Here is a 57,671-nt window from a genome sequence, read left to right as displayed (position 1 = left end):
GTCTTTGTAAACCGGCTCTGAAGCCACTTCTTCCTGTGCATGCGGGCGGAAAATTGGTTGGAAAACACCATATTGCAACCAACGCAAATACAATTCATTATCGAAATAATCACCTGCAAATCCACCCAAATCCGAGTGCATATAACCCATACCTTGCATGCCCATTTGCAATGCAATTTCCGTTTGCGATTGCAATCCGCCCCAAGATCGACTCACATCACCAGACCACGGAACCATTCCAAAACGCTGTGAACCTGAATAACCCGAACGCATCAAAATGAATGGACGTTGGTTGGGAAAATCTTTTTTATACCCATCGGCTACGAGTTTTGCCCAATTATGACCATACACATTATGCACTTCATCGGCTTTGCCTTTGGCAGTAATGGCTTTCGATGGGAAAACTTCTGGTTCGCCCAAATCGCCCCACAAACCGCTGACGCCTTCGTTAATCATTTTTTTATAGATATTCCAAAACCAATCTTTTCCTTCGGATTTGAAAACATCAATGATTCCGGTGTTTCCAAAATAGAAATCATAAGTACACGGTTTTCCGGTTTTGTCGGTCGCGAGGATTTTTTTATCGACAGCTTCTTGCCATTTGCTAGAAGTCGTTAATATGAATGGCTCTGTAATCAATATTGTTTTGACACCTTTATCATTCAAATCCGCAATCATTTTCGTTGAATTTGGGAATTTATCTTTATCCCATTCGAGATTGCCCATTGTGCCTTGAATGGTTTTTCCGAACCAATACAAATCGAGGATAATCGCATCTACAGGAATTTCGTCTTTAATGAATCGGTCGATGGTTTTTTTGGTTTCTTCTTCGGAATGATACCCAAATCGACTCGAGAAATTCCCCAAAGCCCAACGTGGCAATAGTGGTTGCTTTCCGGTTAAGTCGGTATAATCCGTGATTAAATCTGTCCATGAATCGGCTGCAATAACTTGATAAGTTTTTCTCCCGGAAATGGTTTCGTAGGCTAGTGTGTTGTCTTTTTTGCTGTCTAAGTCCAAATAACCAATGGGTTCGTTGTCGAAATGAACGGCGTAAATTTTTGATGACATCACTAGTGGCATGGTGAAATTCATCAATTCAGCTTTGGTTTCGTAACCGTAATGCGCGCGGTTGTATAATTGCAATCGATTGCCGCGACGGTTCATGCCTAATGCTCTGGCGCCACCGCCATATAACACTTCAACGTTATCAAGATTGAAATCGATAACTTCTGTAGAATCTTTTTTGGTGTAGCCGTTTTTTTCAGAAATCAATGCTTTGGTTTTGTAGAAATAGGATATTTTGAATGGTGATTTTTGAATCGTCACGGATAATCCATTGGTTGCATAAGTCAATGTCGATTTGCTATCCGTAATTTTTGTTTTTACTTTTCCCGGAATCAAAACCACCGCATGAGAATTTGGGTTGAAGGTTTCCCCTTTAGGAATGAAAGACGTTTCTACAATGTTATCCGAATACGGTTTCAAAATATATTTCCCGTCGGAAGTACTAATTTCTAAAGTATTTCCAGATTTTTTGAAGTTCTCGAATTGTCGGTTGGCGTTTTGAGCAACGGCAATCGATGTAATAAAGAAAAGTAAGAGTAATTTTTTCATATATATCATTTTCTTCGCAGCTTCGCGTCTTTGCGAGCCTATTTCAGTATTAATATTTTAATCTCGCAAAGACGCTAAGGCGCAAAGCTTGTGTTGTTATAGATTGTTTACAATTCGGGTTATTCCATTTTTTATTAAAGCTTCATTGAAATTTATCAATAGACCTAATTTAAGTTTTGTTATTCGTAAATAGGTTAATAATTGTTTCGGATGAACATTGGAAATTTGTTCAACAGATTTGATTTCTATGATGACTTTATTCTCTACTATTAAATCAGAACGAAAACCAATATCTAAATGAATCTCTTTCCATATTATAGGAATTGGCTTTTGTCTTTCAACTTTTAAATTTTGAGATGAAAGTTCATAAAATAAAATAGCTTCGTAGACACTTTCTAAAAGCCCGGGACCCAGTTTCGAATGAATTCTATAACTGATGTCTACTATTATTTTTGATAATTCATTTTCATTCATGGCGTATACTTTTATTATTGGCTTATATTTTTTATTTTCTCGCAAAGACGCAAAGGCGCAAAATGTATAGTGATTCTCTTTGCGGCTCTGCGTCTTTGCAAGCTATTTGTTTAATTCTAAAATCAAAACCGATTTGCTTTCAATGGTAATGTCGCTTTTCAAATCCATTGTTTTTCCGGTCATAATATCTTTTCCGGTTTTATAATTCTGGATGCTTTCCTGAAAACGGTTGGTTTTGATGGATTGCGTTTTAGTGCTATTATTCATAACCACCATCACCGATTGATTATCGGTATATCGGAAGTATACATACACATTATTATCAGGAATGTAATGCTTCATCTTTCCGAAATGCACTGCGTCATTGGTTTTTCTCCAAGTGAATAATTTGGAAGTGAAATCGAAATATTGGTTTTGTTCTGCTGTTCTGCCTAATTTTGTGAATGCATTGTTGCTGTCGCCACTCCAACCGCCTGGAAAATCTTTACGGATGTCTGCATCGCCTTTGCCTTTATCGCCATTCATACCGATTTCTGAACCGTAATACAATTGTGGAATTCCACGAACGGTAGCAATCAAAGCCAATCCCATTTGGTATTTCTTGAAATCATTCTTATAAGTTTGATTGAAACGATTCGTATCGTGATTCTCTAAAAAAGTCATGATACTGTTCGGATTTGGATATAGAAAATCGTTGGTGAAATTGTCGTAAACTTTAATCAAACCTTTATCCCAAGTCGATTCGTCTTCATTGAAAACAGAACCGAACGCATCGTGCAATGTAAAATCCATGACGCTTGGTAAATACGAATTGTAATTTTCGATCGCGCCAACTTTACTGTCTTTTTGCCAATATGCCATTTGCGCTTGGTTGTGCATCCAGACTTCGCCTACAATATTGAAATAAGGATATTCATCAAGTATCGATTTGGTCCATTTTGAAATGCCAACTTTATCATTGTAAGAATAAGTATCCACACGAAAACCATCTAAATCGGCGTATTCAATCCACCAAATGGCGTTTTGCGTTAAGTAGTTTAACAGCAAAGGATTCGATTGGTTTAAGTCCGGCATCGATCTGACAAACCAACCATCGAGGCAATTTTTAGTGTCGATGGCAGAAGCATTCTGATCGAATTGTGTCGTCATCCGATAATTTGATTGTGAGAAACCCGGGAACTGGTGAATCCAATCATAAGATGGTAAATCTTTATACATCCAATGTTCGGCGCCCCAATGGTTCGTCACGTAATCCATAATAAGTTTCATGCCTCGTTTGTGTAGCTCCGAAGACAATTTCAAATATTCTTCGTCGGTACCGAAACGCGGATCGGTTTTGTAAACATCCGATTGTCCGTAAGTATGATAAGAATAACGCGAGTCATTATCTTCACACATAGGCGTTGGCCAAACTGCCGTGACACCCAATTCTTTGAGATAATCTAAATGATCTATCATACCTTTAATATCACCACCATGACGCCCGCCGGGATTGTTTCGATCGCCTTTTTCAGTCACCGATTTGTCGCTGTCGTTGTTCGGATTTCCATTAGCGAAGCGATCCGACATGATTAAATAAATCATATCCGAAGCATCGTAACCTTTGCGCAAAGCGGAATTATCACGGCGTTGTTTCAAGCTGTAATTTTTAGTGAAGCTTATTTTGTCGGTACCTTTAAAAGTGAAAGTTAACTCTTGTGCCGGACTGTTTTGAGTATCAATCGTTACAAAAAGATAATTTCGATTTTCTGTTTTTTGGATGTTTTTGATGACGATATTATTCGAAACCGTGACGCTGTTTTCCGCAATATTTTTGCCGTAGAACATAATCTGCAATTCGGGATTGTGCATTCCGGCGTACCAAAATGGCGGTTCCATTTTATCAATTTGGCCGAATATGATGATTGGCATCAAGAGTAAAACCCAAAGTGTTTTTTTCATTTTTTTTGAAATAAAAAACCTGACGCATTTTAAAAACGGTCAGGTTTGATTAGACATTTTATACCGTAACTAAATTATTCGGCTCCACCAAAACTTCTTTTCCGTTGACCACAACTTTGATTTCATGATCGCCTTCGAGGACAAATTTGGTTTCATTTTGATGGACTGCGACTTTTAAAATCTGATTTCTAAAATTGATTTTAAAAGAATAACCGTTCCATTCTTTTGGAATTCTTGGGTTGAAATGCAAGGTGTCATTTTTCACACGCATACCTCCAAAACCTTCTACGATGCTCATCCAAGTTCCTGCCATTGAAGTGATGTGACAACCTTCTTCAACTTCCTTATTATAATCATCGAGATCAAGACGCGAGGTTCTTAAATAGAACGTATACGCCATATCCATTTTATCTAATGCGGCAGCTTGAATCGAGTGCACACAAGGCGATAATGAACTTTCATGCACCGTAAATGGCTCGTAGAAATCGAAATGTTTTTCTAGTTGTTCTTTGGTGAAATGGTCTTCGAAGAAATAAAACCCTTGCAAAGTATCAGCTTGCTTGATGTAAGGCGAACGTAAAACACGATCCCAACTCCATTTCTGATTGATTGGGCGTTGCGATTTATCCAAATCTTTTACGGGAACCAAATCTTTATCTAAAAAACCATCTTGCTGTAAATAGATATCCAATTCCTCTGAATATGGGAAATACATATTATCGGATACTTCCTTCCATTCTTGCAATTCGAAATTCGATAAGTTTACTTTTTCGATGATACGCTTGTGATCCGCAGGATATTCTGAAGCCACTTTTTGAACTTGTTCGTGCGTATAATCAATACACCATTTTGCAATATAATTGGTGTAGAAATTATTGTTGACATTGTTTTCGTATTCATTCGGACCCGTAACACCTAAAATCATATATTGATTTTTGTGCGTTGAAAACGAAGCCCTTTGATGCCAAAAGCGTGCTATAGCAATTAATACTTCCAAACCTTTTTCGGGAATGTAACTGTAATCGCCGGTATAACGATGGTAGTTGAAAATCGCAAAAGCAATCGCGCCATTTCTGTGGATTTCCTCGTGCGTGATTTCCCATTCGTTGTGACATTCTTCGCCATTCATCGTGACCATCGGATAGAGCGCCGCACCATTTTTGAATCCTAAATTTTTCTGCGCATTTTCAATCGCCTTATCGAGTTGATTGTAACGGTAAGTCAATAAGTTTCTTGCGACTTGTTGGTCTTTGGTCGCCATGTAAAACGGAATGCAATACGCTTCAGTATCCCAATAAGTCGAGCCGCCGTATTTTTCTCCGGTGAAACCTTTTGGACCGATATTCAAACGAGAATCTTTTCCTAAATAAGTCTGATTCAATTGGAAAATATTGAAACGGATTCCTTGTTGCGCTCTGACGTCGCCTTCGATGGTGATATCCGACATTTCCCAAATTTTTGACCAGGCATCGATTTGTTCTTTCAATAATTGATTATATCCTATTGACACAGCCGATTCAATGACTTTTTCAGCTGCAGTTTGCGTATTCTCGTGGTTCATCGAAACAGTATAACCACCAATTTTTTGGATCGATGATGTGGCGTTTTGGGCAACATTCACTGCGTATTTGAACTGTATTTTTTCTTTATTCGAATCTACACTTTCAGGATTGATGCTGATGTTTTGACCATTCAACAAAATGGTATTGTGCATGAAAGTTGTCGCGATGAAATGTGTTTTGAAAGTTCTCGCCGTTACAAAAGCGGAATTTTTATCATGCTTGACTTCTAAAGGCTCCCAGAATTTTTCTTCCCAGTTCGCGTCTTCGTTCGTCACGCCAGCATCAACATAGGGTTTGTAGATGATGGTTGCTTCTTTATTTAAAGGTGTAATTTCGTAATTGATGACGCCGGCTTCATCTAAATTCAAACATAAAAAACGACGGATATTGCCTTTAATTTCTGTTCCGTTTTTCAAAGTGGCTTCAAAAGAGCGATGGTACCAGCCTTCTTTCATGTTGAGTTCCCGACGGAAATTCGACACTTTCGTACAGGCATTCAAATCGAAATTTTCACCATTGATTTCGATGTCGATTCCAATCCAATTTGGGGCGTTGAGTACTTTCGCGAAATACTCGGGATAACCATTTTTCCACCAACCTACTTTGGTTTTGTCTGGGTAATAAATTCCGGCGATATAACTTCCCTGGAACGTTTCTCCTGTATAATGTTCTTCAAAATTGGCACGTTGCCCCATGGCGCCGTTTCCAATACTGAAAAGGCTTTCAGACGATTTCACTCTTTCTGCATCAAATCCTTCTTCTATGATGGACCAATTGTCTGGTTTAATATAATCCTGATTCATTTTTTCAATTTTTTTTCAATTTTTTGACATGCTAAAATCAGATCAACTGACTTTATTCTTTTCGTTTTTATTTTTTTATTAATGATTCGATGAAACTCATATCCATAAACGTAAAGTCTTTGAATATATATTGGGCTTCATGTAAAATCGATGCTTCGCCGATTCCGATGCTTGTCATTCCCGCGATGTTTGCTGCTTGAATTCCGGCAACAGAATCTTCAAAAACAATCGAATTTTCATTCAAAATTTTCAATCCGTTGGCTGCTTGTAAAAACACTTCAGGATCGGGTTTGGCATTGGTTACATCATTGCCATCGACGATGACATCGAAATAACTTAATATGCCGGTTTTTTCTAATATTGGCCGTGCGTTTTTACTGGCTGAACCTAAAGCAATGCCTTGATTGTTTTCTTTTAAGTATTGCAATACGGGAGTTACTCCGGGCAATATTTCACTAAAATTCATGTTCACGAGATACGACAAATAATCTTCATTTTTTTGAATGAGCCATTTGTTTTTATCATCCTGTGATGCTTGGATGTTTCCTAAATCTAATATAATATCTAAAGAACGTACTCGGCTTACGCCTTTTAAATCTTCGTTGTGTTCTGGTGTAAATTCGATTCCGAGTTCACTTGCTATTTTTTGCCAGGCTAGGAAGTGGTATTTAGCGGTATCTACAATCACTCCATCGAGGTCGAATATGAATGCTTTTTTATTCATTAATTACAATTTTCGATTTATCATTAATGGTCAGCGAAATTACTCCGGCTACAATCATTGATGCACCACCGATTAATAAAGCGTAAATAGGTTCGCTGTTGAAAAACTTAGATACCAAAAATCCTAAAATCGATGCAGCTACCAATTGTGGGATTACTATAAAGAAGTTGAAAACGCCCATATAATAACCCATTTTATTCGAAGGCAAAGCACCAGAAAGCATCGCGTATGGAATCGACAATATACTGGCCCAAGCGATTCCGATTCCGATCATCGGCAACCATTCGATGTTGAATACGGTTGGTGTTTTGATGAAATAGATCGAGATTAACCCGAGTCCACCACAAATCAATGCAATGAAGTGCGTGAATTTCCGACTCGTAAATTTTGCCAATAAAGGCAATAAGAACGCTGCAATCGCTGCGATTAAGTTGTAGTTGGCGAACATTTCACCCACTTGATTTGCGCCGGTATTGTAAGCTTCGGAAGTGGTATCTGTTGTGCCATATATATGTTGTGTGACCGCAAGGGTCGTATAAATCCACATTGAGAAAAGCGCGAACCATGAAAAGAACTGCACCCACGCTAATTTTTTCATGATGTCGGGCATAAATTGGAAGTCATTCATAATCGTCACAAAACCATTTTCGGTCTGATTTGATTTTTGCATCAATCCGGAAATGATCATGGCCAAACCGCCTAAACCTATCAATCCTAAAGAAAGAACGTATAAATCTTTCTTCAAGTCATAATGGAAGATTGCCAAAGCGAATAGCATTCCGACAGAAAAGAAAATGATGCCTTTGTTTAAATGTGATTGACCGTTTTTGAGAAACCATTCTTTTGAATGTTGCTCTTTTTGGTATGAAGTTTTTTTGTGTTTATCGAAAGCTTCGAGTTCTTCGGGCGTGTATTCTTTTGAAGTGATGACGGTCCAGAGAACGGTAATAATAAAGGCAATCCCGCCGATATAAAATGAATATTTTACAGAATCGGGAATGATACCTAAAGGCGCTGTGTTTTCAACCCCAAGGTGTGTTAAGATTAATGGAAGTTTTGAAGCGACATAAGCGCCAATTCCGATGAAGAAACTTTGGGTTGCAAACCCCATCGTGCGTTGTTTTTCGGGAAGATTATCGCCGACAAAAGCTCGGAATGGCTCCATCGAAACATTGATTGAAGCATCCATAATCCAAAGCATTCCTGCTGCGAACCAAAGCACTGGAGAATTTGGCATGATGAATAAAGCGCCCGAAGCCAATATAGCACCAGCTAAAAAATAAGGTTTTCTACGGCCTAATTTAGTCCATGTCCTATCAGAAAAATAACCAATAATCGGTTGAATGATTAAACCTGTCAAAGGTGCGGCAACCCAAAGAATCGGGATGTCGTCAATATTGGCTCCTAAGGTTTGAAATATACGGCTAACATTAGAATTCTGCAGTGCAAAACCCATTTGGATTCCCAGAAATCCGAAACTCATATTCCAGATTTGCCAGAAACTTAATCTACGCTTTTCCATTATCGTAATTTAAAATTAATACGATAAGCGCTATGCTTATCAAAACTTACTATTATTTTCGAAGTAAAGTATAAGTTTTGATATTTTCGGTTGTAAATATATGTTATTTTTCTTTTCAAAAAAGAAAAGTTGAAAATTATCGATGAAATGCAATCTGATTTTACTCCTCGATTTATTTTAGCGTTGGTGTTGATTCTCGTTGTACCAAATGGGTTTCGATAACTTCGGTTTTGTAGTGTTCTTCTTCTTCTTCTTCCGACTCCAATCTTTCAATCAGCATTTGAGCTGCTTTATTGCCCATTTTGATTCCGTTTTGACTTACAGTCGTGATGCTTGGAGAGGAATAATTGGAGATAATTCCATCTGTGAAGCCAATGACGGCGATGTCTTCGGGTACTTTTAAATTTAATTTTTTAGCGGTTTTGATGGCGGTTACGGCAAACAATTCATTGACTGCAAAAACAGAATCTAAGCTTTGATCGGACATTAATTTTTCGATTTGTTCGGCACAATTATCAATGTCTTCTATTTTTACAATTAGGTTTTCGTCGATGGTAATTCCGTTACTTTTTAACGCTTTATAATATCCTTCGGTTCTTAATTTCCCTACGCTGACATAATCAACAGTGGTGATGAGTCCGATTTTTTTAAATCCATTATTGATTAAATCCTGAACGGCTTCATAGGCAGCTAAACTGTCATCGATGATTACTTTGTCGCATAAAATATCGTTGGTCACCCTGTCAAACATTACCACAGGCATTCCCTGATTAATAACTTCGCTAATGTGATGAAAATCCTTTTTTTGTTGTGTTTCCTTAGATAAAGACATGATAAAACCATCAATACTACCGTTGGCTAACATTTCCATATTGATAACTTCCTTGTCGAAGGATTCATCGGATAAACATACGATGACATTGTACCCTTTTTCGTTGGCGATATGTTCAATTCCGCTGATGACTGTAGCAAAAAAATGATGCACAATTTCGGGAATAATAATGCCTATTGTTTTGGTTTTTTTGTTCTTGAGGCTTAGTGCAATTAAGTTGGGTTTGTAGTTGTATAATTTAGCAAAAGCTTGTACTTTTTGGCGTGTGTCTTCACTAATTTCAGGGCTGTCTCGAAGTGATTTTGAAACTGTAGAAATAGAGACATCCAGTTCTTTGGCAATTTGTTTTAGCGTAACTTTTCTTTTCATGAGACAGCTTGTATAAATAAGGTTTTCAGAATAAAGATAATTTTTATTTTTATTAATGGAAATTTAATCCTTAAAAAAATGAAGAATTGGGAAAGTTTTCAACACGAAAACGTTTTCGAGAGACAATTAACAGGTGTTTCTTAAAAAAAACAAAAAATTTACCTAAATTTAACCTTCGAAGTAAAGTATAAGCACAAAAAACGAACTCTAACTTAAACAAAATGTATGAAAACAATTTACAAAAAGTTGTTATTTTTAATGCTTCTCCTGCCTTTTGGTGTCTTTGCACAGAGCACCATTGAAGGAACAGTTGTTGACAAGGTTTCAAAACAACCTATTCCAGGAGTAAACGTCCAAATTCAGGGGTCTGGAAACGGCACGCAAACTGATTTTGATGGAAAATTCAAGTTGCCTAAAGTCAAAAAAGGAGATAAACTTGTTTTTTCCTTTGTAGGATATAAAAGTGCTGTTGTTGCTTATGATTCTCAAGCCAGCCTTTCGGTGAGTTTGGAGGAAGAATCAAATCAATTGCAGGAAGTAATGATTCAGGTCGGATATGGTTCGGCTAAAAAGAAAGATGCTACAGGTTCTGTGGCGTTAGTGACTTCGAAAGATTTTAATAAAGGCGCTATCGTTTCCGTTGACCAATTGCTGGCAGGAAAAGCTGCTGGTGTAAGAATCACTAATAGTGGAGGTTCGCCAGATTCTGCTCCTAACATCAGGATTAGAGGAGGTGCTTCATTGAGTGCTGCGAACAACCCTTTGATTATTATTGATGGTGTGCCTTTGAGTGATTTGAGTCCAGCCGGGGTGAGCAATCCTTTTACTTTGATTAATCCAAATGATATTGAAAGCTTTTCTATACTGAAGGATGCGTCAGCTACTGCAATTTATGGTGTTAGAGCTTCCAATGGCGTTATATTAATTACTACCAAAAAAGGAACAAGCGGTGAGCCACAGTTTAACTATTCGGCTACTATTTCAGTCGGTAAGTTAGACAAATCGCTGAATGTGATGAGTGGTCCTGAATTTACAAAATTCATCCAGCAATACCATCCGACTAAAACAAATTTATTGGGTGTTGATGATCCGAATCCACTCGCACCTACTGCTGATATTCTGGGGACTGATGAAATCGAAGGTCGAATCTTGAGCGATACCGATTGGGAGGACCAGATTATAAGAACAGCAATTTCAACGGATCACAATTTCAGCGTTAGGGCCAATATGTATAAAAAGATTCCATTTAGAGTGTCTTTAGGATATAACAACGTTCAAGGCCTTGTAAAAACGAGTGACTACGAGCGTTTTACTTATTCATTCAAAATGACGCCTAAGTTGCTGCACGATGATTTGAAAATCGACGTCAATGCAAAAGGTAGTTTTACTGATAAAAATGCCATTGATGAAGGAGGTTCTTTAGGGAACGCCTTGACCATGGATCCAACCAAGCCGGTTTATGATTCATCATCAGTATTTGGAGGTTATGCCCAGTCATTGGATGCGACTAATAATGCGCTTCTTGGTTCATGGAACCCATTAGCAGTATTAGAACAGCGAAAAAGACCCGAAAGAGCCGTGAGATTTTTAGGGAATGTTGAATTCGATTATAAACTTCCTTTTATCAAAGATTTGCGTGCCGTTGTCAATTTGGGAATTGATGCATCGCAAGCAAGAATCAGAGAAAGCTTTAGCAATAATGCATTAGCGACTTATTCGTTTGTTTCGAGTGGCCCGACTGGTCCCGCAAGTCAGTATGTTTTCAATCCGGGATTATCTTATCTTGAAAATCAGACATCGACCAATACCACCATGGACACGTATCTTGCATACAGTAAAAACTTAACGGGATTTGTGACGAAATTTGATGCTCAGGCAGGTTATTCATACCAAAATTTTAAAGTGGATGGTAATAAGAATACATTTAAGAATGATCCGAGTACCGGTGTAAGGATACCTGATATTGATCCACGCGATCCAAACCAAAGATACTATTCGCCGCTTAACCTTCAAGCCTTTTTTGCGAGAACTAATGTTGATTTATTAGGCAAATATTTGTTTACTGCTACGATGAGGGCGGATGCTACGTCTTTGTATACTCCGGAAAAACGTTGGGGTTATTTCCCGGCTTTTGGAGCAGCATGGAAAATAAAGGAAGAATCATTCCTTAAAAATTCGAAAACCATCCAGGATTTAAAATTAAGAGTAGGTTGGGGTAAAACTGGTCAGGCCGGTATTGCAAGTGTAGATCTTGGCGGTAAATCGGTAGGATATTTTCCTACACAGCTTTTGTTTGAGCCAGGAAATCAGAACAGTCAATATTTACCGGGTGTCACAGTATATACTCCCCTCAGTTACAGCGAAGACCTGACATGGGAGAAAACAACCACAACGAACTTTGGACTTGATTTTGAATTTTTCAAAAACAGCATCCTTTCGGGTAGTGTTGATGTGTACAAACGTAAAACGACAGATTTGTTGGCTGCTGTTGTCTATCGACCAGGAGAAACTGCCAATGGACTATTTGTTGATAACGTAGGGACTATTGATGGAGAAGGAATTGAAACGGCTTTAACAATAAAAGCCATTACTACAGATAAATTCTCTTTAACCGTAGGTGGTAATATTGCATACAACTACAGCACTGTTAAGGATTTGGGAGCGAGAACCGAAGTAAATGTTCAGGATTCAAGCGTAGAAGGAACCGGAAACTATTTATTATGGCATCACGTAGGTAACCAGCCTAGATCTGCTTGGGTTTTTGAGCAGGTTTATGATGCCAACGGCGACGCGGTTATTGGTTCATATGTCGACAGAAACGGCGATGGGCAGATTACAAATGCCGACCGCTATTATCTGGCAACACAGCCTAACTGGACCTATGGTTTTAATACGAACATCACCTACAAAAACTGGGATTTATCAGCAAGTTTCAGAGGTCAGATCGGAGGTCAGGTCTATAATCTTAAACAGAAAAACCAAGGAGCAATCAGCAGTGCAGCCTCTTTGAATGGGAATGCGTTATACAATGTTTTGGAATCGGTAAATACACTTGTTGTTGCAGGAAGTTTGAACAATGTTCCATTTTCTGATATGTATATGGAAGATGCTACATTTTTAAGATGTGATAACATTTCTTTGGCATATAAGTTTCTTAAATTTGTAAAGAAATCGACGCTAAAAGTAACAGGTACAGTTAACAACCCATTTTTAATTACAAATTATTCTGGACAAGACCCTGAAAATTTTGGAGCTATTGATAATACCTTCTACCCAAGACCAACAACCTATACTTTAGGATTAAGTCTTGACTTTTAATATTAAAAAAAAAGAATTATGAAAAATTTTAAAATAAAAGGCATCGGATTAGGATTAGTCCTATTGTTGTCGATTGGATGTACAGATGATCTGAATACTGAACCTAAAGGAAAGATTAAAAATTTAGATCAGTTGTTAGCCGAACAGCCAACATTGGCTGGTTTGGTATCACAAGTTTATGGCTCATTGGCCCTATCTGGAGCTTCAGGCCCAGGAAGTACAAATGTACCTGGAGATGATCCCGGAGAATCACCTTTTTTAAGAGGAATCATCAACCTGCAGGATTTCACTGCTGATGGAATGAAGAACCGTTGGGGCGATAATGGATTAGATCAGTTGACTACAGATACTGATTGGACAGATAGCAACAAATTTTTCGGATATGCCTACAACAGGATTTATTACACGGCAACACAATCGAATGCGGTTATCAACCAAATGAATCTGTATAATATTTCAAGTAAAGACCAAATCATCAGCGAAATGCGATTTTTACGTGCTTTGGCTTATTTCTATCTGATAGACTGTTTCGGTAAAGGACCATTGTTGTTGGAAACTGATCCAATCGGAGTTTTAAAACCTGAAGCTACAAGAGCGCAAATTTTTGACTTTCTTGAAGCGGAATTGCTCGATATTGAACCTAGACTGCCAATGTTTATCGGATATGGTCAAGCCAATAGGTCTACAGCGAGAATGTTGTTGGCAAAACTATACCTGAATGCTCAGGTTTACAGAGGTACTGACCGATATGCCGATGCATTAATCTATTCTAAAAAAGTAATCGATGAAGGCGGTTATAGCTTGGCTCCAAATTTTGGAAGTTTATTTCAAGCCGACAATGACAGTAGTAGTGCTAAAAATGAAATCATTTATGCGCTGATTGCTGATGCGGTTGTGAGTCAAAGTTATGGTAACACGACTTACCTAATTAATGGAAGTTTAAATGATATAACTATGACAGCTACTGATTATGGTAATCCCGGCGGAGGAACAAATGCTTGGGGTGGTCATAGAGCTACAAAAGCATGGTACGGATTGTTTGGAAATTCTACAGCTGCGCTCGAAGCATCGAATGATGACAGAGCCAAATTGTTCTTTACAGGCTCAGCTAATCCTGATCCTACAAAAAGACATAACTATGAAATGAATGATTATAAAGCATGGATTGACGGTTTTCCAGCCACTAAATTCAGAAATACAAACTTTGTTGGGTCAACTACAATTGCTTCATTTGCCAATACTGATTTTCCATTGTTCCGATTGGCCGATGTTTATCTGATGTATGCGGAATGTGTTGCAAGAGGAGCGGGAGGAAGCGTCTCAGAAGCAGTAGGTTATGTAAATGACATCAGAAACAGATCTCACGCTACGCCAATTAATGCCAGTGATTTGACTCCAGATTTTGTACTTGACGAAAGAGGTAGGGAATTGAATTTCGAAGGACACAGAAGAACAGATTTGATTCGTTATGGTAAATTTACCGGAGGAAGTTATTTATGGCCATGGAAAGGCGGCGTAAAAGATGGAACGTCAATTCCATTACATTACAGTCTATTCCCAATTCCATTGAAAGCAATTCAGGCAAACCCTAATTTGACTCAAAACATTGGATACAATTAATTTTAAACTGCAATTATAAATGAAAAATATTTTAAAAATACCAGCATTGTTTTTTGTATTTACTGCTTTTTGGTCGTGTACAAACGATAAAGACCCTGTTGCAAACGCTACTGCATTTCAGCTTCGTAATGATGCTACTGTAGTGCCGCCGACAGTGTTTTCAGATGCCAATAAAACGGAAATTTTTTCCAAATTAGATTGGGACAGAAGTGATTACGGAGTTTCTGCAGTTTCTACTTATATTGTAGTTATTTCGGATCATAATGATCTGAATAACGAACAACCATTGTCTACTAATGTACTAAGTACGGTTACGGATGCAAGAATGGCTACTTTCACGATTGATGACTTGAATCAAGCAATGAACAAGCTTCCTACATTCAATTGTAACCAAATGAATATTGATATCCGTATTAAATCCACGCTCGGTATTTCGAGTAATGCCATCTATCAATATTCTAATCCGATTTCAGTAGCGGTGACAGGCTATTCTATAAAGCCACTTATTTTAGCATTCGTAAAAGATTCAGGAAACCCTGAAACTGCATTAAAAATGGCAACTTCAAGTTATCAATCAGCTTCAAATTATGAAGCTTATATGTATCTCGAACCGGGAAATTATAAATTCTACCAACCTGATGCTTGTGGCGATTTTGTATCACCAACAATCTATGGTTTAACGGCAGGAGCTTTAGTAGCTGGTGGAACCGATAGTTTTGTAGTAACCACCGCAGGCCATTATCTTGTAAAAGCGAACTTAAGCGCAGCAACTGATGCAGAAACAGGAATAGCAGCAATGTCTTATGTAGTTTCTCCATTCACTTCTTTTGGAATCTTTGGAGCCGCAAAAGGAATTCCAACAGGAGCCAATAGAGCGATGGTATATAACCCAGACAATAAAAAATGGGAATTGACTTTCGACTTATACAAAGGAAGAAAATTCAGATTTAAATCGGTTAACGGAGCAGCAGGAGTTTCAGTATTAGGGATACCTTCAACATCAGCAGTTAATGTAGTTGTTGAATTCCCATTAACGAGCACAACCGGTGGCGATATAAAAGTTCCTGAAACAGATGACGGCACCAAACAAAAGTATGATATTACTTTAGATACTAATAATCCAAGGAATTATACATACGAGTTGAAATTAAACCCAAATTAATTTTATAATAAACGCTAATAAAAAGGGCTGCTCAACAACAGCCCTTTTTTAACAAATAATGCTATGAAAAAAAATGTTTTATTGAACGTATTAATTTGCTTGTTTTCAGCAACGTTATTCTCGCAGGTTACGATTAGCCCGGCTACTTTTAACGTAACAGATCAAATTACAATTACTGTATCTTTTGCAAGTGCAACATGCAACACCATGGGAACTGCACCAGTCAAAGTATACATGCATGCGGGAATAGGAAACGACACCAATGCTTTTGGATATTCGGTTGTAGGGAATTGGGGCACGGATGATGGTGTAGGTTTAATGACCAATAACGGCAACGGAACTTGGAGTACGACTATTACACCAAGCACTTATTTTAATATCGATGCTACACAACAAGCTAATGCCACGAAATTAGGGATGGTTTTTAGAAATGCAGCGGGTACGCAAACGTTGAAAAAACCAACAGCATGTTCGGATTTTATATTTAATGTTGGATACTATCAGACAACTTTAATCAGTCCGACAGTCAATAGTACAACCATTATCAGTTCAGGTGGAAGCAGAGCAGTACAAGCTTCCAATACCAATGGAATAGCAGCTTATAACTTGAAAGCCAATGGTGTAAGTATCAATAGTGTTCCAAGTACTACTTTCTATACCTTTACACATACCGGAATTACTCAAAATCAAAATTATGATTTAGAAATTACACAAGGTGCATCAACCCAAGTCAAGAAATTTTATGTGATAGTCGATCCAGGCGTCATTTCTGAAGCATTGCCTTCAAGTACACTCGAAGACGGAATCAATTATAACGCGTCTGATGCTACTAAAGCGACATTGGTTCTGACAGCACCGGGGAAAGACTTTGTTTATGTTGCAGGCAGTTTCAACAATTGGCAACCTGATTCGAGTTATGCCATGAAAAAAGACCCAGCGACTTCTAAATTCTGGTTAGAATTAACGGGATTAACACCAAATGTCGATTATTCTTATCAATATTGGGTAGTCGATAATACACCGACAACAAATTCTCCTAAATTGGTAAAAACAGCCGATCCTTTTTCTACATTAGTTTTGTCACCTTTTGATGATCCATACATTCCGGCAGCGAGTTATCCAAACATGCCGGTGTATCCTGCCGGTCAAGATAGAGAAGTAACAGTACTGAAAACAGGTCAAACGCCATACAATTGGCAAGTAACCAATTTCACAAAACCTAAAAAAGATGATTTAGTAGTATACGAAGTATTGGTTAGAGATTTCGATTCTCATAGAAATTTCCAAGACTTAATTGATCGCATCGATTATTTCAAAAACCTAAAAGTCAATGCTATCGAATTAATGCCTGTCATGGAATTCGATGGTAACGAAAGCTGGGGTTACAATACTTCATTCCATTTGGCTTTAGATAAATTCTATGGGCCAGGAAGTAAATTGAAAGAATTTATCGATTTGTGTCACCAAAACGGAATCGCAGTGATTCTAGACGTAGCCTTAAACCACGCTTTCGGAAGAAATCCAATGGACAGAATGTGGATGTCTGATGCGGATGGTGACGGTTGGGGCGGACCAGCTTCTGACAATCCATACTTTAATGTAACCGCTACACACAGTTATGGCGTTGGAAATGACTTTAACCATTCTTCTGAGTACACCAGATACTATGTAAGAAGAGTAATCAAACAATGGGTTCAGGAATTTAAAATTGATGGTTTCCGTTGGGACTTGACCAAAGGATTCACCCAAAACTGTACTGGAAGTGAGTCTTGCACGAATGCTTACCAACAAGATAGGGTTGATGTTCTCAGAAGTTATGTAGATTATGCATGGAGTTTAGATCCATACCATTACGCAATTTTTGAACACTTAGGAGCCGCAAATGAAGAGCAACAATGGGCAAACTGGAGAATTAGTGGTGAGCCTGATGGAATTAGCAAAGGCGTAATGATGTGGGGAGAAATGTATACTGCTTATAAAGATTTAGCTCGTGGTGCCTCAGCAAGTATTTCAGGTATTGGAGCAGATTCAAGAGGGTTTACTGCCAAACGATTGATGGGCTATCCAGAAAGTCATGATAAAGATAGAATCATGTATGAAGCAAAAACTTTTGGCGTAGCGGGAACAACATCACCGTTGAACAATTTAAACAACGCATTAGGAAGAATGTCAGCTATTGGAGCTACTTCGATATTGGTTCCAGGACCGAAAATGATTTGGCATTTTGCTGAATTGGGAATGGACAATTCGATTTGGTTATGCAACAACGGCGTTTTAAATACAGATTACGACGGAGGAACACCTGCTGGCGACTGTAAGTTAGATACCAAACCACAACCACAGTGGACAAACAATTGGTTGAATGTACCCGAAAGAGCACAAATCTATAACGATTGGACCAGATTCATCGATTTGAAAAAAACCCAACCTGTGTTTGAAGGAAGCTATTCTTTCAGTCCTGATGGCAACAATCTAAAACAAAGAATATATGTATACGATACTTCTTTGCCTGCAAGTGAAATAAGAAATGTTGTTATTCTGGCGAACTTCTCAACAGAAACGCAAACCATCAATCCTAATTTTTATACTACAGGAACTTGGATTAATTTAATGGATAATTCTCCATATATAGTATCCAATGCCACAGCTCCGATAACCATTCCGGCTGGACAATTCAAAGTGTATGGCGACCATACGGCATCTTTAAGTAACGATACTTTCGAACTTAGCGACAGCGTGATTTTATACCCAAACCCGTCAAACGATTATTTCTCAATCAACACCAATACCACCAAAGTTGAAGTATATTCAATCGCGGGACAATTGGTGAAAAGTTTTGCAAGTCAATCAGATGGTTATCAGTTTGATATATCCGAATTAAAAATGGGTGTTTACATGGTGAAAATTACAGACAGTAATAACCGAGTGAAAACATCAAGATTGATTAAACAATAGAGTTAGTTAGTTATTTTTAAAAAAGCCTTCCCACATTTTTGGGAGGGTTTTTTGTTTTTAATAAACTGCAAAGAACACAAAGTTATATGCTAACATAAATTTCCATAGCGAGCCTTGCGTATAACCTCGCATCCTTTGCGGTAAAAAATCACACATTAATTTAGAACAATGCTATACATAAAATCGGAATTTATTTTACTACCTAAACTAAAATGTTAATTTTGTCTCATGGAAAAACCGAAAAGAAGCATCGTCATCAAAGGATTAAAAATCACAGTAATTACATTTTGCACATTATTGCTAATGATGTTTTTGTTTCCTATTGTATTCCCCGGAAAAATCGCTCAAGAAGTAAAAGGTTTTGCCAACGACAAACTCGAAGGGGAACTCAATTTTTCAGAAGCCAACCTGTCTTTTTTCAATCACTTCCCTTCATTAACATTAACGTTAAAGAACTTCAAACTCAATGGTTCCGCACCCTATAAAAACGAAACTTTAATTTCTGCCAACGAAATTGCTTTCGGAATCAATGTTAAAAGTCTTATTTTCGACAGCCAAGTTAAAATTGATAAAATTTTCCTATCGAATGCTTTGATGAATGTCAGAGTCAACGAAAAAGGAGAAGCCAATTATAATGTGTATGTTTCCGAAGATGAAAAACCATCGAAGGACAATTCAAACACATCATTAAAACTCGAAAAAATCGACATTCGCAACAGTCGTTTGGTCTACAACGACAAATCGACAAAAATCTTAATCGATGCCAAAGGATTCAACTATATCGGCAAAGGCGATTTAGATCAATCGATTTTCGATATTTATACAGAAGCTGAAATCGATTCTTTAAACTTGACTTACGATAAAGAAACCTACCTCAAAAACAAAAGAATCAAAGCCGATTTAATTACAAAAATCAACACTAATTCGCTTGCTTTTGTATTCCAGCAAAACAATCTTAAAATCAATAAATTGCCGGTTCAGTTTACAGGAAAATTCGATTTCCTAAAAAATGGGTATGACATGGATTTTAAAATCGATTCGAAAGACAGTCGACTCAACGATTTCTTCACCGCATTGCCACCGGAATATGTGACTTGGTTAGAGAAAACTAAAGTCAAAGGCAGCACCGATTTGGCTTTATATTTAAAAGGACAATACATCGCATCGGAACACAAAAGCCCCGATATGGGTTTCAATATGAAAATTCGAGATGGCGAAATCGAATACAAAAACGCACCCTTTCCCGTGTCGAATATCTTCCTGAATTTTGATACGAAACTACCGGGATTGAATCCTGAGAATGTTGAAGTAACACTCGATTCGTTGTTTTTCAATGTAGGCAAAGATTATATGAAAGCCATCGTAAAATCGAAAGGATTAAAGAAACCAACAATCAATGCCAACATTCAAGCATCGTTAGATTTAAAGAAATTAGACCAAGCTTTCGGTTTCGAAAACATGACTTTGAAAGGATTGCTCAAAATGAATGTCAAAGCCAATGGCGTTTATGACAAATCCAAATCGATTTTCCCGATAACCAACGGTACTTTCAATTTGAAAAACGTCACCGTTCAAACCCAATATTATCCGCATCCAATTCAAAACATTAATGTGCTGGCTTCTGTTACCAATGGCAATGGAACTTTTAAACAGACCAAAGTGATCATCAATCCCGCGTCATTTGTGTTTGAAGGCAAACCGATTTACCTCAAAGCGAGTTTCCAAGATTTTGATGATGTGGCCTACGATGTCAAAGCAAAAGGAAGTGTTGATGTTGCGAAAGTCTACAAAGTTTTTTCGAGAAAAGGATTGGATGTCAAAGGTTTCATCAAAGCCGATGTGGCTTTTCAAGGCAAACAAAGCGATGCGACAAACGGGAATTACAGCAAACTCAACAATCGCGGAACGTTGGAGCTTAGAAAGATCAAAACAACTTCCGAATATCTTCCGAAACCATTTGTGATTGATGCAGGTTTGTTTACATTCAATCAAGACAAAATGAATTTTTCTAATTTCCTGGCAAGCTACGGCAAGTCGGATTTCAAGATGAATGGTTACCTTCAAAACGTGATCAATTTCGTGTTGTCTGATGCGGCGATTTTGAAAGGCAAATTCAATTTGATTTCGAATTATATTAATGTAGATGAATTCATGTCGGGAGCAACAACCAATACCGAAGCAACATCAACAGCAAAACAAACCGTTCCTAAAACAGAAACAGGTGTGGTTGTGATTCCGCCAAATTTCGATTTGCAGTTTGTCGCGAATGCTGCTAAAGTTGATTTTGATGAACTGAATCTAGAAAATGCCAAAGGCGATATGTCGATTGCACAAGGAAAAATGACACTTAAAAACACGGGCTTCAACATCATCGGAGCGCCTGTGAATATGGATATCGTATACGGAAGCGAAACGCCAACTAAAGCGTTCTTCGATTTTAAAATTAAAGCGAATAATTTCGATATCAAACGCGCGTATGATGAAATCAAAATGTTTCGTGAAATGGCATCTGCCGCAGAAAAAGCGCAAGGAAAAGTGTCGTTAGATTATAAAGTCGGCGGAAAATTAGACGGCAATATGCAGCCGATTTATCCATCATTGACTGGTGGCGGAACACTTTCCGTGAAAGAAGTAAAAATGAAAGGTTTCAGAATGTTTGGCGCTGTGAGTGATAAAACACATACCGATGCGATTAGAAATCCCGATGTAACAAAAGTTGATATTAAAACGACGATCAAGAATAACATCATCACGATTGAAAGATTCAAATTTAAATTCGCGGGTTTCCGACCAAGGATAGAAGGAACGACAAGTTTCGATGGTCAACTCAACATCAAAATGCGATTGGGATTACCGCCGTTGGGCATTATCGGAATTCCATTGACGGTTACAGGAACCAAAGATGCACCTAAAGTGAAACTAGGCAAAAAAGGCGAAGATATTGAGGAAAAGGAATATATTGACAATGCAAACCATGTAGATCCAATTCCGCCGACTGCAACTCCTGTAGTGCCGAATTAGATTTTTGGACACGCTGCGCTTTAGACATGCTTCGCTTTTGGATTATTAGACTCTAGAAATTTCTTGTTTTGAAATCGGATGCCTAGCCCTGATGGCAGTGGTTATCCTTTTGTGGCGTTGTTCGCCGCAAAAGATAGGAACGAACAGCAGGTTCCCGGCTTCTAATCATCCAAAGCCGCAGGCGTGTCTTGAGCGCAGCGTGTCCAAAAGTCTAAAGCGAAGCGTGTCTAAAGCGAAGCGTGTCTTTTTTTAAAGATTCATCCCTAAAAGTTTCCTTATTACATTCAGACTTTTACCTTTGTAAGTCGGAATTAAATCCACCTGCAATGAACAAAAACAGTAAAAGAAGAGAAGCTTTATTATACCACGCTAAGCCCACGCCGGGAAAAATTCAAGTTGTACCTACAAAAAAATACGCCACCCAAAGAGATTTGTCTTTAGCTTATTCTCCGGGTGTTGCCGAGCCTTGTCTCGAGATTGCCAAGAATGTAGAGAATGTTTATAAATATACCGCTAAAGGAAATCTGGTTGCAGTTATTTCTAATGGAACTGCCGTTTTAGGTTTGGGCGATATTGGTCCAGAAGCTTCAAAACCAGTGATGGAAGGCAAAGCATTGTTGTTTAAAATTTTCGCAGGCATTGATGTGTTCGATATCGAAATCGGCACCAAAGATGTCGATGCCTTTATAGAAACTGTAAAAAATATAGCACCCACTTTTGGAGGTATTAACCTCGAAGATATCAAAGCTCCCGAATCTTTCGAGATCGAACGCCGTTTGGTTGAGGAACTCAATATTCCTGTGATGCATGATGATCAACATGGAACAGCCATTATTTCTTCGGCCGCTTTGTTGAATGCACTTGAATTGGCTAATAAAAAAGCCGAATCATTGAAAATGGTCGTTTCTGGTGCCGGTTCAGCCGCTTTGGCTTGTGCCGATTTGTATGTATTGCTGGGTGTGAAACCGGAGAATATCTACATGTTCAACAGCAAAGGTTTATTGACGAAAGACAATGCGTTGTTGTCTAAAATGCAAATGAAATACGCCCGTGAAGGCAAATCAATTTCACTCGAAGAAGCACTTGTTGGAGCTGATTTATTTCTCGGTTTGTCTTCAGGAAATTTGATGACACCCAAAATGTTGTTGGGCATGGCGAAAAATCCTATTGTTTTTGCGATGGCCAATCCGGATCCTGAAATTGCTTATGATCTAGCCATGGATACGCGAAAAGATATCATCATGGCCACGGGAAGATCGGATCATCCTAACCAAGTGAATAATGTATTGGGTTTTCCATACATATTTCGTGGTGCTTTAGATGTTCGTGCGACTAAAATTAATGAAGCGATGAAAATGGCAGCGGTTCGCGCTTTGGCTGCCTTGGCTAAAGAAAGTGTGCCGGAGCAAGTGAATATTGCTTATGGCGAAACCAAGTTGGTTTTCGGACGCGAATACATCATTCCAAAACCATTCGACCCAAGATTGATTACTACGGTAGCGCCGGCAGTTGCTAAAGCGGCTATGGATTCCGGTGTGGCATTAAATCCTATTCACGATTGGAATGAATATAATGAAGAACTTTTAGAGCGATTGGGTTCAGACAATAAAATGGTGCGATTGCTTACGAACCGAGCCAAAACCGATCCGAAGCGCGTTGTTTTTGCGGAAGCGGATCATCTTGATGTATTGAAAGCCGCTCAAATCGTACTCGAAGAAGGTATTGGTTTTCCGATTTTATTAGGCAACAAAGAACTCATATTGGAACTTAAAGAAGAACTCGGATTTGATGCTGAAGTTCCCATTTATGACCCGAAAACACCTGAAGAAGACAAGCGAAGATTGCATTATGCAGAAATCTATTGGAAAGCAAGACAACGCCGTGGTATTTCGTTACTCGATGCTCAAAAATGGATGCGCGAACGGAATTATTTTGCCGCAATGATGGTCAATGAAGGCGAAGCTGATGCTTTGGTTACGGGTTTTTCAAGAAGTTATCCATCAGTTGTAAAACCGATCATGCAATTGATTGGTAAAGCTCCTGGAATTTCGTTGATTGCCACCACCAATATGATGATGACCAACCGTGGACCGATGTTTTTATCAGACACGGCGATTAATCCTAATCCGTCTTCGGATGATTTGGCGAAGATTGCTTTGATGACAGCCAAAACCGTAAAGATGTTCGGCATGGAACCGGTGATTGGAATGGTTTCGTTCTCAAATTTCGGATCGTCTTCTGATGCGAGTGCTTCAAAAGTTCGAGAAGCGGTGGCGTATCTTCATAATTATTATCCGGATTTAATTGTTGATGGTGAAATTCAAGCTGATTTTGCATTGAATCCAGAAATGCTTAAAGCGAAATTCCCGTTTTCTAAACTCGCAGGAAAAAAAGTCAATACGTTGATATTCCCGAATTTAGAATCTGCGAATATTACTTATAAATTACTAAAAGAACTCTACAGTGTTGATTCTATTGGGCCAATTATGATGGGAATGGGCAAGCCGGTTCACATTTTTCAATTGGGTGCCAGTGTAGAAGAAATGGTTAATATGGCGGCAGTAGCCGTGGTTGATGCGCAAGAAAAAATAAAAAGAGTCAAGAATTTAGAAATAAAATTTTAACACTTACAAGCATATTCATCCCAATTAAAGTTTTTTGCTATATTTGGGACTACTTTACGACAATAATGATAGCACATATTCAAGGAAAATTAGTAGAAAAAACACCAACAGAAGTAGTCATCGACTGCGGTGGTGTAGGATATCATATCAATATTTCTTTGCATACGTATTCTTTGCTTCCGCAATCCGATCAAATCAAATTGTTTACTTATCTTCAAATCAAAGAAGATGCGCACACTTTATTTGGGTTTGTAGAAAAATCAGAACGAGAGATTTTCAAAATGTTGTTGTCGGTTTCAGGAATCGGAGCCAGTATTGCCAGAACGATGTTGTCATCGCTCGAGCCCAAGCAAATCATTCAAGCGATTGCAGTTGGTGATGTTGCAACCGTACAATCGATAAAAGGCATTGGCGCTAAAACGGCACAACGCGCTATACTCGACTTGAAGGATAAAGTGTTAAAACTATATGATTTGGACGAAGTTTCCATTTTGCAAAACAATACAAATAAAGATGAAGCGTTATCTGCATTGGAAGTGCTAGGGTTTAACAAAAAATTGGCAGAAAAAGTAGTCGATAAAATAGTGGCTCAAGATTCGAATGCAACGGTAGAATCAATTATTAAACAGGCTTTAAAAAATTTATAATACTTGAAAACACTATATATAAAAAAAATACAACAGGTTCTTAAAATCAGTGTTTTTGCTTTGGTTTTCTTAGTAAACTATAGTATTCAAGCGCAGGTTGTTGATGAAGAAGTAACCGACAGCATTAAACCGGGATATGCTTCAGGTACTTTGCAGTTGGAAAATCCGCCTAGTATTTTAGATGCTTATACTTATGATCCGGTTACTGACCGATATGTGTATACCAATAGTGTGGATGGTTTCAATATTAATTATCCCATCATTCTTACTCCAAAAGAATACGAAAAACTGATGTTGCGCGAATCGATGCGAGCGTATTTTAAGAAAAAATCGGACGCTATCGACGGTAAAAAAGAAGGTAGCGAAGCAGCCAAAAAAGATTTATTACCAAGATATTATGTCAATTCAGGTTTCTTTTCTTCAATATTTGGTAGCAACACCATCGATGTTAAACCGACAGGTTCCGTTGAAGTTGATTTAGGTGTACGCCACACCAAACAAGACAATCCGGCTTTTTCTCCACAAAATCGTTCGTCAACGAATTTCGATTTCGACCAAAGAATCAGCATGAGTTTGATGGGTAAAGTGGGAACACGACTTAAAGTAACCGCGAATTACGATACAGAATCTACGTTCTCTTTTCAGAATCAAATCAAGTTAGAATATACGCCCGACGAAGACGATATCATTCAAAAAATAGAAGTCGGAAATGTGAGTTTACCGCTAAGCAGTTCATTAATTCGAGGTGCCCAAAGTTTGTTTGGAGTAAAAGCACAGTTGCAATTTGGTAAAACAACCGTAACGGGAATATTTTCAGAACAAAAATCACAAACCAAAACTGTCACGGCTCAAGGTGGCGGAACGATCCAGGATTTCGATTTGTTCGGATTGGAATACGATAACGATAGGCACTTTTTCCTTTCGCAATATTTCAGAAACAAATACGATGATGCCTTAAAAAATTACCCTTTCATCAACAGCCGTGTTCAAATTACCCGTTTAGAAGTTTGGATTACCAACCGACAAAACAGGGTTAATACAACAAATAACAATCTTAGAAATATTATCGCGCTACAAGATTTAGGTGAAGCGGAAATAAGCGGTTTGCCTACAAGTGATATTGTTTCTTTAGGTACACTACCTACAGGATTCTTTCTAAAACCTATTGATACTCCGTCAGACAATAAAAACAATTTATATGATCCGGGGAGGATTGATGATGTTCAAGGCGGTTCAGGTTATTTAAATCCAAACATTAGAGAAATTGCTACGGCAGGTTCCGGATTTAATACTTTAACGCCTGGCCCGATTCAACAAGTAGAAGGATTGGATTATTCTAAACTTGAAAATGCCAGAAAATTAAATGCGAATGAATATACTTTCAACACCCAGTTAGGATATCTTTCATTGCAACAACGTTTGTCAAATGATGAGGTTTTGGCGGTGGCTTATCAATATACTGTTGGTGATCAGGTTTATCAAGTGGGTGAGTTTGGTAATGATGGTGTTGATGCCACACAACCAGGTTCGTTTGATCCGAATACTGGAGCTCCACAAACCATCACTACACAATCTTTAGTATTGAAAATGTTGAAGAGTAATTTGACCAATACCACAAAACCAATTTGGAATTTAATGATGAAGAATATCTACCAAATTCCGGGTGCTTTTCAATTAGAGCAACAGGATTTTAGGTTTAACATTCTTTATTCCGACCCATCACCGATTAATTATATTTCTCCTGTAGCTGGAACTACTTTTCCACTCGGACCGTTCCCTCAAACGCCGCCTTATCCAAGTAGGTGGGTTCAGGACACGCCATTGTTAAAAGTATTTAATGTCGATAAATTAAATTTCAATAATGACCCGCAAGGTGGTGGCGATGGATTCTTCGATTTTATTCCGGGATTGACCGTTGATCCGCAAAACGGCAGATTGATATTCACAACAGTGGAACCATTTGGTAGGTTGATATTTGATAAATTGAAAGATGCACCAGGTCAGGTTTATAAAGACGAAAATACTTATAATCTCAATCAGAAAAAATACGTGTTTCGAAGTATGTATACCGGAACACAATCGGCTGCACTTCAAGATGGCGATAAAAACAAATACCAACTTAGAGGAAAATTCAAATCTTCGGGTGGTGACGGAATTCCAATCGGTGCTTTCAATGTGCCAAAAGGTTCGGTGGTTGTAACAGCAGGTGGTCGCGTGTTATTAGAAGGTGTTGATTACAGCGTCAATTATCAAGCGGGGCGCGTACAGATTTTAGATCCGTCATTGCAAGCATCCAATACACCAATTCAGGTTTCGGTAGAAAACAATTCCACTTTCGGACAGCAAACCAGAAGGTTTATGGGAATTACTGTCGATCATAAAATTTCTGATAAATTTACTATTGGTGGGACATTTTTAAAAATGACTGAGAAACCATTAACTCAAAAATCGAGTTTTGGACAAGAATCGGTCAACAATACCATCTTTGGGTTGAATACTAACTTTTCCACTGAAGTGCCTTTTTTTACCAGAATGGTCAACAAATTACCATTTATGGATACGGATGTTCCATCGAATATTTCGTTTAGAGGTGAAGTCGCTTTTTTGAAACCGGATACGCCAAAAGCAGATCAATTTAATGGAGAATCAACCATTTATGTAGATGATTTTGAAGGTTCACAAACCAACATCGATTTGCGTTCTCCACAATCATGGGCTTTGGCTTCAACACCTTTGGTAGATACAGAAACAGTAACCACAGGAGATCATCCTGAAACGCCAAGTCCGTATAATTTTAGAGGCGATTTAACCACTTTAGATTACGGTTCTAGAAGAGCTAAATTAAGTTGGTATAGCATCGATCCTGTGATTTATACCAGACCCGGTGGTATCAGTGTCGATGATATTTCATTGAATAAAACAAGAAGAATTAATATTGAAGAATTGTATCCTTCAACAGATATTGCCGCAGGTCAAATACAAATCATCAATACTTTAGATTTAACGTATTATCCAAGCGAGAGAGGTCCATATAACAATAGTACAGATGTTGCCGTCGCACCACAAGATAACTTCGGTGGAATTACACGTGCTTTAAATTCAACCAACTTCGAGCAAGCCAATGTTGAGTTTATTCAGTTTTGGGTCATGGATCCTTATGTTGGTCACGGTGGTTTGACTAATGCCAGTACCAACACCGGAAAAATCTATTTCAATTTAGGTTCTATTTCCGAAGATATTTTAAAAGACGGACAGAAACAATACGAAAACGGATTGCCCGAAGCGGGCTCAAATTCATTAACCATCGACACCGTTTGGGGAAGAGTACCTGCAGCTCAGTCTTTAATTTATGCTTTCGACACCAGTCAGAGCAATCGAGATGTTCAAGATGTCGGACTAGACGGAATTGGTGATGCGGCTGAAGCGACCAAGTATACAAACTATGCCGGTGAAGCAGATCCTGCCGGTGATAATTATGTATATTATTTACAAGCAGGTGGCGATGTCATTCAACGATACAAAAATTATAACGGAACCCAAGGCAATTCGCCGGTGGATGTTTCCGATAACAATAGAGGAAATTCTACGCTTCCGGATATGGAAGATCTTAACCGCGACAACACCATGGATACGGTGCAAGCGTACTACGAATACAGTGTAGATGTTAGACCTAACATCAATGCCGCTGGCGATGCTCCTTACGTTACGGATGTCAGAAGAATTACCAACCAACCTACACCAGGATCTTCGCTAGGAGAAACCACAGAGGTAAAATGGATACAATATAAAATTCCGGTGTCAGAATGGGAAAGAAAAATAGGTGGTATTTCCGACTTTACTTCCATCCGATTTGTAAGAATGTTTATGACTGGTTTTGAAAGTGAAGTAACCCTTCGTTTCGGAGCTTTAGATTTAGTTCGTGGTGAATGGAGACGTTATAAAAAATCACTAGACCCAACGGATCCTGTGGTTAACAATACTGCCACTATTTTCGAAGTGCAATCGGTTAACATTTTAGAAAACGCTTCCAGATCACCAATACCATATGTTTCGCCTCCAGGTGTTGTCAGAGAACAATTGTATAACAACAATACCATTATCAATCAAAACGAACAGGCATTGTCATTGCGAGTTTCAGGATCAACAGGTCTTATAAGCACAGATGCCAGAGGTGTATTTAAAAATGTGAGTGTCGACATGCGTCAGTTTAAAAAACTAAGAATGTTTTTACATGCTGAAGCACTACCAAATGAAACACTTAACGACGACGAAATGATGGCCTTTATCCGTTTCGGAAATGACTTTACAGAGAATTTTTATGAAGTCGAAATTCCTTTAAAAGTAAGTGCTCCTAATGCCAGATCGGCGGAAGCTATTTGGCCCCCTGAAAACGATATTGATTTGCCATTAGAGTTGTTAACCCAATTGAAAATTTTATCCAGACAAGCGCCGGCGTTAGGCGAAGGTGAAATTTATTTTAATAACGAGATCAATGCCAAAACTACCAATAACATGAAGTTAGGCGTTAGAGGAAATCCGAATTTTGGATTGGTAAGAAATTTAATGGTAGGTATAAAAAATAATACCGCCACAAGTGCAGCACCAAGACCTCTTAAAGGAGAAGTTTGGTTTAATGAACTCCGATTGTCCGAAATGGACAACAGTGGTGGTATGGCAGCACTCGTGAATATTGATGCCAATTTTGCAGATTTTGCGACGATTTCCGCCACAGGAAAAATGAGTACGATTGGTTTCGGAACTTTAGAGCAAGGCCCGAACGAAAGAAGTCGAGAAGACACACAACAGTATAATATTGTAACCAATTTGAGCTTGGGGAAATTAATGCCTAAAAAATGGCATATCAACCTGCCATTCAATTATGCTATTGGTGAAGAAACGATTACACCGCAATACGATCCGTTTAATCAAGATATCAAACTTGATCAAATCTTAGATGTTACTGCCAGTGCTTCTGAAAGAGCCATCATTAAAGACCGTGCTATCGATTATACCAAACGCAAAAGCATCAATTTTATCGGTGTCAAAAAGGAAAGAGCACCCGAACAAAAGCAGCATATTTATGACCCGGAAAACCTAACGCTTTCGTACTCTTTCAATCAAGTCGAACGGCATAATTTTGAAATCGAAAAATTCCTCGATCAAACCGTCAATACCACTGTCGACTATACGTTTGCATTTCAACCCAAACCTGTTGAACCTTTAAAAAGCAACAAGTTTTTGAAGAAAAGTTCGTATTGGAAATTATTGAGTGATTTCAATTTTAATTATTTACCGTCGAATATTTCATTCAGTACCAATATCACCAGACAGTATAACAAACAGCAGTTCAGACAAATTGATGTAGTTGGATTGCCATTAGATCCGTTGTACAGAAGGAATTTCTTGTTTAATTATCAATACGGGTTTAATTACAATTTAACCAAAGCACTAAAAATCAATTATACGGCATCTTCGAGTAATATTGTTAGAAATTATCTAGATGAAAATAATGATCCGATAAACAGTGTTACTTTATATACCGACTATTGGAATACGGGAGATCCTAACACACACACCCAGCAATTTGTGGTGAATTACGATTTGCCACTCAACAAATTACCGTTCTTAAGTTTTGTAAAATCAACGTATTCTTACACCGGTGATTACAATTGGCAAAGAGCATCGCTTGCGTTGTCCGATATCGAAATTGATGGCGTTTATTATAATTTAGGAAATACGATTCAAAATGCGAGTTCCCATAAATTGAACACGGCATTCAATATGGATTCGTTTTATAAATACATCGGATTGACCAAGAAAACCGCCAAGTCTGCACCAAAACCAGTTGCGCCTCCAAAGCCAGGGCAGAAAGTAGTCAATACCAATGCGCCGGTTGCGACTTCCAAAAATAACTTATTCGTCGATGGATTGATTGGCGTGCTGACGAGTGTGAAGACCATTAATGTGAATTACACCGAAAACAAAGGAACCGTACTGCCAGGATTTACACCAGGTTTAGGGTTTTTCGGTTCGTCAAAACCAACATTAGGTTTTATTTTTGGTTCTCAAGCTGATGTTCGTCAAGAATCAGCCGGTAATGGTTGGTTGACCAAGTATCAGGATTTCAATCAGAACTTTACGCAAATCACCAGCAAAACTTTAAATCTTACTGCCAACGTAGATTTATTCCCGGATTTTAAAATCGATTTGAACGCCGACAGAACTTATGTGAGCAATTATTCCGAACAGTATGATGTTGATCCGATTACCGGTCAATACAATTCGAGATCGCCATACACTTTTGGAAACTACTCCATTTCAACGGTTTTGATTAAAACAGCTTTTAGTCAAAGTGATGAAGTTTTCTCTGCCGCTTTTGAAGATTTTAGAAACAATCGTTTAATTATTGCCAATCGTTTGGCTGAAAACTATTACGGAGGAACAGATTTTCCTAGATATGGTCAAGGATCATTTTATGCTATACCAACCAATCCAGATGACCCTAATTTCGCGATTTACTCCGCCAACAAAGGATTCCCGGTAGGCTTCGGAAAAAACAATCAAGCGGTTTTAATCCCGTCGTTTTTAGCAGCTTATACAGGTAGTGATGCCTCTAGTACGTCACTGAAAACATTCAAAGACATTCCAATTCCAAACTGGACTGTTAAGTACACCGGATTGATGCGCTATAAGTTCTTCAAAGATAATTTTAAAAGATTTTCGTTGCAGCACAGTTACAAAGCAACGTATACCATCAACGCATTCCGCTCTAATTTTGAGTATGATAAAAACAATATCGGTACGGATGCAGGAGGAAATTATTTTAATAAACTATTAATTTCCAACATCAATTTAGTCGAACAATTCAGCCCATTGATTCGTTTGGATTTTGAAATGAAAAACTCCGTTAAGATATTGGCCGAAATGAAAAAAGACCGTTCGATGTCATTGAGTTTTGACAACAATTTACTCACTGAAGTCAAAGGAATGGAATATATTGTAGGTTTGGGTTACCGAATCAAAGACGTAATCTTTTCTTCGAAATTGGCAGACAATCCGACTGGAATCATTAAAAGCGATATCAATTTAAAATTAGATTTCTCTTATAGAAACAGTAAAACCATTGTCCGTTATTTAGATTACGACAACAACCAATTGTCAGGCGGTCAAAACATTTGGTCTGTAAAACTCGGAGCCGATTATGCGTTCAGTAAAAACCTAACCGTGCTGTTCTTCTACGATCATTCGTTCTCGAAAGCTGTAATATCAACCTCATTCCCAACAACCAATATACGCGCAGGATTTACCATGCGATATAATTTCGGGAATTAATAAAAATTATTTTTAATATCATCATCGTAAGCTTTACCTTTGATGTCAATACTAAATTTATAGTCAAATAAAATGAACATACCAGCGAACTTAAAGTACACAAAAGACCACGAATGGATTTCTATCGATGGCGAAATTGCAACGATTGGAATCACCGATTTCGCCCAAAAAGAATTAGGCGATATTGTATATGTTGAAGTAGAAACCCTCGATCAAACGCTTGACAAAGATGAAGTTTTCGGAACCGTTGAAGCAGTGAAAACAGTATCGGATTTGTTTCTTCCTGTAGCTGGTGAAATCATCGAATTTAATGATGCTTTAGAGAGCAATCCCGAAATCGTAAATTCAGATCCATACGGTGCTGGTTGGATGGTTAAAGTGAAAGTGGCTAATGTTGCAGACATCGATGAATTACTTTCAAGTGAAGACTATAAAACCCTTATTGGAGCATAAAAAAGCACTCTTGTGTTTGGCAAGTTTGTGGACCATTCTCATTGCGGTGTTATGTCTTGTAAGTTTCAATAGCTTACCTAAAATAGGAATTAGTGGTGCTGATAAATATGTGCATGTTACTTTGCATTTCGTCTTCACCATGCTCTGGGCTTTCTATTTAAAAGCAAAAAATCCGAATAGTAGTAATTCGTTGCTCAAAGTTGTTTTGGCTGCTGTTGTTTATGGCATCGCTATCGAAATTGCTCAAGAGCTTTTCACCACAACTCGCAAGGCGGATATTCTGGATGTATTGGCCAATACATTCGGTTCAGTTTTAGCCATTATAGTGATTCTTATAGGAACTAAATTTTCATCGAAGAAGATTTAAAATTAATTCAATAAAAAAATGATCCCGCATCAGTGGGATTTTTTTATTTTTATACCATGAATATAAAACATTACCTCGATTCGACTTATTTGAAAACCGCTGTGCAAGCCGGAATTTCCGAAAGCGACAATGTAGCTGTTGCCAAAAAGTTTATTCAAGAAGCCATCGACGAGAAATTCAAACTCATTATGATTCGCCCGGAAATGGTATCGATGGCGAAGGAAATGATTGTCAAAAGCAATTCGAAAGTCGATATTGGAACCGTAATCGACTTTCCCGAAGGCAAATCGACTTGGGTAAAAAAAATGAAGGAATCCCAAAAAGCCATTGATAATGGCGCCGATGATTTGGACTTTGTATGCAATTACAACGCTTTCAAAAAAGGCAATATCGATGTTGTTAAAGAAGAAATTTTGAACTGCACGAAATTGGGTTTAGACCACCACAAAGTAGTCAAATGGATTATTGAAGTCGCGGCTTTAAACCACCAACAAATTATTCAGCTTTCAGCTTTAATCAAAAATTTGGTCATGTCGAATTTTAAAGAAGAATGTTATTCCAATATTTTTGTAAAATCATCTACAGGTTTTTTTGCGACTAAAAACAATTTGCCCAACGGCGCCACGATTGAAACGATTATCATGATGCTCGAAAATGCTTCGCCGCTTCCGGTCAAAGCAGCCGGCGGTGTTCGAACTTATGAAGAAGCCGTTGCCATGATTCAACTTGGTGTCAAAAGAATCGGAACTTCAGGTGCTAAAGCCATTGCTGACGGACAAGTTTCGGATGCCGCGTATTAAATTTAATTTATCATTCATGAAAAAAATATTCCCTTTATTGTTTTTACTATTCGGTTTTTGGACGATTACGGCTCAAAGTGTAACGTCCAATATGGAGCAGTTTCCTATTTTTCCAGAATGTAAAAATTTAAAGTACCAAGAATTGGAAAGTTGTTTTAATAATCAAGTTCAGGATTTTGTTTACAATCACTTTCAAATCCCCGAAGATTTAAAAACATCCAATTACAAAGGCAGTATCATTGTGCTTTTTGAAGTCAATGCGCAAGGTGTTTTTAAAACATTGTATGTCGATACGAATGAAGAACGTTTGGCGCAAGAAGCTAAAAATGTTTTCACACAATTGCCTAAAATTGAACCGGCGACTTACAACGGCAATCCAACCTATGCTAAGTATACCATAAAAATTGCGATACCGTTAAAAAGCTCGGCTGATACTGCCAAAGAAAATGAGGAAATCCGAATTGCGGAATCGAAAAACTACACACTCAATAAAGATAAAGAACTCACGGAATATGATAATGTGGCGTATCATAAATTCAACAATCCGAAATTTGAAAGCAGCTTGAGCATTCCATTTTCACACAGTTATTATGCCCATTTTGATGCGGAGATGAATCAAGTCGGAACCAATAATCACACAGCGATTAAACCCTATACTTATGCTGATGTTGCGAAATATTTTAATTTTCGTGAAGAAAATCAGCAATTGCAGATTGATAAAAAGAATTGGTGGGGCAGAAAGTTGTTTAATGAAAATTTGGTTGAAATCCAAGGCGACGGTTACTGGTTTGCGCTCAATCCGATTTTTGATTTGCAAATGGGGAAAAGCAGCCCGAGTCAGACTGACATGAAATACACTTACCTCAATACACGCGGTATTCAATTTCAAGGCGGATTAGGAAGGCAAGTGACTTTTACGACAACAATTTTTGAAAGTCAAGGTCGATTTGCAGATTATTACAATCGCTATGCAGCATCAATAAAACCATACGGGCCAGATTCTACTTTGGGTGATCCGGCGGTGATTCCCGGAATTGGGATTGCCAAACAATTCAAAAAAGATGCTTATGATATGTCGATGGCGGAAGCTTATATCACGTATTCACCAAGTAAAATATTTACGTTTCAAGCGGGTTATGGAAGGAATTTTATTGGCGATGGTTACCGTTCTTTGATCACGACCGATGGTGTTAGTCCGTATCCTTTTTTTAAAATCAACACGAGTTTTTGGAAGATAAAGTACACGAATACGTATATGTTTTTGAAAGACATCCGAACCGATGCTATTGACGAAAAAACATACGCCACGAAATATATGGCGAATCATTATTTGAGCTGGAACGCTACCAAACGACTCAACATTGGTTTGTTTGAATCGGTGATTTGGGCCAATACGAATGGGCGCGGATTCGATATGAGTTTCTTCAATCCGATTGTTTTTTATCGTTCTGTAGAGTTTGCTTCTTCGGCAAGAACCGGAAATGCGCTTTTAGGATTGACATACAAATACAAATGGAACAACCAAATCAATTTGTATGGGCAGTTTTTACTCGATGAATTTTCTTTGGAAGAAGTAAAAAAAGCCAACAAAAGCTGGAAAAACAAATATGGTTATCAGTTGGGTGTGAAGTATTTTAATGCCTTTAATGTGGAGCATTTGCTGCTTCAATTGGAATACAATCATGTGCGACCTTATGTGTATTCGCACAGCGATCCGTTGACGAATTACGGTCATGCGAATCAGAATGTGGGCCACCAATGGGGCGGCAATTTCAGGGAAATGATATTGATTGCGCGTTATCATAAAGGGCGTTATTTTGCGGATGCTAAATTGACGTATGGCGTGCGTGGTTTGGATTTTAATACCGCAGAAGATCCATATAATTATGGAGGGAATATTTATTTGAATTATAACGATAACAAACCATACGAAACGAATGTCACAGTGGGACAAGGAAATAAAACCACGATTATGATTGCTGATATGCAAGCCGGTTATTTGGTCAATCCGCAAACGAATATGAAGCTTTTCGGAAGTTTGATTTATAGAAATTTCAATCCGACGAAAGAAACACTTACTACATTTAAAGAAAAAACGACTTGGTTTTCTGTTGGATTGCGTTGCGATATTTTCAATTGGTATTTTGATTATTAGACTTTAAGGCTTTAAGACTTTAAGGCTTTAAGACTTTAAGACTGTAAGATTTTAAGACTGTAAGATCTTACAATCTGTTCCACTAGCCCTGATGGAAGCGAGCATCCTTTTGTGCCGGCGTTCGGCGCAAAAGATAAAGCGTACAGCAGGAAATAGCTCCTAAAAAAAATCAGATTAAAACTGTGGTTTTTTATGAATTGTTTTTTTGTCAAATCCCTTTTGATAAAGTACATTTGCAACAGTTTTGAAAAACACAAATCGACACGCATTGAACGCAACTGCAAATTCGTTTTCCATAAAGGCTATTACGACAGATTTTTTAGAAATCACCAAAGCGCGATTGGCGGTGAGTGTGGTTTTTTCTTCGTTAGCGGGTTTTATGTTGGGCGTGGTTGATTTTCATGTTTCGGGTTGGTTGATTTTACTCAAACTGGCTGTTGGTGGTTATTGTATGGTGGGTGCCTCGAATGCTTTCAATCAGGTGATTGAAAAAGACTTGGATGCGTTGATGGACCGAACCAAAAACCGACCGATTCCTGCGGGACGAATGACTTCTAGTACCGCTTTGATGATTGCTGGTCTGTTGACTTTGACGGGAATTGCGATTTTGTATACGATCAATCCGAAGACGGCGATGTTTGGCGCGATTTCCATTTTTTTATATACGAGTATTTACACGCCGCTTAAAACGATGACACCTTTGTCTGTTTTTGTGGGTGCGTTTCCGGGTGCGATTCCATTTATGTTAGGCTGGGTTGCGGCTACGGGCAATTTTGGCATTGAAGCGGGCACGTTATTTCTGATTCAATTTTTTTGGCAGTTCCCGCATTTTTGGGCGATCGGTTGGTTTTTGTATGACGATTATGCGAAAGCAGGATTTTTTATGTTGCCTTCAGGGAAGAAAGACAAATCGACTGCATTGCAAATTATATTGTATACGATTTGGTTGATCATAGCATCATTGCTTCCGGTTTTGGGTTATACGGGCGAATTTTTTATTAGCCCGATAAGTGCTGTTGTGATTTTTGTTTTGGGATTGTGGATGTTGTATTACGCGATTCGATTGTATAAAACACGAACAGCGAAAGCGGCTAGAACCCTGATGTTGGTAAGTGTTTCTTATATTACCTTGTTACAAATTGTATATATCATTGATAAATTTTTACGATAATGACACCAGATAAATTGACAGTGGCCGAAGAAAAAGCCAGAAATGAAAGATCGTACAAACTGCTTTTATTGTTTGCAATGGTCAGCATGACGATGATGTTCGCGGGATTGACGAGTGCTTTTGTAGTGAGTAAATCGAGAGCGGATTGGTTGAAGAATTTTCACTTGCCGATGGCGTTTTATTATAGTACGGCGGTTATTATTGGATGTAGCGTTATGTTTCATTTGGCAAAAAAAGCGATACAAAAAGACAATAGAAAAGCCACTACTTCATTTCTTTTAGGTACTTTAGCGCTGGGAATTTTGTTCGTGATTTTACAATTTATGGGCTTCGGGCAGATTGTTGAACAGGGCTATTATTTCACAGGAAGCGCTAGTAATATTACCACGACATTTTTATATGTTGTGACCGTAACACACTTGGCGCATCTTGCTGGCGGATTGATTTCGCTTTTAATTATAATTTATAATCATTTTAAACAAAAATACAATTCCACTCAAACCCTTGGAATAGAGCTAGGTGCGATGTACTGGCATTTTCTTGATTTATTGTGGGTTTATTTGTTTTTGTTTTTATATTTCTTTAAATAAGAAAAAAATGTAAATTTGGGAACTTTTTAACGAATAACTTTTATGGGAGCGACAGTTACTACTGCAAACAACGAAGAAAAAACTTGGGGTGGCGGCAATGAGCCATTCGGAGCGAGCTACGGCAAATTGATGATGTGGTTTTTTATCGTATCGGATGCCTTGACCTTCTCAGGATTTTTGGCAGCTTATGGTTTTTCTAGATTTAAATTTATTGAAACTTGGCCATTAGCCGATGAAGTATTTACCCACTTCCCATTTATGCATGGTGTTTCTGCGCCGATGTATTATGTAGCGTTAATGACTTTTATTTTGATTTTCTCTTCTGTGACCATGGTTTTGGCGGTTGATGCCGGTCATCATATGAATAGAAGTAAAGTTGCTTTTTATATGTTCCTAACCATTATCGGTGGTTTGATATTCGTTGGCTCACAAGCTTGGGAATGGAAAAACTTCATTCACGGAGAATATGGTGCCATCGAAACCAAAGGCGGAAGCTTATTGCAATTCGTCGACAATACAGGGAAAAGAGTAAAACTAGAAGATTTTGCAGCGACACTTCCTGAAGAAAGAGAACAACTCGAAAGAAATAAAGGGCGTTGGTTTATGGACGAACCAAGTTTGCCTACCTATTCTGTAGCTGAAGTGCAAGCTGGTTTTAAAATGCATCCCGAAATTTTAGTAAGAACAGAAGTCATTTACAAAGATGACGCTGCAGCTAAAGCCGATCCTAAAATCGATCATGCTTTAACCAAACACAAACATAAAACAATATTAACCAGAGCGGAATCTGAAATCAGATTGGAGAATGCTCACATGGTGGTTGAAGGCGCAAACCTTAAGAGAAACGAATACGGAAGCAAATTGTTTGCTGATTTCTTTTTCTTCATTACAGGTTTCCACGGTTTCCACGTATTTTCTGGGGTGATTATCAATGTCATTATTTTCTTCAATGTACTTTTGGGTACTTACGATAAAAGAAAAACTTACGAAATGGTAGAAAAAGTCGGATTGTATTGGCACTTTGTCGATTTGGTTTGGGTATTCGTATTTACCGTATTCTATCTTGTTTAATTTTTAAGTTATTATTATGTCACACGAGCACGTATCTAATACAAAAAGAATTTGGTTTGTTTTCGGATTGTTATCAGTAGTTACAACCGTTGAGGTTTTCCTTGGAATTTCAAAACCCGACGCATTACACATGACGCATTTCTTAGGAATGAACTTGCTGAATTGGATTTTCTACATCTTAACCATTTTCAAAGCCTACTACATTGTTTGGGCGTTTATGCACATGGAAGGTGAAAAATCAATACTAAGATGGGCTGTAGTAACACCAGTAGTTTTCTTAGTAGCCTACTTACTTTTTATTTTATTGATTGAAGCCGATTACATCTTCGAAATATTTAAAAGTTCTACGATTAAATGGAATTTTTAACATCATATTAATTCATAAAAAAGGTACGCATTGCGTACCTTTTTTTATTTTTGTATTCGGTTAATTCACCTTGCACAATGAAAAAAAATATTGTCCTTTTTATTCTCTTTATATTTCCCATCGTTGCCTATCTTTTCTTTGCTACCGGAGTCAATAGTTTTATGTTTCTTCCAACGGTTACGCCAAACATTCCCGATATTGGGCATTGGCAATCACTCGACGGGCAACCGGTTACATTGAATAAAAAAATCACCATTCTCGGATTCACTGGTACAGATATTCTAAAAAACAAAGGCAATTACTTCAACCTCAATCAGAAGATTTACAATAAGAATCGAGAGTTCAAAGATTTTCAGTTTGTGATGGTTGCTCCTGAAGGAACGCAAAGCCAAGTCAAAGAAATTCTGAATGGATTGGATGATATTACTGATGTGTCTAAATGGTTGTTTGTGTTTGCGCCAACGAATGAAATCCAATCATTCTACAATACATTAAAACTCAAAGGCAAACTCGATGCAGATTTTGGAACTTCCAATGTATTCATTATCGATAAAAAAAGAAACCTGCGCGGTCGCAAAGACAAAGACCAATACAAAGAAGGCTATAACGCTGCTTCACCATCAGATTTATACAACGAAATGACCGACGATGTTAAAGTGATTCTGGCAGAATATCGTTTGGCACTCAAAAGAAACAATGCGGATCGACAAATATAAATGCATCACTCATGTTAAAAAATAAATCCTATATCGGAATTTCTTTTATCATTTTATTGTTCGGAATTTATGCCGTTCCTAAAATCATAACCCGAATTCAAAACGGTGATGTCGTCAAAGGCGAACGTTTGGATAATGTTTCCAATACGCAAACGAATGACGGGAAATTGCAAAAAATCGGCCCGGCTCCAAAGTTCGAATTGACCGATCAAAACAATAAAACAATCACGAATGCCGATTATAAAGGGAAAGTATATGTGTTGGAGTTTTTCTTTTCGACTTGCCCATCGATTTGCCCGATTATGAATAAAAGTATGATTGGAATTCAAAACCAATTCTTCGGAAACCCTAATTTCGGAATCGTTTCCATCACCATCGATCCGGAGCATGACACCGCTGAAGTTTTAAAAGCACATGCGGAAGCGTTAGGCGTAAAATCATCGAATTGGCATTTCTTAACGGGCGACAAAAAATATATTTATGACCTTGCCAATAAAGGATTTAATTTATATGCGGGCGAAAACAGTAAAGTCAATGGCGGATTCGAGCATTCGGGTTTGTTCGCATTGATCGATAAAAACGGAAACATCCGTTGCAGAAAAGACGATTATGGCAACCCAATTCTATATTATGATGGATTGGAAAAAGCAGGTGTAAAAGCCATTCAACAAGACATAGCAATTTTATTAAGAGAGTAATGGAAAACAATTTTACAGAAGATCAGAATCGGGAACAAACGGTGGTGAAAGAACATTCTATCGAGCATAAATTCGACAAATTCATCATTGCTGTTTCGATAGTAATTCCGGTTGTTGTGGCTATTTTATTTAGCGTAAAACTCAAAGATTTTGGAATTAAAGTGGAGCCACTTTCTTTTCTGCCGCCAATTTATGCGACAATCAACGGATTAACGGCTATCGTCTTGATAGTTGCCGTGAAAGCGATAAAAAACGGCAATCGAAAACTTCACGAAAGATTGATGACTTTTGCTATTGCACTTTCCGTACTTTTTTTAGTAATGTATGTTGCTTATCACATGACTTCAGATGCTACGAAATTCGGTGGTGAAGGCATGATTCGATTTGTGTATTTCTTCCTTTTGATTTCGCACATTCTCTTGTCGATTGCAGTGATTCCATTGGTTCTTGTGACTTATGTGCGTGCGCTAGCGGAACGTTTCGATCGCCATAAAAAAATAGCAAAAATTACCTATCCGATTTGGTTGTATGTTGCTGTGACCGGCGTTATTGTTTATTTGATGATTGCGCCTTACTATGTTTACTAAAGCTATGAGAACGACTTTCTTGCTTCTAGTATCTTGCCTCTTTTCTCTTTCCATGAATGCGCAATGTGCCATGTGTCGCGCCGCTTTAGAAGGTGAAGGCAACGTCAAAAAAGCCGAAGCAGTCAATGACGGCATCGTTTATCTAATGATGATTCCGTATATTTTAGTTGCGGTGATTGGGTTTGTGATTTATAAAATGTACCAAAAGAAAAAGGCTTAGTAGCCATCTACAGAAACCGATACATCACCATCGACTTTAATGAAAGCAATAATCGCTTTGTTGGTCAATTGCATGCGTTGGAATTGAATGTCTTTCAATGTTCCGTTTACGAAAACGCCAGGCATTGGCGCATAATTCTTCAAATATTTTTGCATACTCGATTTCCCTTCGTCCAAATTGGGTTGAATAGAATAGCGACAACTTTGCTGGATTTTCTTCAACACATAACCTTGAGCCAACCAGTTCGCAGTTTTCAACAATCTGCTTTTGGTATCAAGCACATAATTGAGATCGTCAAAATAAACTTCTTTTGTAGCATCATTATATTGCGGAAATCCACTCAGATAAATTTTACCATTGATGCTTCCGAGAACATCAAGCGCAATAATCATCTTGTTGTCTTTATGCCAAATCGAAACATTTTGAACGGTTATTTTTTTACTGCCGGTACCGAATTCTTGCCCAGCAAAATTCTTGGTCATAATTTTAGAAGCTTGCTCATAAGTTGATACAGCAACAATATTGGCCGTGACATGTTCGGGCATTTTAAGCACAGGTTTCAAGATGATTTTGTTGCGGTCGAATTGACTTTGAGGTTGTTGTCCGATTAATGTTTCCATCAGACATTTCAATCCCATTTCAAAAGCAATCGATTCTTTTTGAAGTTTGGCATCGGTCGTGTAAAGCTCTTGAGGTACAATGCGCAACCAGCTTTCGTAGCTTTCGTTCATTTGAAATGGCGTACAAATCTTTTCCAAAGCATCTAAAACATTGGGTTTGAAATCCATCGATTTGGCTATCGCAGCATCTATACTTTTTTCGATTTTTGTTTTGAATAAAGCAATGGTGGGATTGATTAAATAAGTGATTGGAACGGCTTTTCCGAAAACGGTTACGCTTGGACTTTCATTCCAATCCAATGATTTGAATTCGGTGTTGGTGCTCAATTTCCAATTTGTCAAGTGGATGTCACTGAGTAAAGTCACATTGCCATTGAAATTAAATTCTTTGGTATTGTAAAGGTCGATGCCCAATTTATTAGTGCCGATACGGTATTTGACATAAGCTTTTAAAGGCAAAACAGTTTTGATTTTACCGTTTAAATTCTCCAAAGTAATCGGCGCGAGTTTCCAGATTTTCATTTCCAAATCATCATCGTTGATGTTGTTGTCTTCGTAAATCAAACCAGTTAAAGTCTTGTTGGTTTGGTTTTCGATGTCTTTCAATTTGATTTTAACTGGAATATTGATGTATGATGTTGCGTTGTCATAAAGTAAAGGCGATGCGTCATCGGCTTCTGGTTTTAAAGCTTCGATTTTTTGGGTAGTGCTGCAACCTACGAGAATTAAAACGGAAAATGAAAATAATAGAAACGAACGGAAACGAGTTGGCATTTTTATAGAATTTGTTGTCCGCAAAATTAATCAAACGATAATTATTTTTAATTGATTAAAGGAAACTTTATACCAATTACTTTAAATATAATACACTTAGCGGCTTCGCGCCTTTGCGAGCGAATTTAATATCTCGCAAAGACGCGAAGTCGCAAAGCCAAAAATCTTTTAAAAACCATTGATAATTATTTTATTTCAACGCGATGTGTAACAAAAAATAATAGCTCAAGTCTAACCGATTTCAGGTTCAATACTTTTGATTAGATTCTTAATAAGCATCGCTATTTTGAAGAAAACTAAGATTAAAATTAAAATTGTACTGTACCTTTGTAACACTATCATCAAGCAAAACATGAAGAAAATATTTCACTTTACTTTCCTTTTGATTGTCGGTTGGTCATCGCAAGCGCAATCTAAAAAATGGACGTTGGAAGAATGTGTGCAATATGCTTTAGAACACAATATCAGCATCAAGCAAACCGCATTAGATTCGCAAACTGCACAAATTAGTAAAAGCAGCGCATTAGGAAGTTTTTTGCCGAGCATTAACGCCACTGCATCTCATTCATGGAATATCGGATTAAATACCAATATTGTAACCAACGCTTTAGAAAATGAAACTACACAATTTACTTCAGCAGGCTTAGATTCAGGAATCGATATTTATAAAGGGCTTCAAAATCAGAATAATTTCAGAAAAGCCAAACTGTCAATCGTTGCCGCACAATACCAATTGTCTAAAATGAAAGATGACATTTCATTGAATGTTGCCAATGCGTATTTGCAAATTCTGTTTAATAAAGAAAATATCAAAGTTCAAAACGAACAATTAGACATCAATCAAAAACAATTGACGCGCACTCAAGAATTGGTCAATGCGGGTTCAATTCCAAGAGGCGATCTTTTGGATATTAAAGCCACGGTTGCCGGCGATAAACAGCGTGTTATTGCTGCAGAAAATACGTTGTTGATTTCTAAGTTAAGCTTGGCGCAATTACTGCAATTAGAAGATTTCCAAAATTTTGATATTGTTGATGCGGATTATGAAGCGAAACAAAGTGAAGTGATGTTTCAAACTCCGGAAGCCATCTATCAAAAAGCAAGAGAAGAACGTGTTGAAGTGAAGATTGCCAAAACCAATTTAGAAATTGCTGAGAAAGATGTTCAGATTTCTAAAGGTGCTTACCAACCTACATTACAAGGTTTTTATAGATTCAATACGAGAATATCATATGCAGAAGTTCCCACTTTTGACGCCACTGGAAATTTTACAGGTTATGGAAATCCTGCACCATTTTTCAATCAGTTTAGCGATAACAAAGGACATAATTTTGGGGTGCAACTCAACCTTCCAATATTGAATGGGTTTTCAGCAAGAAATGGCGTTGCCCGTTCGAAGGTAGCTTTAGAGCGCAGTAAAATAGCGTTGTCACAAAGTGAATTGGATTTAGAACGCAATGTGTTTACAGCTTATACCGATGCCAAAGGTGCCTACAATACTTATGAATCAGCGGTTGCTGCACTGGAAGCCAGAGAAAGTGCTTTCAATTATGCCAAAGAACGATACGCCGTCGGAATGATGAATGCTTTCGATTTTAACCAAGCGCAGAGTTTGTTTGCCAATGCACAATCGGAAGTTTTGCGCACCAAATACGATTATATTTTTAAAACCAAAATTGTCGAGTTCTATTTTGGATTACAGATTCTTAAATAAATTGAAGTCATGTCAAAAAAAACAACCTATTATTTAATTGCAGCCACCGTTATTTTAGTCATTGTATTAGTGGTGCTTTCTAAAAAAGGAATTATTGGAAACAAAGAAAAGATAACCGATGTCGAAGTGGCCAAAGCCGATACGATGACGATTGTAGAAACCGTTTCTGCTACAGGTAAAATTCAACCCGAAATTGAAGTCAAAATTTCTTCTGAAGTATCAGGTGAAATCATCGCATTGCCTGTAAAAGAAGGACAAGTCGTAAAGAAAGGTGATTTGTTGGTAAAAATTAACCCAGATTTATATACTTCAGGTTACAACAGAACCATTGCCGGATTATCGCAAACCAAAGCAGGTTTGGGTCAAGCTGATGCATCGTTTCAAGAAGCCAAATCGAATTATGACAGAAGCAAAACCTTGTTCGATAAAGGCATCATTTCAAAATCAGATTGGGATAAAGCAGTTTCTGCATTTGAAGGTGCAAAAGCCAACAAGCAATCGGCGTATTACAATGTGCAAAGTGCGTCTGCTACGGTGAATGAAGCTAAAGATAACTTGGGAAGAACGACCATTTATGCGCCAGCTGATGGAACGATTTCGATGTTGAATGTAGAATTGGGCGAACGTGTTTTAGGAACACAACAAATGACAGGAACCGAAATTCTGCGTGTGGCCAACCTCAATAATATGGAAGTGGAAGTCGATGTGAATGAAAATGACATCGTAAAAATAAATGTTGGTGATTCCGCTAACGTTGAAGTGGATGCGTATTTGAAAAAGAAATTCAAAGGCATTGTGACGAGTATTTCTAATTCGGCAAGTACGACATTAACAGCTGATCAGGTGACTAATTTTAAAGTGAAAGTTAGAATTTTAAAAGAATCATATCAAGATTTATTGGTGGGAAAACCATTGACATATTCGCCATTCAGACCGGGAATGACCGCAACAGTTGATATCATTACGACTCGAAAAGAAAATGTTTTAGCGGTTCCCATTAGCGCTGTTGTGGTGAAGTCTGATACGACTGCAGTGAAGAAAATCGAAATAGAAGATCCAAATTCTGAAGAAAATAAAGTCAAACCTAAAAGCGATAAAAAATACGAATGTGTCTTTGTGAAAGTCGGCGATAAATCGAAAATCAGAATTATCAAAACCGGCATTCAAGACGACACCAACATCGAAGTTACGCAAGGTATTAAAAAAGGCGATGTTATTATTGTCGGTCCATACACGACAGTAACTAAAGATTTAAATTCGGGCGATAAAGTCAAAATTGCTTCGAAAACAAATCCAGTTGAATCCAAAAAATAATGACTTACATTCTCAATATTGAAACGTCGACCAAGAATTGTTCGGTCTCGATAGCGCAAGATGGCACTACATTATTGTGCATGGAAATCGCTGAATCGGGCTATTCTCATGCTGAAAAATTACATGTATTCATAGAGGAATTATTACTGGAATTGCAATTAAATTACAAAGATTTAAATGCCATAGCCGTCAGCCAAGGACCGGGTTCTTATACGGGATTGCGTATTGGTATTTCTGCCGCTAAAGGTTTGTGTTATGCTCTGAATATTCCTATGATTGCTGTAGATACTTTGGAAATTTTAGCAAGACAACTTTCCATTTCAGAAGGTTTCATCATTCCGATGATTGATGCAAGAAGAATGGAAGTATACAGTGCCGTTTTCAATGCACAATACCAAAAAATAAGAAATACAAAAGCCGAAATTATTACAGAAGATTCTTTTTTGGCATTCGGAGGTACAATACATTTTGTAGGCGACAGCTCAGAAAAATGCAAAACGATTTTGACACAATCTAATTTTGTTTTTGAAGACCATATTGTGTTTCCTTCCGCTAATGAAATGAGTTCGTTGAGTTACATAAAATACCAAAATAAAGATACAGTTGATGTAGCTTATTTTGAACCGTACTATTTGAAAGACTTTATGACCACTGCGCCAAAGAAGTAATTTACCCAGCTAAAAACGCGATGATTTTAATACGATCTTCATCTGCGTCAAAATCGATTTTGTTTTCTTTTACAAATGCTTCTATAGCTTCCTTTTTATCGGGATATAATTTTATAAGTTGTTTTTTGCTATCGGGAAATGGAATAATACTTTCTGCCTTTGTTTTTAAAAAATACGAATAGCTTACTTTTGAATAACGAGCAGGCAAGTCACTTTCTTGAGAATTTCTGGCCTTTTTGCCGGCATAATAAGTTATCGCTTCTTTTTTATACAACGCAAAACTGCCGTTGGCATACAGCTCAACTAAAAACCCTTTCATACGCCCTTTGGTAGAAGAAATATAATTCACATAACTATATTTTTTATGAGGGTTTGTGAACGTAATATTATTGATGTTATCAGTCTTTATCATTTCTAAAGTGTCGTTTTTGAACGTAATGAATTCAAAATTATCACTATAAGCATTATATCTCATAAAATGCTTTTGGTCAATGTTCTCAATTTCTGCATAGGCAAACTTGCTCTGAGTGTATGGCGTTCCTAAAATTCGATTTGTTTCACTTTTCGGATTATGAAAAATCTTACCTTCCACATTCACATTTAGATTCTGCATTTGCGAAAATGAAACCAAAGGGATAAAGAATACAATGATGGAAACGAAAATTATTTTTCTCATGATGGTGAATTATGTTATAAATGTAAAAAACTTATTTCGAAGTTTCCCGAACAAAAGGCTGATAATCGATTTTAGATTGGTCGAAAGCCGTTTTGCAATCTTCCAAAATGAATGAAGTAACATCAGCAAAATCTTCATTCTTTACCCAAGCTCGAATAGCTATTTTTATTCCAGAATCCGTTAACTCTTTTACGGAAACAGTAGCGACAGGGTGTTTTAAAATTTTGGGATTGGTATTTAAAATTCCGGTAATAATGTCTTTAACATCTTTAATATTGGTGTCATAAGAAACGCCAATTGTCAAATCTGTTCTGCGGGTTGTTTGCTTAGAATAATTGATAATCGTTCCGTTAGACAAAGCGCCATTAGGAACAAAAATGACCTGGTTATTGGCGGTTAATAATTGCGTGACAAAGATTTGAATATCGATGACAGTTCCTGATACGCCTTGCGCTTCTATAGTATCACCAAGTTTAAAAGGCTTGAAAAGAATAATCAACATGCCGCCTGCAAAATTAGATAATGAGCCTTGCAGAGATAAACCCACCGCCAATCCTGCGGCTCCGAGAATCGTTAGAAATGAAGAAGATTCAATACCCAATTTTGAAATAACAGCGATGAATAATATGATTCTCAATCCCCAAAAAATAATGTCCGATAAAAACTCAATCAGTGTTTGATCAACTTCCCGACGCATCATGATTTTTCGTGAAATGGATGTGATGAAACGGATCGCCCAAATACCGATGATTAACAGCAACAAGGCAGCTACCAGTTTCGGAGCATAGTCAATCAAGACTTTTGTTAGTGAATTGGCATATTGGTCGATGAGGTCTATTCGTAATTCCATGTATAAAGTAATAAAAAACCTTCCCAAAATGAGAAGGTTATATTCATTGCAAAAATAGTTTTTTTTAAGATTTAATCAGCATCTTCTTCGATTCTGTTTGCTGTTTTTTCAACAGTTTCTTTTGCTTCTTCTGAACCGTCATCCATCAGATTATTGACTTTATCTTTAGCAATTTCTACGGTTTCTGAGATTTTCTCTTTTGCATCTGCAACAAATTCTTCCGCTTTTGCCATCGCCGGTGCTGCTTTTTCTTTGACGGTTTCTATCACTTCGCCAATTGTTTCCCCTGCTTTTTCAGAATATTCACTTGCTTTTTCTTTGGCAATTTCAGCGTATTCTTCTGCTTTTTCAAGCATTGGTGCTGTTGCTTCTTTGGCTTTTTCTACGGTGTCGTTTATTAAATCGCCGGCTTTGTTTCCCATTTCTTCAGCAGATTCTTTGGCCGAACCGAACAGATTTTTAAAAAATGATCCTAATCCCATGGTGTGTGTTTTATTGGTTAATTCTCAAATTTACAAAAAAAAGAAAAGGATTTCTTTTTATGAGGTTAAATCTTTGAAAGCCGCTTCAAAATGCTCTTGAGGCAAATCGCAAGTTTTGTTTTGACAGACATAAAACAGATTTTTTTGTTCAACAAAACGTTCGGCTAGGAAAGGCAATGAGGACTGTTGTGTTGTTCCGGCTATAACGACATTTGGAATGTATTCTTGGTTATATTGGGCACTAAATAGCACCGCATCTTTTGAGCAAATGGCCAATTCTTTCTGTTGTGGCGACAAGTTTAAAAAAGCATCAAGCCAATTCGAAAAGGCAGACGGATAATCAATGTTTGGAATTATTTTATGAATCATTTCAGTGCTTATTTTTTCATAATAGGAATGATTGAAATAAATGCTGAGTCGATATAAATTCTTCGCAATGATTGAGTTCGACGCAGGAATCACATTGTCTTCAGTTTCATAATGTGTTGTGATTAATGCTTCGTCGAGATCAGATTTGAAAGTAAAAAACGAACTGGTTTTATCATAAAAATGTTCTAAACTATAATCTGCTAATTGCTTAGAATATTGCAACCATTTTTCATCAAAGGTAACTTCATACAACGCAATGAAAGCCTCGATAACCGTAGCATAATCTTCCAAAAATCCGTTGATGCTGGCTTGGTTGTTTTTATAACTATGCAATAAATTGCCTTCGGGCGACCAAAGTTTTTGGATGATGAATGCGGCGTTTTGGTGTGCGATTTCTAAATAGTTTTGGTCATGTAAAGCTTTGTATGCATCGACAAAACCTTTCAGCATTAAGGCATTCCATGATGTTAGGCATTTGTCATCGAGTCTGGGTTTGCTTCGGTTTTCACGAACGGCATACAACATTTTTTCCCATTGTTGTTTTTTAGTTTGTAATGCTACAACGCTGATTTCGTTCTGTTTAGAAATGGCTTCGAGCGTTTGACTTTGAATCAAAACATAGTGGTCGTGTTCCCAATGCCCAAACGGATTGATGTTGAAAACGATGCTAAATAAATCGAAATCTTCCTTTAGAATTTCCTTTAATTCGATTTCCGTCCAAACATAAAAGGCACCTTCTTCAAGATGTGCTTCTTGGTTTAAACTGTCGGCGTCGAGTGCGCTATAGAAAGCACCTTCGTCGGTAAGCCATTCCCGCGTAACAAATGACAATGTTTTTTCGATGACTTCTTTATATAGTGGATTTTTGGTTCGTTTGTAGGCATCGGCGTAAAGCGAAACGAGTTGGCCGTTGTCGTACAACATTTTTTCGAAATGCGGAACATGCCATTTCATATCAACAGAATAACGTGAAAATCCACCGTCGATGGTATCGAAAAGGCCACCGTACGCCATTTTGGTTAAAGTTAAATCGACGAAATCTAAAAGTGCTTGGTCGTTGTTTTGAAATCCGTAACGCATCAGAAAAGCGTAGTTGTTGGGCATCATAAATTTGGGAGCGCGTGCCATACCACCGAAATCATTGTCGAAACTTTTCTTCCATTTTTCTATTAGAGGTAAGATCAAATCCTGTAACACTTCGGTTTTTGATTCGGGGATAATAGAAAGACTTTCCAATCCGGTTTGTAATTTTTCGGCATACTCGAGCATTTTTTCGGGTTGCGATTGATACAATTCTTGCAGTTGTTCTAAGGAATTAATCCATTCGTTTTTGCGGAAATAGGTGCCACCCCAAATCGGTCTGCCGTCGGGAAGTGTGACAATATTTAATGGCCAGCCGCCGCGTCCGGTCATGATTTGAATGGCTTTCATATAGACTGCATCGACATCGGGGCGTTCTTCGCGATCGACTTTAATGTTGGTGAAATGTGCATTCATGGTTTGGGCGACTTCGTTGTCTTCGAAACTTTCATGTTCCATCACGTGACACCAATGACAGGCCGAATAGCCGATGCTGACGATGATGAGTTGGTTGTTGGTTTTGGCTTGGGATAAAGTATTGGAATTCCATGCTTTCCAGTGTACGGGATTGTTGGCGTGTTGGAGTAGGTATGGGCTGGTTTCTTTGGATAATTCGTTCATGGTTTTTAATGGATTGTAAGATTTTAAGACTCTAAGATTGTAAGAAAGAGGCGTCTTATAGTCTCAAAATCTTACAATCTTAAAGTCAAAGCCCTAGCCCCGATTGGAACGGTATCCTTTTCTGCCGGCGTTCGGCAGAAAAGATTTAGTGGAAAGCGGGATTAGCTCCTAATAAAAAAGCGCTTCAAAAAAGAAACGCTTAAAGGTATAATTTTTTATTTTTTAGTTAGCCGTTAAGTGCTTCTACTTTGATGTTTTCGTCGTTGAGCATGTCTTTGAGCATGTTTTCGATGCCGCTTTTCAGGGTGAATGTCGATGATGGACAACCGTTGCACGCACCTTGTAAAATCACTTTGACGCGTTTTTCTTTTTCGTCATACGAATCGAATAAAATATTGCCACCATCAGCTGCTACTGCAGGTTTTACGTATTCTTCGAGGATGTTGATGATTTGTTGTGAAGTGGTGTCGAGGTTGTCGAAATTCTCGATTTTTTGCTTTTCTATTTTTGGAGTTGCGATGAAACTTTCGTCGAGTACGGTGCCGCCATTTTCGATGAAAAGTTTGATGAACGAGCGCAGTTCTAGTGTGATGTCGTTCCATTCGTAGCTCTCGTATTTGCTTACGGAAATATAATTTTCGTCGATGAAAATTTCTTTAACATATGGAAAATTGAACAATTCTTTGGCGAGCGGCGAAGGTAGGGTTTCGTCGATATTTTTGAATTCGACCGCATTTTTGGTCACCATTTTATTGACTACAAATTTGAGTGTTGCCGGATTTGGTGTGGTTTCGCCGTATACGGTTACGGGTTGTTTTTGGGTTTTGGTTTCGTCGGCTTTGATGATGATGCCGCCTTGGGTTACGAAATTTTCGATTTGCTCGGCAACGGCTTCTTTGACATCGTCCCATTCGACAATATTGTAGCGTTCGATGGCAATGAAATTTCCTGAAATGTATACCGACTTCACGAAAGGCAAGTAGAATAGTTGTTGTGCCAGCGGTGAATTTTTGGCTTCGTCGATATTTTTGAATTCGAAACTTTCGTTTTGGGTGATAAAATCGGGAAATTCGAATTTAAGAATGGTAGGATTTTGTGTTTCTTTTATGGCAATTTTAGTCATGATGGAGTATTTTCTGCAAATTTAACAAAGTTATTTTGAGCATTTATTTATATTTGGGCAATTAAGCATTAATTTAACTTTTAGCCTGTTACTTATTGGGATGAAAAATAAAGTACTGATTCTATTTTTGTTTTTGGGTTCTGCTGTTAATGCCCAATTGATTGTTAACAATACAGCTAAGACTCCAGCGCAATTGGTTCAGAATGTTCTTGTTGGTAACGGTGTAGTGCCAACCAATATTAAGTTTAATAGATCTTCAGCACAGGCTACAGCAATAAGAGATCAGGCTGCAGAATTCAGCACTAATTTTAATGCTACGAATTTGGGTCTCGATGCGGGAATTTTACTTACTACGGGGCAAGCCACTATTGCTAATGAACCAAATAATGCAGGAAATAGATCATTAACAACTACTACAGTAACTCAAGGAGATGTGGATTTGGCTTTATTGTCAGGACAAGCTATCAATAATGTGTCGATTTTAGAGTTTGATTTTGTGGCTACAGGTTTGGTTTTGAATTTTGATTATGTTTTTGCTTCAGAAGAATATCCCGAATGGACTGCTTCCGCTTTCAATGATACTTTTGGATTCTTTTTGAGTGGAATGGGTTTGGCCGGGCCATATTCTGGCGGGGCCATCAACATCGCTTTAACACCAACTACGAATACAGCCAATAACGTAGTGTCGATTGGGAATGTAAACAATGGAACAGCAAATGCAGGACCTTGCAGAAATTGTACTTATTATGTAAGCAACGGAATAGGTACAACTCCTGGCGTAAATGCAAGTATTCAATATGACGGATTTACAACACCGCTTAGAGCCACAGCGCCTTTAGTTTGTGGAGAAACTTATCATATTAAATTAGCAGTTGCCAACGCAGGTCCCGGAAATGACAACATATTTGACTCCGCAGTTTTCATAAAAAACTTTAGAATACAGCCGCTGGAACTATCTGTTAGTGGTGGCCTTTTCGGAGATACGATTACCCTTTGTTATGGTCAAACAGCAGCAATTAATTCTGGCGTTACACCTAGCGCAAATATTTTAAAATGGTATCAAGATGGCGTATTACTTCCTACTGAAGTGAATCCTGATTTACCAATTACACAAAGTGGTGTATATACTTTTGAAGAGTATACACCTAGTGGATGTCGATTGTCTGTAGATGATATTACGATAGTATATTTACCACAAATCACAGCCACTCAGCCTTTAGATCTTACTTTGTGTACATTGTTGCCGGCACCTTATGAGTTTAATATTGATCAGACGAGTTTAATGTCTTCTACTTTATCAACTCCTTCAGATTACGAAATCATTTATTATAACACGAATGCTGGTGGAGAAGCTGATTATGGCCTCTCTAACGGCGTCATTCCTGATGCCGATTTAGCTTCGTATTTTATTCCAGGAACGACAGCGACGATTTGGGTAAGAATTCATCAGTTTTCTACGGATTGTGCGATTGTAAAAACATTTAATTTGAATGTGATTCCTTCACCTTCAGGAACGATATCGTATGCTGCAAGTCCGTATTGCAATAATATACTCACGCCACAACCAATAACCAATACTGCTTTAACACCGGGCGGAACTTATTCAGCTTCACCTGCGGGTTTAATTATAGACCCTGCAACAGGAGCCATAACCCCTTTTGGCAGCACCGTTGACGATTATATTGTGACTTACGAAATTCCTGCAACAGGAGACTGTGCGTTGTTTACGGTTGATACACCTGTTAGTATTGAAGCTTGTACTTGCACCGTCACTGCTTCGTCCTCTTTGCAGACGGTATGTGTGAATACACCAATAACGGCAATAACCTATACTTCATCAACTGGAGCAACAGCGGGTTCTGTTCCTATTGCGGATTTACCGCCAGGAGTTACAGGATCTTTTTCAGGGAATACTTTTACGATTTCAGGAACGCCAACTGTGGTAGGGAATTATACGTTTACGGTTACTTGTCAAACAGGTATTACAGACACTTGTACTTCGGTTACAACCATAGAAGTTAAAAACCAACCCGATGCAGGATTAGGCGGATCGACAATAGTTTGTGATAGCAGTACAACTCCGATTGATTTATACGGATTGGTTGCAGGAGAACAAACCGGTGGAACTTGGTCACGATTAACAGGAACCGGCGGTACGCTTGATACAACTAATGGTACTTTTACGCCGGCATTGGGAGCGACTACAAGTACATTCAGATATCTTATCACAGCTGCGCTACCTTGCATTGATGATAGTAGCGATGTTACTGTAACCATCAATCCACAGCCAAATGCTGGAACTGCTGGTAATACTGCGATTTGTGAAAGTGACACTACCCTTATTGATTTATATAGTTTAATTGCCGGCGAACAAGCAGGAGGAACTTGGACGCGCCTAACAGGAACCGGAGGTTTATTTAATCCGGCAGCGGGAACATTCACAGCAGCAGTTGGAGCTACAGATAGTACTTTTCAGTATGAGATTTTAGGAACTTTACCTTGTGTCAATTCAACCAGTATAGCCACAATAAATATCAATCCGCAACCCAATGCAGGAGTAGCTGGAGTGCCTTTGGTGATATGCGATAGTAGTGTTGCAATAATCAATTTATTCAATTTAATTACTGGCGAACAAACAGGCGGAACTTGGACACGATTAACAGGAATCGGCGGAACTTTTGATGCGATTAATGGTACTTTCACTCCGGCAACTGGTGCTACTGACAGTACTTTTCAATATGAAATTTTAGGAACGCTGCCATGTGTTACTTCCAGCAGTATTGCGACTATTAATATCAACGCAGTTCCTGATGCCGGAACAGCAGTCGTGGGCACTACGATTTGTGATAGCGATACAACCATGATTGATTTGTATGGATTAATTAATGGCGAACAAACCGGCGGAACATGGACACAATTGACAGGAACAGGAGGAACGTTTGATCCGATTAATGGTACTTTTTCGCCTGCAACAGGAGCATTAACAAGTACATTTAGATATACAATATTCGGAGTTTTACCTTGTGTTGACGATACTGCCGATGTGACGATAACCATTCATGCGCAACCGAATGCAGGTGTAGCCGGAAATGACACGATTTGCGATAGCAGTACCACGATGATTAATTTGTATGGATTAATTTCCGGAGAACAAACAGGCGGAACATGGACTAGATTGACTGGAACTGGCGGAACATTTGACGCCATTAACGGGACTTTCACGCCTGCCGTCGGAGCTACTGACAGTACTTTTCAATATGAGATTGCAGGAACTTCACCATGTGTCAATTCGAGTAGTGTAGCTACAATATATATTCATGCGCAACCTGATGCCGGAACAGCCGCAGCACCATTATTAGTTTGTGATAACAGTAACACAGCGATAGATTTGTTTGGTTTAATATCAGGTGAACAATTGGGTGGTGTTTGGACACGCGTTATCGGAACCGGCGGAATTTTCGATGCCATAGCAGGAACATTCACGCCAACACCAGGCGCTATTTCCAGTGTTTTTGATTACAATATTGTAGGAACGTTTCCTTGTGTCGATGACAATAGCCAAGTGAGTATTGCTGTTATTGCATCACCTAATGCAGGAAATGATGGAGTAACCACAGTATGTGATAGTAGTACGGCGGCAATCAATTTATACAATTTAATAACGGGCGGACAAGCAGGTGGAACTTGGACACGATTGACAGGAACCGGCGGTATTTTTAATGCATTATTAGGCACTTTTACACCAGCTCCCGGAGCCATTACCAGCACTTTTAGATACACGGTGAATGGCGTTTTACCATGCCCGAATGATACAAGTGATGTTATTATTAATATCAATGCACAACCTAATGCAGGCGTTAATGGAGCACCAATAGAAGTTTGCGAAAATAGTACAACAGCCATTGATTTGTATTCATTAATTAATGGAGAACAGTCTGGAGGAACGTGGACGCGACTTACAGGATTAGGCGGAATATTCGATGCGACAAACGCCACTTTTACACCTTCATTAGGAGCGACGAATAGTACTTTTAACTATGAAATTTCGGGAACTTTACCGTGTGTAAATTCTAGTAGTATTGCTACGATTAATGTCAATGCACAGCCAGATGCCGGTGTTGATGGTTCGACAGGAATTTGCGATAGTAGTACCATTGCAATCGATTTATATTCACTCATTACCGCAGAACAATCAGGCGGGACATGGGCTAGAAGTACAGGTTCAGGAGGTTTGTTTAATTCCGTATTAGGAACATTCACGCCATTATCAGGAGCAACATCTAGTACTTTTACTTATTCTTTAATAGGAACTTCACCTTGTTCCAATGACAGCAGTTTAGCCACAGTCAATATCAACGCGCAACCTAATGCAGGATTGGACGGGTCTACTGCCATTTGTGATAGTAGCTCGGTATTGATTGATTTATACGGTTTAATCGCAGGAGAACAAACCGGCGGAATTTGGAGCAGAACATCAGGAACAGGCGGAACTTTTGACGCAGCCAACGGTACATTTATACCAGGAGTTGGAGCCACCACAAGTATATTTAAGTATACGCTGATTGGAACTTCTCCTTGTTTGGATGATGATAGTTTGGCGACAGTCAATATTAATACACAGCCTAATGCTGGTGTTGACGGAGCTCCACAAGTAGTTTGTGAAAGCGCATCAACAACCGTTGATTTATTTGCATTAATATCAGGAGAACAACCCGGCGGAACATGGGCAAGAACTTCAGGAACTGGAGGAAATTTTAATGCTTCAGCAGGAACTTTCATTCCTTTAGCTGGATCGACATCGAGTACATTTACCTATACGATTCTTGGCACAGCACCATGTACGAATGATAGTAGTTTGGCTACAGTGGATATTCTCCCAATGGCAAATATTTTGTTGACATCTGGAGTTAGCATACAAAATCTTTGTATCAATACAAGCATATCACCGATACAGTATACTACTAATAATGCTATAAGCGCATCGATTACTTCTGGTGGATTACCATTAGGTGTGAATGCGATTTTCTCAGCCGGTGTTCTTACGATAAGCGGTACAGCATTGGAAACAGGCACATTTAATTTTGTAGTTTCTACATTAGGCGGTTGTTCCAGTGCTTCATTGAGCGGCTCATTGGTTGTAAAACCTGAAGTAGAATTGATTTTAACATCAGCACCGATTACGACTTTCCAAAGTGCTTGTATGAATACGCCTATTACACCAATTAAGTATAGTGTCAATAATGGCGCAACAAGTGCAACGGTTACGGGTCTTCCAACAGGTATTTCAGGTGTTTATAATGCCGGGGTTTTCACCATTTCTGGATCTACAGCAACTGTTGGTTCGTTTCCTTATGTAGTGACAACCGTTGGTGGTTGTGGTACCGATACTAAAAATGGAACCATCACGATTAATCCGAATGTTACGATTGCTTTGACATCACCGATAGCTACAGTGTCACAATCTATTTGTATTAATGAACCGATAGTTCCGATTAGTTATGTAGTTGGCAATGGTGCCACCGGAGCTTCATTAATTTCAGGAACGGTGCCTAACGGAATTCAAGGTACTTTCAATCAGATTACCAAAGTATTTACGATTAGCGGGATTGCTATCGAATCAGGCGTCTTTACCTATGTTATTTCGACAACAGGAGGTTGCGGT

At 38.2% G+C, this 57,671-nt stretch carries 37 protein-coding genes (1 of these 37 running past the window's edge); 24 read left to right on the top strand and 13 right to left on the bottom strand.

The window, feature by feature from the left end; genetic code table 11:
• The 7 genes from RMO03_RS09125 to RMO03_RS09095 all read right to left on the bottom strand — a co-directional run.
• Positions 1-1,617, bottom strand: the 5' portion of a protein-coding gene (locus RMO03_RS09125) for a TIM-barrel domain-containing protein (RefSeq protein ID WP_309641795.1). The gene continues 753 nt to the left of window position 1, outside the view; 1,617 of the gene's 2,370 nt are visible here — the first part of the coding sequence; it begins with the start codon at positions 1,615-1,617; its stop codon lies beyond the left edge, outside the window.
• A gap of 96 nt (positions 1,618-1,713) precedes the next feature.
• A complete protein-coding gene (locus tag RMO03_RS09120; protein WP_309641794.1) occupies positions 1,714-2,091 on the bottom strand; it encodes a GxxExxY protein in 378 nt (125 codons plus the stop codon).
• Between the two features lie 102 nt (positions 2,092-2,193).
• Complete coding sequence (locus RMO03_RS09115) at positions 2,194-4,032, bottom strand: glycoside hydrolase family 13 protein (RefSeq protein WP_309641793.1); 1,839 nt, start codon at positions 4,030-4,032, stop codon at positions 2,194-2,196.
• Between the two features lie 58 nt (positions 4,033-4,090).
• On the bottom strand, positions 4,091-6,397 hold the full coding sequence (locus tag RMO03_RS09110; protein ID WP_309641792.1) for a glycoside hydrolase family 65 protein: 2,307 nt from the start codon (positions 6,395-6,397) through the stop codon (positions 4,091-4,093).
• A 67-nt stretch (positions 6,398-6,464) separates the two neighbouring features.
• The gene (gene pgmB, locus RMO03_RS09105) at positions 6,465-7,121 is read right to left on the bottom strand and encodes a beta-phosphoglucomutase (RefSeq protein ID WP_309641791.1); all 657 of its coding nucleotides are present in this window, start codon (positions 7,119-7,121) and stop codon (positions 6,465-6,467) included.
• On the bottom strand, positions 7,114-8,643 hold the full coding sequence (locus RMO03_RS09100) for an MFS transporter (RefSeq protein WP_309641790.1): 1,530 nt from the start codon (positions 8,641-8,643) through the stop codon (positions 7,114-7,116). The genes pgmB and RMO03_RS09100 overlap by 8 nt, the downstream gene beginning before the upstream one ends.
• Before the next feature lie 172 nt (positions 8,644-8,815).
• Positions 8,816-9,844, bottom strand: a complete 1,029-nt coding sequence (locus RMO03_RS09095) for a LacI family DNA-binding transcriptional regulator (protein ID WP_309641789.1) — start codon at positions 9,842-9,844, stop codon at positions 8,816-8,818.
• A 225-nt stretch (positions 9,845-10,069) separates the two neighbouring features.
• On the opposite strand from RMO03_RS09095, the gene RMO03_RS09090 reads away from it, so the two are divergent.
• From RMO03_RS09090 to RMO03_RS08995, 20 genes are all read left to right on the top strand, one after another.
• Positions 10,070-13,162, top strand: coding sequence for a SusC/RagA family TonB-linked outer membrane protein (locus tag RMO03_RS09090; protein WP_309641788.1), 3,093 nt, complete (start codon positions 10,070-10,072; stop codon positions 13,160-13,162).
• An 18-nt stretch (positions 13,163-13,180) separates the two neighbouring features.
• Positions 13,181-14,782: a RagB/SusD family nutrient uptake outer membrane protein gene (locus tag RMO03_RS09085; RefSeq protein WP_309641787.1), complete on the top strand. Its 1,602-nt coding sequence runs from the start codon at positions 13,181-13,183 to the stop codon at positions 14,780-14,782.
• A gap of 19 nt (positions 14,783-14,801) precedes the next feature.
• Complete coding sequence (locus RMO03_RS09080; RefSeq protein WP_309641786.1) at positions 14,802-15,944, top strand: SusE domain-containing protein; 1,143 nt, start codon at positions 14,802-14,804, stop codon at positions 15,942-15,944.
• A 63-nt stretch (positions 15,945-16,007) separates the two neighbouring features.
• Entirely contained in the window at positions 16,008-18,899 is a 2,892-nt protein-coding gene (locus tag RMO03_RS09075; protein WP_309641785.1) for an alpha-amylase family glycosyl hydrolase, read from the top strand.
• 228 nt (positions 18,900-19,127) lie between these two features.
• Positions 19,128-21,920 (top strand): AsmA-like C-terminal region-containing protein, encoded by a 2,793-nt coding sequence (locus tag RMO03_RS09070; protein WP_309641784.1) that lies wholly within the window; start codon positions 19,128-19,130, stop codon positions 21,918-21,920.
• Between the two features lie 326 nt (positions 21,921-22,246).
• Positions 22,247-24,544, top strand: coding sequence for an NADP-dependent malic enzyme (locus RMO03_RS09065; protein WP_309641783.1), 2,298 nt, complete (start codon positions 22,247-22,249; stop codon positions 24,542-24,544).
• Positions 24,545-24,609: 65 nt separating this feature from the next.
• A complete protein-coding gene (gene ruvA / locus RMO03_RS09060; RefSeq protein ID WP_309641782.1) occupies positions 24,610-25,191 on the top strand; it encodes a Holliday junction branch migration protein RuvA in 582 nt (193 codons plus the stop codon).
• Between the two features lie 3 nt (positions 25,192-25,194).
• Positions 25,195-32,523, top strand: coding sequence for a cell surface protein SprA (gene sprA / locus RMO03_RS09055; protein WP_409024915.1), 7,329 nt, complete (start codon positions 25,195-25,197; stop codon positions 32,521-32,523).
• Between the two features lie 72 nt (positions 32,524-32,595).
• Positions 32,596-32,976, top strand: a complete 381-nt coding sequence (gene gcvH, locus RMO03_RS09050) for a glycine cleavage system protein GcvH (RefSeq protein ID WP_309641781.1) — start codon at positions 32,596-32,598, stop codon at positions 32,974-32,976.
• The gene (locus RMO03_RS09045; RefSeq protein WP_309641780.1) at positions 32,966-33,343 is read left to right on the top strand and encodes a VanZ family protein; all 378 of its coding nucleotides are present in this window, start codon (positions 32,966-32,968) and stop codon (positions 33,341-33,343) included. Before gcvH ends, RMO03_RS09045 begins: the two co-directional genes overlap by 11 nt.
• Before the next feature lie 56 nt (positions 33,344-33,399).
• Positions 33,400-34,143 carry a deoxyribose-phosphate aldolase gene (gene deoC, locus RMO03_RS09040; RefSeq protein WP_309641779.1) on the top strand — a complete coding sequence of 248 codons (744 nt, stop codon included), beginning with the start codon at positions 33,400-33,402 and terminating at the stop codon, positions 34,141-34,143.
• A 16-nt stretch (positions 34,144-34,159) separates the two neighbouring features.
• Entirely contained in the window at positions 34,160-36,298 is a 2,139-nt protein-coding gene (locus tag RMO03_RS09035; RefSeq protein ID WP_309641778.1) for an energy transducer TonB, read from the top strand.
• A 268-nt stretch (positions 36,299-36,566) separates the two neighbouring features.
• A complete protein-coding gene (gene cyoE / locus RMO03_RS09030; RefSeq protein ID WP_309641777.1) occupies positions 36,567-37,469 on the top strand; it encodes a heme o synthase in 903 nt (300 codons plus the stop codon).
• Complete coding sequence (locus tag RMO03_RS09025; RefSeq protein ID WP_309641776.1) at positions 37,469-38,059, top strand: cytochrome c oxidase subunit 3; 591 nt, start codon at positions 37,469-37,471, stop codon at positions 38,057-38,059. The genes cyoE and RMO03_RS09025 overlap by 1 nt, the downstream gene beginning before the upstream one ends.
• 42 nt (positions 38,060-38,101) lie before the next feature.
• The gene (locus RMO03_RS09020) at positions 38,102-39,130 is read left to right on the top strand and encodes a cytochrome c oxidase subunit 3 (protein ID WP_309641775.1); all 1,029 of its coding nucleotides are present in this window, start codon (positions 38,102-38,104) and stop codon (positions 39,128-39,130) included.
• A gap of 16 nt (positions 39,131-39,146) precedes the next feature.
• Positions 39,147-39,497: a cytochrome C oxidase subunit IV family protein gene (locus RMO03_RS09015; protein WP_309641774.1), complete on the top strand. Its 351-nt coding sequence runs from the start codon at positions 39,147-39,149 to the stop codon at positions 39,495-39,497.
• A gap of 77 nt (positions 39,498-39,574) precedes the next feature.
• Positions 39,575-40,213, top strand: a complete 639-nt coding sequence (locus tag RMO03_RS09010; RefSeq protein ID WP_309641773.1) for a hypothetical protein — start codon at positions 39,575-39,577, stop codon at positions 40,211-40,213.
• Between the two features lie 11 nt (positions 40,214-40,224).
• The gene (locus RMO03_RS09005) at positions 40,225-40,911 is read left to right on the top strand and encodes an SCO family protein (RefSeq protein ID WP_309641772.1); all 687 of its coding nucleotides are present in this window, start codon (positions 40,225-40,227) and stop codon (positions 40,909-40,911) included.
• A gap of 44 nt (positions 40,912-40,955) precedes the next feature.
• Positions 40,956-41,498 (top strand): DUF420 domain-containing protein, encoded by a 543-nt coding sequence (locus tag RMO03_RS09000; protein WP_309641809.1) that lies wholly within the window; start codon positions 40,956-40,958, stop codon positions 41,496-41,498.
• 4 nt (positions 41,499-41,502) lie between these two features.
• Positions 41,503-41,718 (top strand): hypothetical protein, encoded by a 216-nt coding sequence (locus tag RMO03_RS08995; RefSeq protein ID WP_309641771.1) that lies wholly within the window; start codon positions 41,503-41,505, stop codon positions 41,716-41,718.
• Here the strand turns inward: RMO03_RS08995 and RMO03_RS08990 are convergent.
• Positions 41,715-43,112 (bottom strand): DUF4403 family protein, encoded by a 1,398-nt coding sequence (locus RMO03_RS08990; protein WP_309641770.1) that lies wholly within the window; start codon positions 43,110-43,112, stop codon positions 41,715-41,717. The genes RMO03_RS08995 and RMO03_RS08990 overlap by 4 nt on opposite strands.
• A 352-nt stretch (positions 43,113-43,464) precedes the next feature.
• Here RMO03_RS08990 and RMO03_RS08985 point away from each other — a divergent pair, with 352 nt between their 5' ends.
• From RMO03_RS08985 to tsaB, 3 genes are read left to right on the top strand one after another with little or no spacing between them, the layout of a single operon-like run.
• Positions 43,465-44,826, top strand: coding sequence for a TolC family protein (locus tag RMO03_RS08985; protein ID WP_309641769.1), 1,362 nt, complete (start codon positions 43,465-43,467; stop codon positions 44,824-44,826).
• Positions 44,827-44,835: 9 nt separating this feature from the next.
• On the top strand, positions 44,836-46,140 hold the full coding sequence (locus tag RMO03_RS08980) for an efflux RND transporter periplasmic adaptor subunit (protein ID WP_309641768.1): 1,305 nt from the start codon (positions 44,836-44,838) through the stop codon (positions 46,138-46,140).
• Positions 46,140-46,808, top strand: coding sequence for a tRNA (adenosine(37)-N6)-threonylcarbamoyltransferase complex dimerization subunit type 1 TsaB (gene tsaB, locus RMO03_RS08975; RefSeq protein ID WP_309641767.1), 669 nt, complete (start codon positions 46,140-46,142; stop codon positions 46,806-46,808). The genes RMO03_RS08980 and tsaB overlap by 1 nt, the downstream gene beginning before the upstream one ends.
• A gap of 1 nt (position 46,809) precedes the next feature.
• Here the strand turns inward: tsaB and RMO03_RS08970 are convergent, their stop codons facing one another.
• The 5 genes from RMO03_RS08970 to RMO03_RS08950 all read right to left on the bottom strand — a co-directional run bounded on the left by RMO03_RS08970 (position 46,810) and on the right by RMO03_RS08950 (position 52,009).
• Positions 46,810-47,484 carry a hypothetical protein gene (locus RMO03_RS08970; RefSeq protein ID WP_309641766.1) on the bottom strand — a complete coding sequence of 225 codons (675 nt, stop codon included), beginning with the start codon at positions 47,482-47,484 and terminating at the stop codon, positions 46,810-46,812.
• A 31-nt stretch (positions 47,485-47,515) separates the two neighbouring features.
• Positions 47,516-48,334, bottom strand: a complete 819-nt coding sequence (locus RMO03_RS08965) for a mechanosensitive ion channel domain-containing protein (RefSeq protein WP_309641765.1) — start codon at positions 48,332-48,334, stop codon at positions 47,516-47,518.
• 71 nt (positions 48,335-48,405) lie between these two features.
• Entirely contained in the window at positions 48,406-48,816 is a 411-nt protein-coding gene (locus tag RMO03_RS08960; RefSeq protein ID WP_309641764.1) for a YtxH domain-containing protein, read from the bottom strand.
• Positions 48,817-48,873: 57 nt separating this feature from the next.
• On the bottom strand, positions 48,874-50,886 hold the full coding sequence (locus tag RMO03_RS08955; protein ID WP_309641763.1) for a thioredoxin domain-containing protein: 2,013 nt from the start codon (positions 50,884-50,886) through the stop codon (positions 48,874-48,876).
• Positions 50,887-51,112: 226 nt separating this feature from the next.
• Complete coding sequence (locus tag RMO03_RS08950) at positions 51,113-52,009, bottom strand: NifU family protein (protein WP_309641762.1); 897 nt, start codon at positions 52,007-52,009, stop codon at positions 51,113-51,115.
• Positions 52,010-52,109: 100 nt separating this feature from the next.
• Between RMO03_RS08950 and RMO03_RS08945 the strand changes: the two genes are divergently transcribed.
• Positions 52,110-57,671, top strand: a 5,562-nt coding sequence (locus RMO03_RS08945; RefSeq protein WP_309641761.1) for a choice-of-anchor L domain-containing protein, incomplete at its 3' end; no start/stop codon positions are given.

The sequence above is a fragment of the Flavobacterium sp. genome, from assembly GCF_031411595.1.
Classification (GTDB): domain Bacteria; phylum Bacteroidota; class Bacteroidia; order Flavobacteriales; family Flavobacteriaceae; genus Flavobacterium.
Note: the sequence above shows the minus strand (reverse complement) of the source record. Positions and strands in the feature narration are given on the sequence as shown.

Coding starts and splice junctions, on each gene's coding strand:
- RMO03_RS09100 (WP_309641790.1), bottom strand. CDS start 8,643: ATGGAAAAGCGTAGATTAAGTTTCTGGCAAATCTGGAATATGAGTTTC.
- RMO03_RS09005 (WP_309641772.1), top strand. CDS start 40,225: ATGTTAAAAAATAAATCCTATATCGGAATTTCTTTTATCATTTTATTG.
- ruvA (WP_309641782.1), top strand. CDS start 24,610: ATGATAGCACATATTCAAGGAAAATTAGTAGAAAAAACACCAACAGAA.
- RMO03_RS08995 (WP_309641771.1), top strand. CDS start 41,503: ATGAGAACGACTTTCTTGCTTCTAGTATCTTGCCTCTTTTCTCTTTCC.
- RMO03_RS08955 (WP_309641763.1), bottom strand. CDS start 50,886: ATGAACGAATTATCCAAAGAAACCAGCCCATACCTACTCCAACACGCC.
- pgmB (WP_309641791.1), bottom strand. CDS start 7,121: ATGAATAAAAAAGCATTCATATTCGACCTCGATGGAGTGATTGTAGAT.
- RMO03_RS09035 (WP_309641778.1), top strand. CDS start 34,160: ATGAAAAAAATATTCCCTTTATTGTTTTTACTATTCGGTTTTTGGACG.
- tsaB (WP_309641767.1), top strand. CDS start 46,140: ATGACTTACATTCTCAATATTGAAACGTCGACCAAGAATTGTTCGGTC.
- RMO03_RS09020 (WP_309641775.1), top strand. CDS start 38,102: ATGGGAGCGACAGTTACTACTGCAAACAACGAAGAAAAAACTTGGGGT.
- deoC (WP_309641779.1), top strand. CDS start 33,400: ATGAATATAAAACATTACCTCGATTCGACTTATTTGAAAACCGCTGTG.
- RMO03_RS08970 (WP_309641766.1), bottom strand. CDS start 47,484: ATGAGAAAAATAATTTTCGTTTCCATCATTGTATTCTTTATCCCTTTG.
- RMO03_RS09065 (WP_309641783.1), top strand. CDS start 22,247: ATGAACAAAAACAGTAAAAGAAGAGAAGCTTTATTATACCACGCTAAG.
- RMO03_RS09115 (WP_309641793.1), bottom strand. CDS start 4,032: ATGAAAAAAACACTTTGGGTTTTACTCTTGATGCCAATCATCATATTC.
- RMO03_RS09025 (WP_309641776.1), top strand. CDS start 37,469: ATGACACCAGATAAATTGACAGTGGCCGAAGAAAAAGCCAGAAATGAA.
- RMO03_RS08985 (WP_309641769.1), top strand. CDS start 43,465: ATGAAGAAAATATTTCACTTTACTTTCCTTTTGATTGTCGGTTGGTCA.
- RMO03_RS08965 (WP_309641765.1), bottom strand. CDS start 48,334: ATGGAATTACGAATAGACCTCATCGACCAATATGCCAATTCACTAACA.
- RMO03_RS08980 (WP_309641768.1), top strand. CDS start 44,836: ATGTCAAAAAAAACAACCTATTATTTAATTGCAGCCACCGTTATTTTA.
- RMO03_RS09015 (WP_309641774.1), top strand. CDS start 39,147: ATGTCACACGAGCACGTATCTAATACAAAAAGAATTTGGTTTGTTTTC.
- RMO03_RS08950 (WP_309641762.1), bottom strand. CDS start 52,009: ATGACTAAAATTGCCATAAAAGAAACACAAAATCCTACCATTCTTAAA.
- RMO03_RS08960 (WP_309641764.1), bottom strand. CDS start 48,816: ATGGGATTAGGATCATTTTTTAAAAATCTGTTCGGTTCGGCCAAAGAA.
- RMO03_RS09090 (WP_309641788.1), top strand. CDS start 10,070: ATGAAAACAATTTACAAAAAGTTGTTATTTTTAATGCTTCTCCTGCCT.
- RMO03_RS08990 (WP_309641770.1), bottom strand. CDS start 43,112: ATGCCAACTCGTTTCCGTTCGTTTCTATTATTTTCATTTTCCGTTTTA.
- RMO03_RS09085 (WP_309641787.1), top strand. CDS start 13,181: ATGAAAAATTTTAAAATAAAAGGCATCGGATTAGGATTAGTCCTATTG.
- RMO03_RS09010 (WP_309641773.1), top strand. CDS start 39,575: ATGAAAAAAAATATTGTCCTTTTTATTCTCTTTATATTTCCCATCGTT.
- RMO03_RS09110 (WP_309641792.1), bottom strand. CDS start 6,397: ATGAATCAGGATTATATTAAACCAGACAATTGGTCCATCATAGAAGAA.
- gcvH (WP_309641781.1), top strand. CDS start 32,596: ATGAACATACCAGCGAACTTAAAGTACACAAAAGACCACGAATGGATT.
- RMO03_RS09095 (WP_309641789.1), bottom strand. CDS start 9,844: ATGAAAAGAAAAGTTACGCTAAAACAAATTGCCAAAGAACTGGATGTC.
- RMO03_RS09070 (WP_309641784.1), top strand. CDS start 19,128: ATGGAAAAACCGAAAAGAAGCATCGTCATCAAAGGATTAAAAATCACA.
- RMO03_RS09080 (WP_309641786.1), top strand. CDS start 14,802: ATGAAAAATATTTTAAAAATACCAGCATTGTTTTTTGTATTTACTGCT.
- RMO03_RS09120 (WP_309641794.1), bottom strand. CDS start 2,091: ATGAATGAAAATGAATTATCAAAAATAATAGTAGACATCAGTTATAGA.
- RMO03_RS09075 (WP_309641785.1), top strand. CDS start 16,008: ATGAAAAAAAATGTTTTATTGAACGTATTAATTTGCTTGTTTTCAGCA.